This window comes from Burkholderia sp. FERM BP-3421 (assembly GCF_028657905.1).
Taxonomy (GTDB): Bacteria; Pseudomonadota; Gammaproteobacteria; order Burkholderiales; family Burkholderiaceae; genus Burkholderia.
This window is the reverse complement of sequence record NZ_CP117781.1, coordinates 1494851-1549749: the sequence shown is the minus strand read 5'-3', so window position 1 is coordinate 1549749 and position 54899 is coordinate 1494851. Positions and strand designations below refer to the sequence as shown.

The 54899-nt window shown below is 70.1% G+C and carries 55 protein-coding genes (2 of these 55 running past the window's edge); 26 read left to right on the top strand and 29 right to left on the bottom strand.

The annotated features are described in order from the left end of the window. On the top strand, positions 1-967 hold the 3' portion of the coding sequence (gene gltS / locus Bsp3421_RS09840) for a sodium/glutamate symporter (RefSeq protein ID WP_273995729.1). Its footprint begins 239 nt before the window's first position; the window shows 967 of its 1206 coding nt (coding positions 240-1206); its start codon lies off the left edge, out of view; its stop codon occupies positions 965-967. Between the two features lie 117 nt (positions 968-1084). Next, positions 1085-1483, top strand: coding sequence for a DUF427 domain-containing protein (locus Bsp3421_RS09835; RefSeq protein WP_273995727.1), 399 nt, complete (start codon positions 1085-1087; stop codon positions 1481-1483). A 31-nt stretch (positions 1484-1514) separates the two neighbouring features. Here Bsp3421_RS09835 and Bsp3421_RS09830 read toward each other — a convergent pair whose 3' ends face one another. Then, the gene (locus Bsp3421_RS09830; protein WP_273995726.1) at positions 1515-1739 is read right to left on the bottom strand and encodes a hypothetical protein; all 225 of its coding nucleotides are present in this window, start codon (positions 1737-1739) and stop codon (positions 1515-1517) included. Positions 1740-2253: 514 nt separating this feature from the next. Between Bsp3421_RS09830 and Bsp3421_RS09825 the strand changes: the two genes are divergently transcribed. Genes Bsp3421_RS09825 through Bsp3421_RS09805 form a run of 5 tightly spaced genes read left to right on the top strand, consistent with a single transcriptional unit; the run spans position 2254 to position 7285 of the window. Continuing rightward, positions 2254-4623, top strand: a complete 2370-nt coding sequence (locus Bsp3421_RS09825; RefSeq protein ID WP_273995725.1) for an ATP-binding protein — start codon at positions 2254-2256, stop codon at positions 4621-4623. 17 nt (positions 4624-4640) lie between these two features. Beyond that, on the top strand, positions 4641-5375 hold the full coding sequence (locus Bsp3421_RS09820; protein ID WP_273995723.1) for a methyl-accepting chemotaxis protein: 735 nt from the start codon (positions 4641-4643) through the stop codon (positions 5373-5375). Continuing rightward, positions 5372-5905, top strand: coding sequence for a hypothetical protein (locus tag Bsp3421_RS09815; protein ID WP_273995721.1), 534 nt, complete (start codon positions 5372-5374; stop codon positions 5903-5905). Before Bsp3421_RS09820 ends, Bsp3421_RS09815 begins: the two co-directional genes overlap by 4 nt. Before the next feature lie 26 nt (positions 5906-5931). Further along, positions 5932-6891 (top strand): chemotaxis protein CheX, encoded by a 960-nt coding sequence (locus tag Bsp3421_RS09810; RefSeq protein ID WP_273995719.1) that lies wholly within the window; start codon positions 5932-5934, stop codon positions 6889-6891. Between the two features lie 28 nt (positions 6892-6919). Continuing rightward, positions 6920-7285, top strand: a complete 366-nt coding sequence (locus tag Bsp3421_RS09805) for a response regulator (RefSeq protein WP_252983612.1) — start codon at positions 6920-6922, stop codon at positions 7283-7285. Between the two features lie 21 nt (positions 7286-7306). Here Bsp3421_RS09805 and Bsp3421_RS09800 read toward each other — a convergent pair whose 3' ends face one another. Both Bsp3421_RS09800 and Bsp3421_RS09795 read right to left on the bottom strand, forming a co-directional pair. Then, entirely contained in the window at positions 7307-8419 is a 1113-nt protein-coding gene (locus Bsp3421_RS09800; protein ID WP_273995717.1) for a potassium channel family protein, read from the bottom strand. Between the two features lie 111 nt (positions 8420-8530). Beyond that, entirely contained in the window at positions 8531-9859 is a 1329-nt protein-coding gene (locus tag Bsp3421_RS09795; RefSeq protein ID WP_273995715.1) for an NAD(P)/FAD-dependent oxidoreductase, read from the bottom strand. Positions 9860-10056: 197 nt separating this feature from the next. On the opposite strand from Bsp3421_RS09795, the gene Bsp3421_RS09790 reads away from it, so the two are divergent. From Bsp3421_RS09790 to Bsp3421_RS09780, 3 genes are all read left to right on the top strand, one after another. Then, positions 10057-10671, top strand: a complete 615-nt coding sequence (locus Bsp3421_RS09790) for a hypothetical protein (RefSeq protein WP_273995713.1) — start codon at positions 10057-10059, stop codon at positions 10669-10671. Positions 10672-11057: 386 nt separating this feature from the next. Then, on the top strand, positions 11058-11912 hold the full coding sequence (locus Bsp3421_RS09785; protein WP_273995712.1) for a helix-turn-helix domain-containing protein: 855 nt from the start codon (positions 11058-11060) through the stop codon (positions 11910-11912). A gap of 69 nt (positions 11913-11981) precedes the next feature. Continuing rightward, positions 11982-13640 carry an ATP-binding domain-containing protein gene (locus tag Bsp3421_RS09780; RefSeq protein ID WP_273995710.1) on the top strand — a complete coding sequence of 553 codons (1659 nt, stop codon included), beginning with the start codon at positions 11982-11984 and terminating at the stop codon, positions 13638-13640. Between the two features lie 16 nt (positions 13641-13656). Here Bsp3421_RS09780 and Bsp3421_RS09775 read toward each other — a convergent pair whose 3' ends face one another. Next, positions 13657-15210, bottom strand: a complete 1554-nt coding sequence (locus Bsp3421_RS09775; protein ID WP_273995708.1) for a methyl-accepting chemotaxis protein — start codon at positions 15208-15210, stop codon at positions 13657-13659. Between the two features lie 285 nt (positions 15211-15495). Between Bsp3421_RS09775 and Bsp3421_RS09770 the strand changes: the two genes are divergently transcribed. Both Bsp3421_RS09770 and Bsp3421_RS09765 read left to right on the top strand, forming a co-directional pair. Next, positions 15496-16341, top strand: coding sequence for a MerR family transcriptional regulator (locus tag Bsp3421_RS09770; protein ID WP_273995706.1), 846 nt, complete (start codon positions 15496-15498; stop codon positions 16339-16341). Positions 16342-16465: 124 nt separating this feature from the next. Then, a complete protein-coding gene (locus Bsp3421_RS09765; RefSeq protein ID WP_273995705.1) occupies positions 16466-17443 on the top strand; it encodes a sulfonate ABC transporter substrate-binding protein in 978 nt (325 codons plus the stop codon). A gap of 261 nt (positions 17444-17704) precedes the next feature. Here Bsp3421_RS09765 and speB read toward each other — a convergent pair whose 3' ends face one another. The 4 genes from speB to Bsp3421_RS09745 all read right to left on the bottom strand — a co-directional run bounded on the left by speB (position 17705) and on the right by Bsp3421_RS09745 (position 21444). After that, a complete protein-coding gene (gene speB, locus Bsp3421_RS09760; protein ID WP_273995703.1) occupies positions 17705-18667 on the bottom strand; it encodes an agmatinase in 963 nt (320 codons plus the stop codon). Positions 18668-19037: 370 nt separating this feature from the next. Continuing rightward, positions 19038-19766 carry a glutathione S-transferase gene (locus Bsp3421_RS09755; protein ID WP_273998338.1) on the bottom strand — a complete coding sequence of 243 codons (729 nt, stop codon included), beginning with the start codon at positions 19764-19766 and terminating at the stop codon, positions 19038-19040. A 232-nt stretch (positions 19767-19998) separates the two neighbouring features. Further along, positions 19999-20676 (bottom strand): semialdehyde dehydrogenase, encoded by a 678-nt coding sequence (locus Bsp3421_RS09750; protein WP_273995702.1) that lies wholly within the window; start codon positions 20674-20676, stop codon positions 19999-20001. 120 nt (positions 20677-20796) lie between these two features. Beyond that, complete coding sequence (locus Bsp3421_RS09745) at positions 20797-21444, bottom strand: glutathione S-transferase family protein (protein WP_273995701.1); 648 nt, start codon at positions 21442-21444, stop codon at positions 20797-20799. Positions 21445-21651: 207 nt separating this feature from the next. Between Bsp3421_RS09745 and Bsp3421_RS09740 the strand changes: the two genes are divergently transcribed. After that, positions 21652-22311, top strand: coding sequence for a lysoplasmalogenase (locus Bsp3421_RS09740; protein ID WP_273995700.1), 660 nt, complete (start codon positions 21652-21654; stop codon positions 22309-22311). A gap of 70 nt (positions 22312-22381) precedes the next feature. On the opposite strand, the gene Bsp3421_RS09735 is transcribed toward Bsp3421_RS09740, so the two are convergent. Further along, positions 22382-23347: a LysR family transcriptional regulator gene (locus tag Bsp3421_RS09735; protein WP_273995699.1), complete on the bottom strand. Its 966-nt coding sequence runs from the start codon at positions 23345-23347 to the stop codon at positions 22382-22384. A 522-nt stretch (positions 23348-23869) separates the two neighbouring features. On the opposite strand from Bsp3421_RS09735, the gene Bsp3421_RS09730 reads away from it, so the two are divergent. Genes Bsp3421_RS09730 through Bsp3421_RS09715 form a run of 4 tightly spaced genes read left to right on the top strand, consistent with a single transcriptional unit; the run spans position 23870 to position 28182 of the window. After that, complete coding sequence (locus Bsp3421_RS09730; protein ID WP_273995698.1) at positions 23870-25438, top strand: flavin-containing monooxygenase; 1569 nt, start codon at positions 23870-23872, stop codon at positions 25436-25438. A gap of 27 nt (positions 25439-25465) precedes the next feature. Continuing rightward, a complete protein-coding gene (locus Bsp3421_RS09725) occupies positions 25466-26404 on the top strand; it encodes an SDR family NAD(P)-dependent oxidoreductase (RefSeq protein ID WP_273995697.1) in 939 nt (312 codons plus the stop codon). Then, the gene (locus tag Bsp3421_RS09720) at positions 26401-27288 is read left to right on the top strand and encodes a metal-dependent hydrolase (protein WP_273995696.1); all 888 of its coding nucleotides are present in this window, start codon (positions 26401-26403) and stop codon (positions 27286-27288) included. The genes Bsp3421_RS09725 and Bsp3421_RS09720 overlap by 4 nt, the downstream gene beginning before the upstream one ends. Before the next feature lie 6 nt (positions 27289-27294). Next, positions 27295-28182, top strand: a complete 888-nt coding sequence (locus tag Bsp3421_RS09715) for an alpha/beta fold hydrolase (protein WP_273995695.1) — start codon at positions 27295-27297, stop codon at positions 28180-28182. 141 nt (positions 28183-28323) lie between these two features. Here Bsp3421_RS09715 and Bsp3421_RS09710 read toward each other — a convergent pair whose 3' ends face one another. Beyond that, positions 28324-28875: a putative glycolipid-binding domain-containing protein gene (locus Bsp3421_RS09710; protein WP_273995694.1), complete on the bottom strand. Its 552-nt coding sequence runs from the start codon at positions 28873-28875 to the stop codon at positions 28324-28326. Positions 28876-29012: 137 nt separating this feature from the next. Here Bsp3421_RS09710 and Bsp3421_RS09705 point away from each other — a divergent pair, with 137 nt between their 5' ends. Genes Bsp3421_RS09705 through Bsp3421_RS09695 form a run of 3 tightly spaced genes read left to right on the top strand, consistent with a single transcriptional unit; the run spans position 29013 to position 30910 of the window. Then, positions 29013-29900 (top strand): urea transporter, encoded by an 888-nt coding sequence (locus Bsp3421_RS09705; RefSeq protein WP_273995693.1) that lies wholly within the window; start codon positions 29013-29015, stop codon positions 29898-29900. Beyond that, positions 29878-30651 (top strand): class II aldolase/adducin family protein, encoded by a 774-nt coding sequence (locus tag Bsp3421_RS09700; RefSeq protein ID WP_273995692.1) that lies wholly within the window; start codon positions 29878-29880, stop codon positions 30649-30651. Before Bsp3421_RS09705 ends, Bsp3421_RS09700 begins: the two co-directional genes overlap by 23 nt. 28 nt (positions 30652-30679) lie before the next feature. Further along, positions 30680-30910 carry a 4-oxalocrotonate tautomerase gene (locus Bsp3421_RS09695; protein ID WP_273995691.1) on the top strand — a complete coding sequence of 77 codons (231 nt, stop codon included), beginning with the start codon at positions 30680-30682 and terminating at the stop codon, positions 30908-30910. Positions 30911-30922: 12 nt separating this feature from the next. Here the strand turns inward: Bsp3421_RS09695 and Bsp3421_RS09690 are convergent, their stop codons facing one another. From Bsp3421_RS09690 to Bsp3421_RS09680, 3 genes are all read right to left on the bottom strand, one after another. Next, positions 30923-31786 (bottom strand): arylamine N-acetyltransferase family protein, encoded by an 864-nt coding sequence (locus Bsp3421_RS09690; protein WP_273995689.1) that lies wholly within the window; start codon positions 31784-31786, stop codon positions 30923-30925. Positions 31787-31860: 74 nt separating this feature from the next. Then, positions 31861-32481: a hypothetical protein gene (locus Bsp3421_RS09685; protein WP_273995687.1), complete on the bottom strand. Its 621-nt coding sequence runs from the start codon at positions 32479-32481 to the stop codon at positions 31861-31863. 391 nt (positions 32482-32872) lie between these two features. Further along, entirely contained in the window at positions 32873-34360 is a 1488-nt protein-coding gene (locus Bsp3421_RS09680; RefSeq protein WP_273995686.1) for an amidase, read from the bottom strand. Positions 34361-35034: 674 nt separating this feature from the next. Here Bsp3421_RS09680 and Bsp3421_RS09675 point away from each other — a divergent pair. From Bsp3421_RS09675 to Bsp3421_RS09665, 3 genes are all read left to right on the top strand, one after another. Then, positions 35035-35769 carry a hypothetical protein gene (locus tag Bsp3421_RS09675; protein WP_273995684.1) on the top strand — a complete coding sequence of 245 codons (735 nt, stop codon included), beginning with the start codon at positions 35035-35037 and terminating at the stop codon, positions 35767-35769. After that, positions 35766-36353: a C39 family peptidase gene (locus Bsp3421_RS09670; protein ID WP_273995683.1), complete on the top strand. Its 588-nt coding sequence runs from the start codon at positions 35766-35768 to the stop codon at positions 36351-36353. Before Bsp3421_RS09675 ends, Bsp3421_RS09670 begins: the two co-directional genes overlap by 4 nt. Positions 36354-36648: 295 nt before the next feature. Then, complete coding sequence (locus Bsp3421_RS09665; RefSeq protein WP_273995682.1) at positions 36649-37083, top strand: universal stress protein; 435 nt, start codon at positions 36649-36651, stop codon at positions 37081-37083. Positions 37084-37107: 24 nt separating this feature from the next. On the opposite strand, the gene Bsp3421_RS09660 is transcribed toward Bsp3421_RS09665, so the two are convergent. From Bsp3421_RS09660 to Bsp3421_RS09595, 14 genes are read right to left on the bottom strand one after another with little or no spacing between them, the layout of a single operon-like run. Further along, on the bottom strand, positions 37108-38505 hold the full coding sequence (locus Bsp3421_RS09660) for an MFS transporter (protein ID WP_273995681.1): 1398 nt from the start codon (positions 38503-38505) through the stop codon (positions 37108-37110). A gap of 23 nt (positions 38506-38528) precedes the next feature. Further along, positions 38529-39773, bottom strand: a complete 1245-nt coding sequence (locus tag Bsp3421_RS09655; protein ID WP_273998337.1) for an NAD(P)/FAD-dependent oxidoreductase — start codon at positions 39771-39773, stop codon at positions 38529-38531. 1 nt (position 39774) lies between these two features. Further along, positions 39775-40740 carry a VOC family protein gene (locus Bsp3421_RS09650; RefSeq protein WP_273995678.1) on the bottom strand — a complete coding sequence of 322 codons (966 nt, stop codon included), beginning with the start codon at positions 40738-40740 and terminating at the stop codon, positions 39775-39777. 24 nt (positions 40741-40764) lie between these two features. Continuing rightward, the gene (locus Bsp3421_RS09645; protein ID WP_273995677.1) at positions 40765-42255 is read right to left on the bottom strand and encodes an aldehyde dehydrogenase; all 1491 of its coding nucleotides are present in this window, start codon (positions 42253-42255) and stop codon (positions 40765-40767) included. Between the two features lie 18 nt (positions 42256-42273). Next, the gene (locus tag Bsp3421_RS09640) at positions 42274-43101 is read right to left on the bottom strand and encodes an aspartate dehydrogenase (RefSeq protein ID WP_273995676.1); all 828 of its coding nucleotides are present in this window, start codon (positions 43099-43101) and stop codon (positions 42274-42276) included. Further along, complete coding sequence (locus tag Bsp3421_RS09635; protein WP_273995675.1) at positions 43094-44767, bottom strand: thiamine pyrophosphate-binding protein; 1674 nt, start codon at positions 44765-44767, stop codon at positions 43094-43096. The genes Bsp3421_RS09640 and Bsp3421_RS09635 overlap by 8 nt, the downstream gene beginning before the upstream one ends. Next, positions 44760-45557 carry an SDR family oxidoreductase gene (locus Bsp3421_RS09630; RefSeq protein WP_273995674.1) on the bottom strand — a complete coding sequence of 266 codons (798 nt, stop codon included), beginning with the start codon at positions 45555-45557 and terminating at the stop codon, positions 44760-44762. Before Bsp3421_RS09630 ends, Bsp3421_RS09635 begins: the two co-directional genes overlap by 8 nt. Next, complete coding sequence (locus tag Bsp3421_RS09625; protein WP_273995673.1) at positions 45554-46390, bottom strand: IclR family transcriptional regulator; 837 nt, start codon at positions 46388-46390, stop codon at positions 45554-45556. Before Bsp3421_RS09625 ends, Bsp3421_RS09630 begins: the two co-directional genes overlap by 4 nt. Beyond that, entirely contained in the window at positions 46387-47280 is an 894-nt protein-coding gene (locus tag Bsp3421_RS09620) for an alpha/beta fold hydrolase (RefSeq protein ID WP_273995672.1), read from the bottom strand. Before Bsp3421_RS09620 ends, Bsp3421_RS09625 begins: the two co-directional genes overlap by 4 nt. 19 nt (positions 47281-47299) lie before the next feature. Continuing rightward, positions 47300-47827, bottom strand: a complete 528-nt coding sequence (locus tag Bsp3421_RS09615) for a cupin domain-containing protein (protein WP_273995671.1) — start codon at positions 47825-47827, stop codon at positions 47300-47302. 27 nt (positions 47828-47854) lie between these two features. Next, positions 47855-48625, bottom strand: coding sequence for an SDR family oxidoreductase (locus Bsp3421_RS09610; protein ID WP_273998269.1), 771 nt, complete (start codon positions 48623-48625; stop codon positions 47855-47857). After that, on the bottom strand, positions 48618-49679 hold the full coding sequence (locus Bsp3421_RS09605) for an aromatic ring-hydroxylating dioxygenase subunit alpha (RefSeq protein ID WP_273998268.1): 1062 nt from the start codon (positions 49677-49679) through the stop codon (positions 48618-48620). Before Bsp3421_RS09605 ends, Bsp3421_RS09610 begins: the two co-directional genes overlap by 8 nt. Before the next feature lie 50 nt (positions 49680-49729). Continuing rightward, positions 49730-50041, bottom strand: a complete 312-nt coding sequence (locus Bsp3421_RS09600) for a recombinase-like helix-turn-helix domain-containing protein (protein WP_273998266.1) — start codon at positions 50039-50041, stop codon at positions 49730-49732. A 1-nt stretch (position 50042) separates the two neighbouring features. Continuing rightward, entirely contained in the window at positions 50043-50360 is a 318-nt protein-coding gene (locus Bsp3421_RS09595; RefSeq protein ID WP_273998264.1) for a non-heme iron oxygenase ferredoxin subunit, read from the bottom strand. A 425-nt stretch (positions 50361-50785) separates the two neighbouring features. Between Bsp3421_RS09595 and Bsp3421_RS09590 the strand changes: the two genes are divergently transcribed. After that, complete coding sequence (locus Bsp3421_RS09590) at positions 50786-51862, top strand: porin (RefSeq protein ID WP_273998262.1); 1077 nt, start codon at positions 50786-50788, stop codon at positions 51860-51862. 483 nt (positions 51863-52345) lie between these two features. On the opposite strand, the gene Bsp3421_RS09585 is transcribed toward Bsp3421_RS09590, so the two are convergent. After that, entirely contained in the window at positions 52346-53284 is a 939-nt protein-coding gene (locus Bsp3421_RS09585; RefSeq protein WP_273998261.1) for an IclR family transcriptional regulator, read from the bottom strand. 66 nt (positions 53285-53350) lie between these two features. Beyond that, positions 53351-53965: an alpha-ketoglutarate-dependent dioxygenase AlkB family protein gene (locus Bsp3421_RS09580; protein WP_273998336.1), complete on the bottom strand. Its 615-nt coding sequence runs from the start codon at positions 53963-53965 to the stop codon at positions 53351-53353. A 133-nt stretch (positions 53966-54098) separates the two neighbouring features. On the opposite strand from Bsp3421_RS09580, the gene Bsp3421_RS09575 reads away from it, so the two are divergent. Together Bsp3421_RS09575 and Bsp3421_RS09570 are read left to right on the top strand one after the other, a co-directional pair. Further along, a complete protein-coding gene (locus Bsp3421_RS09575; protein ID WP_252986037.1) occupies positions 54099-54683 on the top strand; it encodes a malonic semialdehyde reductase in 585 nt (194 codons plus the stop codon). A gap of 53 nt (positions 54684-54736) precedes the next feature. Beyond that, a protein-coding gene (locus Bsp3421_RS09570; RefSeq protein WP_273998259.1) for a metallophosphoesterase crosses the window boundary here: on the top strand, positions 54737-54899 show its 5' portion. 1001 nt of this gene lie beyond the right edge of the window; the window shows 163 of its 1164 coding nt (coding positions 1-163); it begins with the start codon at positions 54737-54739; its stop codon lies off the right edge, out of view.

Genomic DNA, 54899 nt, shown 5'->3' with positions numbered 1-54899 from the left:
CGCGAAACTGTCGACGCTCAAGTCCGGCGGCCCGATGCTGCTGCGCTTCCTGCTCGTCGTGCTCGGCCTGCTGGTCCTGCAGGACGCGCTCGGGATCGGACTCGCCAAGGCGATCGGGCTCGACCCGCTGCTCGGCCTGCTGGCGGGCTCGATCACGCTGTCGGGCGGCCACGGCACGGGCGCGGCGTGGAGCAAGGTATTCGCCGAGCGCCACGGCCTGCAGTCGGCCACCGAGGCGGCGATCGCCTGCGCGACCTTCGGCCTCGTGCTGGGCGGGCTGCTCGGCGGCCCTGTCGCGCGCCTGCTGACGCGCCGCCTGCGCACGCCGCAGCCGGTCGCGGCCGACGGCCGGCACGACGCCGACGACACCGGTTTCGAACATCCGCGCGACCAGCAGTCGATGACGCCCGCCGCCTTCATCAACACCGTCGCGCTGTTCGCGATCGCGCTGTCGGGCGGCACCGCGATCGAAGCCGCGATCCGCGGCACCGCGTTCGAGCTGCCGACCTTCGTCTGCGTGCTGTTCGTCGGCGTAGTGCTGAGCAACGGGCTCGCGCTGTTCGGCGGGCGCGTGTCCGAGCATGCGGTCGCGCTGCTCGGCAACGTGAGCCTGTCGCTGTTCCTCGCCATGGCGCTGATGACGCTGCGGCTGTGGGAACTGACCTCGCTCGCCTTGCCGATGGTGATCCTGCTGGTCGCCCAGACGTTGCTGATGGTCGTCTACGCGGTGTTCGTCACGTTCCGCCTGATGGGCGCGAACTATGACGCGGCGGTGCTCGCGGCCGGCCACTGCGGCTTCGGGCTCGGCGCGACGCCGACCGCGATCGCCAACATGCAGGCGGTCACCGCGCGCTTCGGCCCGTCGCATCTGGCGTTCGTGATCGTGCCGATGGTCAGCGCGTTCTTCATCGACATCGCGAACGCGATCGTGATCAAGCTGTTCCTCGCGCTGCCGATCTATGGCTGACGACGCGCGCCGGCGCGCAGGCGGATCGCCGCGGATGCCCCCTGGCGCGTCAGGGTCGCGCACGCGGCGGCGGAAAACGGTGTACAACACCGCTATTCCCGTCCGCCGAGGTGCCCCATGTCCACCGATGCAGGCCACACCGACCGTCCCGTCCGGATCCCCGGCCCCGATCATCCGATCACGATCGAGCCCCATCCCGGGCGCGTCGTGGTCACCGTCGCGGGCCATGTGATCGCCGACACGCGCCGCGCGCTCGCGCTGCGCGAAGCCAGCTATCCGCCCGTGCTCTACATCCCGCGCGAGGACGCCGACATGACGCAGCTCGCGCACACCGACCACACGACCTACTGCCCGTACAAGGGCGATTGCGCGTACTTCTCGATTCCCGCCGGCGGCCCGCGCGCGGTCGACGCGGTGTGGAGCTACGAGCATCCGTACCAGGCGGTCGAGGCGATCCGCAACCATCTCGCGTTCTACCCGGACCGCATCGATACGCTCGAATCGCGGCCGGACTGAGCCCGGCCGCCTCCGCTGAGCGCCTCGGCGCTCAGCGCACGCGCATCAGCAGCGTGCGCGGATGCGTCGCGCCGCGCGCAGCGATCGACAGCGCGGCGCGCGCATAGCCGTTGCCCGGCGCATCCGCGCAATCGAGCAGCGCCCGCGCGCCCGCCATCCCCGCGTTGTCGGCCGCGATCAGCGCAGTGGGGCCCAGGCGCGGCTCCAGTGCGCGCAACACCGGCAGATACGCGGACTTCGCGCCATCGAGGAACACGAAGTCGATCGCCTCGGGCGCGTGGTCGCGTGGTCGCGTGGTCGCGTGGTCGCGTGGTCGCGTGGTCGCGCAGCGTGCGTTCGCCCGCGCGGATCACGCTCGCGGCGGAGCGGTTGCGCGCGCGACGAAACCCTGACCGACACCGCGCATGCCGCCGGCTCCTTCGACGCCGCGCACATGGTGCATGCCTGGCATCGCGCGTGCGGTCTCGCGCCTTCCGCCTTCCGCCTTCCGCCTATCACGCGATCGCGATGCTCGCGCGCTGACCGTCGACGCCTCAATAAAAATGGTATCGATTAACGGCGCGAAAAACCGGAACTTTAGGCTTCCCCGGCAAAAAAGCCGCGCTTTTCACACGCGCGCGTCCCTGTTCGAGTTTTTTCGCGGCGAGCCCCCGCGAATCCGCTTCGGGTCATCGCGCCGTCATATCCGCACCACAATAATCCCGTCGCGCTTCCTTCTGACAAATTCACAACAAGCGCGTTGTTGACCAGCTTCGCCCGGGGAATTCCACATGACCATTCGTCACCGTATCACCCTGCTCGTGGTGTTGATGTTCGTTGCGCTGTCGGCGATCGGCGGCTACGCCGTCTACCAGACCCGCCGCAGCGCCGTCGATGTCCGGCAGGTCACGCAGGGCGTCGTGCCGAGCGCACTCGCCTCCGCCGACCTCGTTTCCCAAGTGAAGGACGTGCAGCTCGCGACGATGACGCTCGTCTACGCGCCGGACGCGAACATGGCGAACCAGGCCCGCACCGAACTCAAGGACAAGCAGGACACGCTGAGCCGCGCGCTCGACGTGCAGGCGCGCGCGGCGGCCAGCCATGCGCAGACGGGGCTCGTCGCGCAGGCGCGCGACAGTCTCGCGAACTACTTCGGCGCGATCGGCGAGATCGAGAAGATGAAGGCGGCCGGCCAGGACGCGCTCGCGCAGGCATCGCTGTTCGCGAACGTCGCGCAGTACCGCGACGAACTGGAAGGCATCGTCGGCACGCTGCGGGTCGAGAAGAACCGCCAGAAGGACGATGCGATCAGCGCGCTGAACGGCATGCTGTCGACCACCACCACCGCGATCGCGGGCGTGACCGGCGCGGCCGTGCTGCTGCTCACGCTGATCGGCGCGCTGCTGTATCGCCAGATCACGCGCCCGCTGAGCCGGATGCAGTCGATGATGAGCGAGATCGCGTCGAACCAGGACTTCACGCGGCGCGTACCGGTGGGCCGGATGGACGAGATCGGCCATTCGATCGTCGCGTTCAACGGCATGATCGAGAAGATCCAGCACAGCTCCGCGCAGCTCAAGCAGAAGACGGCCGACATCCAGGCCATGCTGCAGAACATGCAGCAGGGCATCCTGACGATCGTCGACGGCGCGCGCGTGCACGCCGAGTACTCGACCTACCTCGAAGCCATCTTCGAGACGAACGACATCGCCGGCCGGCCGGTGATGGACCTCGTGTTCGCACCGGCGGAACTGGGCGCCGACACCCGCGCGCAGATCGACGCGGCGATCCACGCGTGCCTCGGCGAGGACGGCATCAACTTCGCCTTCAACCAGCACCTGCTGCTGAACGAAGTCGTGATGACGATGCCGGACGGCCGCCGCAAGACGCTCGACCTGAGCTGGTCGGCCATCACCGACGACCACGACACCGTGATGCGCCTGATGCTGTGCGTGCGCGACGTGACCGAGCTGCGCGCGCTCGAAGCCGAGGCCGGCGAGCAGAAGCGCCGCCTCGAGATGATCGGCGAGATCCTGGCGATCAGCGAGGAGAAATTCCATCAGTTCGTGCACAGCGCGTCGGGCTTCATCCACGACAACGAGCGCATCATCCGCCAGTACACGCATGCCGACCGCGCGGCGGTCGACGAGCTGTTCCGCAACATGCACACGATCAAGGGCAATGCGCGCACCTACAGCCTGCAACACCTGACGAGCGTCGTCCACGAGACAGAGCAGCGCTACGACCAGCTGCGCCGCCAGGCCGCCGAGCATGCGTGGGACCAGCAGGTGCTGATCGAGGATCTCGCGCGCGTGAAGGACGCGCTCGAACACTACGCGCGGATCAGCACCGACAGCCTGGGCCGCAAGCGCGCGGGCGACGACGGCCGCGCGGACGGCTACCTGCGCATCGAGCGCAGCCGGCTCGAACACAGCCTCGCGCTGCTCGACGCGGCCGACCCGGCCGACGCGCGCGCGCTGCTGAGCATGCGCGATTCGGTGCGCCACGCGCTGCGCCTGATCGACACCGAGACCGTGGAAGACGCGTTGGCCGGCGTGCTCGCGTCGCTGCCCTCGCTCGCGCGCGAGCTGGGCAAGACGCCGCCCGTCGTGACGCTCGACGACAACGGCTACCGGCTGCGCGGGCCCGCCGCGCCCGTGCTGAAGAATGTCTTCATGCACCTGCTGCGCAACGCGCTCGATCACGGGCTCGAAACGCCCGACGAACGCGCGGCGGCGGGCAAGCCGGCCGCGGGCGAAATCACGCTGGAGGTCGGCATCGACGAGCGCGCGCTGCAATTCACGCTCAGCGACGACGGCCGCGGCCTCGCGCTCGCGCGGATTCGCGACATCGCGATCGCGCGCGGCTGGCTCGCGCCGGACGCCGAGGCCGACGACGATGCGATCGCCGCTTTCATCTTCCGGCCCGGCTTCTCGACCGCCGAGCATGTGACCGAGGTCTCGGGGCGCGGCGTCGGGATGGACGCCGTGCGCGACTTCCTCGCGCGCGAACACGGCCGCATCGAACTGCGCTTCACCGACGACCGGGCCGGCGCGCCGTTCCGTCGTTTCCAGACCATCGTCCACCTGCCCGAAAGCTGGGCCGTCGACAGTGTCGGCGCGGGCGCGCAGCCGCTGCGGCTCGACGCGCTGTCGGACTGAGCACGCAGGAGCACGACTTGGTGGAATGGTATGGAGCAGCCGCCGTCGCGGGCGGTGTGCTGACAGCATTGGCGGCGGCCTTGATCGCCCGTCTCGGGCGGGCGCGGCGCGCGCGCGAACAGGCGACGCGCGCCGCCGAACACGACACCGCGCTCGCCGTCGCGCAAACGCGCTTCGACGACGCGCAGGCCGGATTCGCCGCGACCCGCGCCGACCTGGAAGCGCAACTCGACGCACTGCGCGACGCCCTCGCCCGGCAGACCGGCGAAGCCGACGCGCGGCGCGCGGCGCACGAGGCGGCGCGCGAAATTCACGCCGACTGGCAGCGGCAGGCCAACCGCATCGCGGACGAGGCGACCCGCCTCAAGGGCCTCGCGGCGACCTTCGAGCGCTGGCACGAACAGATGATCTCGCTGATGGCGCAGAACCGCGACATGCACGTGAAGAACCACGAGCTGTCGTCGATCGTGAGCCACGTGCTGATCGTCTCGCTCAATGCGTCGATCGAAGCGGCGCGCGCGGGCGCGGCCGGGCGCGGCTTCTCGATCGTCGCGGGCGAGGTGCGCACGCTCGCGACGCGTTCTCAGGAACTGTCGAAAAGCTATCGCGACAGCCTGCATCGCAACGACCTGATCACCGCCGCGACCTTCCAGGACATCCAGGCGGGCGGCAAGATGATCACCGCCTCGCTCGGCAGCGTCGAGACGCTCGCGCAGCAGTTCCAGGCGCAACTCGACCAGGGGGCCGCGTGATCAGCGCGCGCGCCGTCGACAGTCTCGACCGGTTGTTCCGCGACGCGGCGCGCACGCGCCTCGTCGCGCGCGACGGCGACCCGTGCGAGGTCGCCCCGCTCACCGCGCGCGACGCCGCGCCGGCCGGCGACGACGTGGTGGTGCTGACGATCTCGTCGATCGGTTTCCGGCTGCTGCTCGCGCTGCAATTCGCCGACGACGCGCCGACCCGCGCGTACTACGTCGAGCGCGCCGACGGCGCGCTGCGCGAAACCTTCATGGAAGTCGCGAACCTGTGCTGCGGCGCGATCAACCAGGCGCTCGTCACCTGCTTCCCGGACCTCGGGATGTCGACCCCGTACCTGCTGAACCGCCGCAGCATGCGCCACTTCGACGAGCTGCGGCCGGTTCATCTCGCCTCGTACACGGTGACGCCGGGCCCCGGCGTGCGGCTCGGCGCGACGCTGTGCGTCTGCGCGCACGCCCCGCTCGATTTCCACGTCGAGCTGGCCGAGGCCGCGAACGGCGGCGGCGAGCTGGAACTCTTCTGACCCGCGCCCCGCGCGAAGGAATCACGATGAACATGAACAAGCCGGTCTGCAAGGTGCTGGTGCTCGACGACCATCCGGCCCACGCGGACGCGATCAAGCACTTCTGCGACGCGCACAACCTGATCGGGCTCAAGGTGCGCAAGAGCCGCCTGATGTCGGTGCTGCGCTCGAACATCGATCTCGGCGCGATCCTGCTCGGCGAATCCTACGGCGGCTCGCTCGCCGAATGCGCCGCGATCGCGACGCGCATCGACGCGCTGCGCCCCGAGCTGCCGATCATCCTGCGCCGCGATGCCGACACCGGCCCCGACGGCCTGCCCGACGCGCTGCGCCAGGTGATCTGCGCGACCTATGTCGCCCACGACATGGCGGCGCTGCGCACGGTGGTCGACGAATACATCTTCAGCCTCGACTATCCGAACGCGCTGGTGCGCGGCATCACCGAGATCACCGAGGCGCGGCTCGGCGGGTTGTTCAAGGATCTGACGATCAGCTGGGACACGCCGTGCATCGTGCGCGATCGCATCATCTTCGGCGAAGTATTCAGCCTGATGGCGCTCGAAAGCGCCTGGTGCCGCGGCTACATGCTGATGCAGACCGAGGAGGCGCCGCTGCTCGACCTGCTGTCCGCGCGGCCCGGCCGGCGCGGCGACGCCGATTTCCGTGACCTGAACGGCCTGCTCGGCGAGCTGACCAACCTGGTCTGGGGCGCGTTCAAGGACCGCTACCTGCACGATGCGCGCCCCGAGCCGGCGGACGCGGTGCAGGTGCCGCTGCTCGTCAATCACAAGCACCGCTACATCTCGTTCGGCACGGACAACCCGCAGCTGTGCTTCAAGTACCGGCTCACCGACGACGCCACCGGGCGCGCGGTGCAGCTCGACCAGCGCTTCATCTTCAGCCTGCGCTGGTTGCCCGAGGCGTTCGACGCGAACGACGGCGCGGTGGACGCGCTCGTCGACGCGGGCGAACTGGAATTGTTTTGATCAACACGAGAAACACGAGGAACACGACATGGCCAAGATTCTGGTGGTGGATGATTCGAGCACGGTGCGCGACGAAGTCGCGGGCTTCCTGAAGAAGAACGGACTGGACGTCGACACGGCGGTGGACGGCAAGGACGGCCTGGCGAAGCTGAAATTGCAGTCGGGCATCCGGCTCGTGATCAGCGACGTCAACATGCCGAACATGGACGGCCTGACGATGGTCGAGAAGATTCGCGGCGAACTCGGCAATCAGGCCGTCAACGTGATCATGCTGACCACCGAAAGCAGCCCGGCGATGAAGGAGCGCGGCAAGGCGGCCGGCGTGAAGGGCTGGATCGTCAAGCCCTTCAAGGGCGAGGCCGTGCTCGAGACGTTCCGCAAGCTGGCCGGCTGACGCCCCGCCCCTGCCGACGCGTCACTGGCGCGCCTTGTCCAGTTCGTCCGGGGCGTAGATCCGCGCGGACTGGATCACCACCAGCGTGTCGCCCGGCTCGATGCGGCAAGGCGGATCCTCGTAGAACGACACGATCCGGCCGTCCCGTTCGAGGCCGATCACGATCGCGCCCTTGAGCGCGTTCGACATGCAGCCGACCTCGTGGCTCGCCGCGGGCCGCTCGACCAGCGTCGCGCGGCCGCGCGTGGACAGCATGTCGTTGACGAACGGCACGATGTAGCGGCTCGCCACCGCGTCGGCGAGCAGCAGCGCGCCGATCTTGGTCGACGACACGATCACGTCCGCGCCGGCCTGGCGCAACTGCCGCTGATACTTGTTCTCCTGGATCCGCACCACGATCTTCGTGTCCGGCGCGATGCTGCGCACCGACAGCGTGAGCAGGATCGCGGTGGGATCGTCGGTGACCGAGATGATCACGGCCTTCGCGGTGCGCACCTGCGCCTGCTGCAGCAGATCCTCCTGCGCGGGATCGCCGCACAGCCCCGTGACGCCGAGCGCGGACGCGGCTTCGAGCGCCTGCTCCTGCGCGTCGATCACGATCAGCGTGGCCGGATCGACGCCGCTTTCGAGCAGCTCGCGCACCGCGATCGAGCCGCTGAGCCCGTAGCCGCAGACGACGATGTGATCGGACAGGTGCTTTTGCAGGCGTTTCATGCGGAAGTCCTCGATGACGCGTTGGATCACGAACTGATAAGCCGTGCCGAGAAAGATGAACCAGATGCCGATGCGGATCGGCACGATGAAGAACGCGTCGATCAGCCGCGCGCGCGCGGTGATCGGCACGATGTCGCCGTAGCCGACGGTCGCGACCGTGACCATCGTGAAGTACACGAGGTCGGCGATGGTCATCGGCGTGCTCTTGGTCGAATCGCGCAAGCCGTCGCGATCGAGGTAGAGCACGAGGAACGCGAGCACGCACAGGCCGATGACGAACCCGATCCGGAACAGCAGCGTGCGCAGCGGCGACGCGACCGGCCGGGTGAACAACGTCCGCTCGCGCGGCGCCTGCCAGGCGTTGCTGGCGCGCCGCAGCCGGAAGCGCAGCAGTTTGCGGTGATCGGAAGGCAAGCCCAACGAAATTCTCCAGAATGACGGCTCCGCGATTTTACGCTGCGGCGCAGGGCCCGGCGGAAGGGGATGATGCGGGCGTCCGTTGCACGGATGCCCGCCGCACGAAACCGCCGCCTACAGCATGCTGCGCGGGCGCTGCATCGTGCCGTCGACGAAGCGCGCGGCGCGGAACGCGCCCAGGTCGAGCGAGGGCGCACCGCCGTCGACCCACTCCGCGAGCAGGCGGCCCACGATCGGCCCCATCGCGAAGCCATGCCCGCAGAACCCGGTGGCGATCGCGAGCCCGCGCGGCGCGGCGGGCGCGTCGATCACCGGGATGCCGTCCGGCAGCACGTCGATCAGGCCGGCCCAGGCCTCGACCACCTGCGCGTCGCGCAGCGCCGGAAAGATCGCCTTCAGCTTCGCGAGCGCGCGCGGCGCGTGCGCGGGATTCGGCTGCGGCGCCGGATCGCGCGGCGCGAGCGCATCGCGGCCGCCGCCGAGGCGCGCGCGCAGGTCGCGCCAGGCCGCGCCGTTCAGGTGGAAACGGAACTTGTCGCGCTGCGCCCACAGTTCCGGCCAGAACAGGCTGAGCCCGCGCAGGTGGCCGAGCGTCATGTCGACATCGACCTGCATGTCGTCGGCGAGATTGATCGCGCCGTCGGCACGCTGCCGGATGCCGAGCCCGTGGCCCCTCAGCGTGGCCGCCGACACCGGCGGCAGCGCGTTGGTGCGCATGCAGGTGCCGCGCACCGCCTGCTGCGGCAGGCGGATGCCGACGCCGTCGAGCAGGCGGAAACTGGTCGCGCCCGCCGCGCAGATCACGCGCGCCGCGCGGATCGTGCCACGCTCGGTCGCGACGCCCGTGATCGCGCCGCCCGCCGTTTCCAGCGCGAGCGCGCCGCAGCCTTCGAGGAACTGCGCGCCGCGCTCGGCCGCGCGCGCGGCGAACGCGCCCGCGACCCGGCGCGGCTCCGCCTGGCCGTCGCTCGCGGTATAGAGCCCGCCCAGCACCGGCGCCGCGAGCCCCGTCACACGCTCGCCGACCTGGGCGGGCGTCAGCGCCCGCGTGTCGAGGTCATGGGCGCGGGCCACGTCGAGCCAGCCTTGAAACGACGCCCAATCCGTTTCGTTGTCCGCAAGATAGAGGCAGCCGCCCTGCCGCCATTCGAGATCGACGCCCAGTTCCTGTTCGAGCGTCTCCCAGAGCCGCATGCCGGCCATCATCAGCGGCACTTCGGCGGCCTCGCGGCCCTGCTGGCGCACAAAGCCCCACGCGCGGGTCGATTGCTGGCCGGCGATCCGCGACTTGTCGAGCACGACGGCGCTCAGGCCGCGCAAGCTCAGGTAGTACGCGGCGGCGCAGCCCATGATGCCCGCGCCGACGATCACGACGTCGGCGCGGGCGGGAAACGGCAGATCGGCGCGCGCGAGCGCGCCGTAGAGCGGATACGTGGTGGTCATGATCGGAGCGGCGCGGGCGCCGGGGCACGGGCGGCGGGTAAAAGCCCCATGCTCTCACGAGATGCGAGCGCCGATGGCGTCGATGTGCCGGACGGAACGCGCGCGGACCCGCGCCGGTCCACGCGTCGCGTCGCAGCCTCGCGATCCGGATTTGGGCGATGATAGCGACCGCCCCCTCCTCGTCGAATGAGCATCCGATGTCCGCCACCCTGCCGTTGAACCTGCCCGACATCGTCGCCCTGGGCCGCGACCAGCCCGCGACGGCGCCCCAGATCGCCCTGCTGACGCGACTCGCCGCGGCGCTGCGCGCGTCGCCGGATTGCCTCGGGCTGGTGCTCGTGGGCTCGTTCGCGAAGGGCGCCGCGGACCGCCTGTCGGATCTCGATCTCGTCGCGTTCTGCGGCGACGGCGCGGGCGGCGCGGTGCTCGACGTGTTCCGCGCCGCACTGGCCGACGCCGACGTGCTGATGCGCTTCGACGGCCGGCGCGGGCCGGACAGCCCGTACGAGGCGGTGATCCTCGGCGACCTCAGGTCCTGCGAATTCCATGTGATCGCGCCGGCGCAGCCGTTCGCGCTGAAACGCCCCTATGTCGAAGTGTTCAGCCGCGACGGCTGCGTGGCGGCGCGCGCGAGCGACGATCCCGCGCCGGGCCGCGCCGACACGCCCGTGTACCACGGCGGCGACCGCTGGCTCCCGTGGGAGCTGCTCGAATGCCTGAAGTGGCTGTCGCGCGGCGACGCCAACAACGCCAAGCGCCACCTGGTCAGGCTCGGCCGCGCGATCGAGGCGGCCGCGCCCGATGCACCCTGAGCCCTGAACCCGGTGCGCGCCGACCGTCCCGCAGCGGCGGCCCCGACGCCCGGAAGCGCCCTGTGAGATCCACCGCACGCAACTTTCCGTGCCCCCGGCGCATCCAACGACACGCGCCCACGGTGGCCGCGCCCGGCATCGCCGCAATCGCTCGCGGCGCGCCGTCGGCCCCCCGGTGCAATACGACGTCGCCACGATCTGAAGCAACATCAGGAAACACCTGTCACACATTCACGTACAGTAGTACGCAGAGCGAACTCCGTTTTGCGGTAAAGTTATCTCTTTCGCGCGTAGCCGGTCGGCTCGCCCCGATGGCATCCCACGATGTCGAACCCGGCGTCCGAGGCGCCACCTGAACGTCATTCGACTCGATCCGTCCCCGTAGCATGGCCAACGAAGCAATTACCACGGATTCCCTCGCGGTCGCCGAACGCGTGCGCGAGCTGATGAGCCGCAACGGCATCGGCAAGCGGCAGCAAACCACCGAACTGTGCCGGATCCTCGACCTGAGCTTTTCCCAGGGGCACCGCAAGCTGCGCGGCAGCAGCCCGTGGACGCTCGCGCAACTGAAGAAAGTCGCCGAAGCCTACGGCGAGCCGGCCGCCCAGCTGTTCGGCGCGCAGGCGCTCGACCCCGGCATGGTGGGCGCATGCGCGCAGGAAGCCACGCTGTATGCGGGCGTCGCCGAGATCCCGTGCACCGTCTGGGTCGGCGCGCCGCTCGAAGCGGGCGCGCGGCCCGAGTTCGTCGCCTATGAGCAGCAGGGCCGCTGGCGCGTGCTGCGCCATACCGGCGTGCTCTACCAGAACGCCTACGACGTCCACAAGATCGAGATCTACCCGCGCCGCGCCGAGAACGACCGGCTGCTGGTCGCGGTCGTCGACGCGAATCCCTCGGATGCCGAGGAAGTCTGCCGCTACCTCGACCAGCAGGGTTTCTCGACGGTCCATTTCGAGCAGCTGCCCGCCTTCATCGACGCGCTGCAGGGCCAGGCGTTCGACGCGGTGGTCAGCGAATGGCACTTCGACGGCTACACGGCGGCCGTCGCGATCAAGGCGGTGCGCGCGTCCGACAACCCGGGCGCGCCGGTGTTCGTGCTCACGGGCGACCTGCTGACAGGCCGCGCGAGCGAGGCGGACATCAGCGAGGTGATCCGCACCTTCGACGTCGTCTGCTACGAAAAGCCTGCCCGCCTGGCGCTGCTGAGCGCCGATCTCGCGAAGCGCCTCGCGCGCGCCTGACCCGCGCGCGGCGCGGTCCTGCGTACAATAGCCGGCGTTCCCATTCCGCCCGGCACGGCAAGGATCCGCATGGCCCGCATCATTCCCGACGACTGGAAAAGCCTCTCCGCGACCGGCGCCGCGGAGCGCGAGCGCGAGACGCTCGCGACGCTCGAACAGACGCTGCCCGACGGCTATACCGTCTACCACGGCGTGCACTGGACCCGCGCGGACCAGCAGTTCTCCGTGTTCGGCGAGGCCGACTTCGTGATCGTGAGCCCGGCGGGCCGCGTGCTCGTGATCGAGCAGAAGGCCGGATTCCTGCGCGAGACGCCGAAGGGGCTCGTCAAGGTCTACCTGCAGACCGAGCGCAATGTGTCGGTCCAGCTCGCGCGCACGCTGGAAAACCTCCAGCGACGCTTCACGGCCGCGTTCGGCGCGGGCACCTACGGCATCGAGGCGCTGCTGTACTGCCCGGACTACGCGGTCCGGCAGGCGGCGATCGCGGGCGTCGCGCCCGACCGGATCGTCGACGCCACGCGCCGCCACCAGCTCGCCGACATTATCCTGCAGGCGCTGCCGGCCGACGAGCCGCGCCTGTCGAGCGCCGCGAAGATCCATCATTTCCTCGCCGACGAACTGGCGCTGACGCCCGATACGAGCGCCCTGGTCGGTCAGGCCGGCACGCTCGTCACGCGGCTGTCCGGCGGCCTCGCGACCTGGGCGCGGCGGCTCGAATTCGCGCCGTTCCGGCTGCGCGTGATCGGCACGGCGGGTTCGGGCAAGACCCAGCTCGCGGTCCAGGTGATGCGCGACGCGGTCGCGGCGGGCCTGCGCGTGCTGTACGTCTGCTTCAACCGGCCGCTCGCCGACTACGTCGCGCGCATCGCGCCGCCCGGCGCGCGGATCGCGAACTACCACCAGCTGTGCGACTGGGTCGCGCGCGATGCCGGCCACGTGCCCGACTTCGACGCGCCCGATGCGTTCGCGCGCCTCGACGCGCAGTTCGCCGCCGCGCCGATTCCCGCGAAGTGGCGTTTCGACGTGCTGATCGTGGATGAAGGCCAGGACTTCCAGGCCCCATGGGCGGCCGCGCTGGAGCGCGTGCTCGAACTCGACGGCGCGTGGTGGTGGCTCGAGGATCCATTGCAGAACCTCTACATGCGCGAGCCGGTGCCCCTGCCCGGCTGGGTGACGATCCGCGAGCTGACCAACCACCGCAGCCCGCGCGACATCCTCGACTACGTGCGCGCCATGGTCGGACCGGTCGAGCCGCTGGCGGCGCAATTGCGGGCGGTCGGACCGTTCGACGGCTCGGAGATCGTGTTCAGCACCTATCCGGACGACGACGAGGAAGCGCAGGCGTGCATCGATGCGACCAAGCGCGCGGTCACCCACGCGCTGTCGCTCGGCTTCCGCAAGCAGGACATCGCGCTGCTGTCGTTCCGCGGCCGCGACGGCTCGGCGTTCACGCGGCTCGACCAGCTCGGCCCGCACCGCCTGAAGCACTTCACCGGGAAATACGATCTGTTCGGCAACCCCGAGTACCGGGAAGGCGACCTGCTGCTCGATTCCCTCTACCGCTTCAAGGGGCAGGCCGCGCCGTGCGTGATCCTGACCGAGGTCGATTTCGAGACGTTCGATGCGCGCGCGGCGCGCAAATTGTTCGTGGGCGCGACCCGCGCGACGATGAAGCTGATCGTGGTCGCGTCGCAGCGCGCGGCCGCCCGTATCGCGCCGGCCGCCTGACGGCCGGCGTTCGCCGTCAGGCGATCCGGAACGAACCGACCGCGCGGCGCAGCTCGTCCGCCTGCTCCTCGAGCGACGCGGCGGCGGCGGCCGCCTGCTCGACGAGCGCCGCGTTCTGTTGCGATACCTGATCCATCTGCGAGACCGCGAGGTTCACCTGCTCGATGCCGTCGCGCTGCTCGTTCGAGGCGGCGGTAATCTCCGTCATGATGCCGGTCACGCGCGCGATCGCGCGCTGGATTTCCTGCATCGTGTCGCCCGCCGAGCTGACGAGCCGCGACCCCGTCCCGACCCGCTCGACCGATTCGCCGATCAGCGTCTTGATCTCCTTGGCCGCCGTCGCCGAGCGCTGCGCCAGCGTGCGCACCTCGCCCGCGACCACCGCGAAGCCCCGGCCCTGCTCGCCCGCGCGCGCCGCCTCGACGGCCGCGTTCAAGGCGAGGATATTGGTCTGGAACGCAATCCCCTCGATCGTGCCGATGATGTCCGCGACGCGCTGCGAACTCTGGTCGATCTCGGTCATCGTGCCGATCACCTCGCCCACCACCATCGCGCCCCTGGTCGCGATATCGGTCGCGGTGTCCGCGCACTGCTGCGCCTCCCGCGCATTGTCCGCGTTCTGCTTCACGGTCGCCGTCAGCTGCTCCATGCTGGCCGCGGTCTCCTGGAGCGACGCGGCCTGCTCTTCGGTGCGCTGCGACAGGTCGGTGTTGCCCGCCGCGATCTGGCGGGTCGCGGTCGCGATCGATTCGGAACCGTTGGTGACCTGCCGCACCGTGTCGGACAGGCTGCGCTGCATGTTCGTCACGCCCTTCACCAGCTCCGCCATCTCGTCGCGCGAGCCCCAGCGCAGCTCCATCGTCAGGTCGCCCTCCGACAGCCGGCGGAAGTGGTTCAACAGCCGCACCACCGGCTGCGTGATCGCGTAATGCAGGCCGATCGCGCACCCCAGGCAGGCGGCCAGCCCGAACAGGATCGCGCCGCCCATGCCGAGGCACAGCCAGCGGTAGTACTGCTGCGCGGTATCGAACTCCGTCTTGCCGCGCGCGGACTGATACGCGTCAAGGGCGTCCGACGCCTTCGACAACGCGACCGACAGCGGCGGCACGACCGTCATCACCAGCCGGTCGGCATCGTCCCGGTGCCCTGCCTTCACCGCATCGATCATCGGCCGCAGGCCGTCGTCGATGAACGCGCGCCGCGCGGCGCCCGTCTGCGCGGCCAGCGTCTTCTCGTCGCCTTCGTGCGGCAGCGCGTCGTAGTCGCGCCAGGCGCGCTCCGAGGTCGCCAGGTAGCGTTCCGCCTTGTCGAGGGTATTGCCGACATCCGACGCCTCCGGATGCAGGATCGCGCGGTCGAGCGTGGTGCGGACGATCGCGAGGTTCAGGTTCGCGGAGGACAGCGCCGTCTTCGAGGCGAGCTGCTGCGTGTAGGCTTCTTCGAGCGCATCGTTCGAGGTCTGCATGCCGAACAGGCCGACGAGGCCGGTCAGCACCAGCAGAATGGCAACGAGGCCAAGCGTGGAGAAGATCCGCGTGCGGATAGAAAAACGGGAAAACAATGCATTCATGGCGAATCGGGCGCAGTAAGGGAAGTCGTTAGACGTCTCAGGCGTTTACGGTTGGCCTGCGAAAAACTTGAGACGCGCGCCGGGCAACCCCGGCCCGCGCGGCCCGTTCGCGCACGAAGCTTGATCCAGGTCAAGCACGCGGCGCCGGGCCAACGATAGCGGAGGCGGCCGGACGCCGCCGCGCCCCGGGTCGCGGCGGCCCCGGTCCTGCCCGCGCGGCGCCGGGAAGGCCCCGCGAGCGGCCCCGACGCGCACCGCGCGCGCGGCGCGCGCTAAAATCGACCCATGTCGAAATCCGCCAAGCCCACCCCGACCCGCGCGCCCGACGCGCCGAAGGTCAACGAGTACACCGTCGACGAACTCGCACGCGTGTCCGATACGACCGTGCGCAACGTGCGCGCGTACCAGGATCGCGGCCTGCTCGCGCCGCCGGAGAAACGCGGCCGCGTGGGCATCTACGACGACACCCACGTCGCCCGCCTCAAGGTCATCAATCACCTGCTGGCGCGCGGCTATACGCTGTCGAACATCCAGGACCTGATCAAGGCCATCGACGACGGCCACGACCTGCGCTCGATCCTCGGCCTGGAAAACGCGATCGGCGGCCGCTGGTCGCACGAGCGGCCGCAAACCTACTCGCTCGCGCAGCTGATCCAGATGTTCGGCCCGCAAACGCCCGCGTCGCTGTCGCGGGTGGCCGAACTCGGGCTGCTCGAACGGCGCGGGCTGTCGTTCGTCGCCAAAAGCCCCGCGATGCTCGAAGCCGCCGCCGCGATGACCCACGAGGGCATTCCCGCGCGCGAGCTGCTCGACGCGATGAGCATCGCCCGGCCGCACTTCGACGCGATCGCCCGCGCGCTCGTCGAACTGGTGGTGCGCCGTCTCGACCGCTACGACGCCGACACCCTGCCGCCCCCGACCGACGTGCCCGCGCTCGTCGACGCGATCTGGCGGCTGCGGCCGCTGTCCGCCGTGTTCGTCGAGGGCGAGATGAACCGCGCGCTGGAAGCCGCGTCGAGCGCCTACCTGGGCGGCCGGGTCGCGACCATCCTCGACAAGAAGCTCAGCGACCAGGCCGCGCGCGACGCCGGCGCGCCCCCGCCGCCCGCCCCGCCGCGCAAGAAACGTTAAGCGCGCGCCCGTCATATTCATATCGGCAATGCTTGGTTGGTGCGGGCCGCTGCCCGTGCGACGATTCATCGAACCGAGCGGCACCCGCCGCCCGCTTCGATGAACGTTTCAGGAGAATGCGCCGATGTTCCGCGTTGCCCGCTGGATTCCCCGTACCGTGGCCGCCGCCCTGGTCACGCTCGCCGCCGCCTCCGCCTTCGCGCAGGACAGCGACAAGGTGCTGCGCATCGGCTACCAGAAAGCGGGCCTGCTCTCGATCGTCAAGGCGCAAGGCGCGCTCGAAACCCGCCTGAAACCGCTCGGCTACACCGTCAAGTGGTTCGAATTCCCGGCCGGCCCGCAACTGCTCGAAGCACTGAACGCCAACAGCATCGATTTCGGCTATACCGGCGCACCGCCCCCCGTGTTCGCGCAGGCAGGCGGCGTGCGCTTCGTGTATGTCGGCGCGGAGCAGCCGTCACCGCACAGCGAGGCCGTGCTCGTGCGCGCCGATTCGCCGATCCGCGACGTCGCCGCGCTGAAAGGCAAGAAAGTCGCGCTGCAGAAGGGATCGAGCGCGAACTACCTGCTGCTCAAGGCGCTGCAGAAGGCCGGCTTGCGCTACGAAGACATCCGCCCGGTCTACCTGCCGCCCGCCGACGCGCGGGCCGCGTTCGAGAGCGGCGACGTCGACGCCTGGGCCGTGTGGGATCCGTATTACGCGGCCGCGCAGGCCACGCTGAAGGCGCGCACGCTCACCGACTACTCGGGCCTGCCGGGCGCGTACAACTTCTACGAGGCGACCCGCGATTTCGCGGAGCGCCACCCCGAGGTGATCGGCGCGGCGCTCCAGCAGGCGCGCGCCACCGGGCTGTGGGTGAACGCGCATCCGACCGAAGCCGCCGCGCTGCTCGCGCCGAAGGTCGGCCTGAGCCCCGCGCTCGTCGAGACCTGGGTGAAACGCACGCCGTTCGGCGCGGTGCCGATCGACGAGCGGATCATCGCGTCGCAGCAGGGCGTGGCCGATGCGTTCCTCGGCGTCAAGCTGATCCCGCAAAAGCTCACCGTCGGCAACCACGCGTGGACCCATCGCGACGTCGCGGCGGCGCTCGCCGCGAAGTAAGCCGCGAAGTAAGCCGCGAAGTAAGCCGCGAAGTAAGCCGCGAAGTAAGCCGCGAAGTAAGCCGCGAAGTAAGCCGCGAAGTAAGCCGCGAAGTAAGCCGCGAAGTAAGCCGCGAAGTAAGCCGCGAAGTAAGCCGCGAAGTAAGCCGCGAAGTAAGCCGCGAAGTAAGCCGCGAAGTAAGCCGCGAAGTAAGCCGCGAAGTAAGCCGCGAAGTAAGCCGCGGCCCCGCGCGCGATGCGCGCGGGGCCGCTCGGCGCGCCGTCAGCGCGCGCCGACCTTGCGCTGCCGCCACAGACACAGCAGGTCGCACGCGACATGCGCGGCGGCGATCGCCGTGATGTCGGCGTGATCGTAGGCGGGCGCGACCTCCACCACGTCCGCGCCGACCAGGTTCAGGCCGCCGAGCCCGCGCACGATCGCGAGCGCCTGCGCGGACGACAGGCCGCCCGCGACCGGCGTGCCGGTGCCGGGCGCGAACGCCGGATCGAGACAGTCGATGTCGAAGGTCAGGTACGCGGGCCGGTCGCCGACGATCGACCTGATCCGCTCCAGCGCCGCGCGCGGGCCATGCTCGTGCACCCACGGCGCATCGAGCAGGTTGAAGCCCATGAAGTCCTCGTTCCAGGTGCGGATCCCGATCTGCACCGAGGTGCGCGGATCGACGAGCCCGTCCTTCACCGCCTTGTAGAACATCGTGCCGTGATTGAGGCTGTCCGGTTCGTCGTCGGCCCAGGTGTCGCAATGCGCATCGAAATGGATCAGCGACAGCGGCTTGCCATAGCGCTCCGCGTGCGCGATCAGCAGCGGATAGGTGATGAAATGGTCACCGCCGAAGGTCAGCATCTTCGCGCCGCTCTCGAGGATCGTGCGCGCGTGCTCGACGATCGCGGGCTTGATCGTGAGCGGATTGTGCGCGTCGAACCAGCAGTCGCCATAGTCGATCACCGCGAGATCCTCGAACGGATCGAAGCCCCACGGGAACGGATCCAGTTCCGCGAGCTGCACGCTGGCCGCGCGCACCGCGGCCGGGCCGAGCCGCGCGCCGGAGCGATAGGTGGTGGCGAGATCCAGCGGCACGCCGGAAATCGCCACGTCGACGCCGGCAAGCTCGCGGCTGTAGGTGCGGCGCATGAACGACAGCACGCCGGCATAGGTGTTTTCGAATGCGGAACCTTGGAGGGACGACTGGCGGATCGCGCCGTCGGCGCGGATGTGTTCGGTCATCGTTGAACCTGTCTGACGAAGCCGGGGCGCGCGCGGGAATAGTGGGGACGCGCGACGCGCCGGCACGGATTCATTGGGAACGTGCGGCGCGGGTTGCGGCGATGCGCCGTCACGCTGGCTTGCGAATCCTGTAGCGCAGCCGGGTGGGAAGGAGATCCCGCAGCGATGATAGCAAGCGCGCGCGGACGCCGACATCCCGGGAACGCGCCAGCGGCGGACGCGTGCCTGCGCCGCGGCCTGTCAGGATTCGACGCGATGGGTCTGTGTTGACTTCCGGCTTCGTGCGGGAGAGCCGCGCAATGCGCGCCGCTCGCAGCCTGCCCGGCAGGCGAGCGAGGCGGGCGCGCGCCTGCCGCCTGTCCTGCACGCGCTATCGATCCAGTTCCGCGTAGTGCCTGAAGATTCCCTCTTGGTTGAACGGAATGCGACGCGCCGACGCCAGATAGCGCGCGATGGGCGGATGCGCCGCGACCCGGTCGTGCAATTCGATCAACCCGGCATGCTCCGGTTCGATGCGCGCCATCGCGTTCGGGAAGGCGTAGCGCAGCCCCTCGATCAGCTGGAACATCGACAGATCCACATAGCTCAAGCGCCGGCCGGCCAGGTAACCGCTCTCGTGCGGATTCCGGGCCAACACCGTGCTGAAATAGCCGAGGAACTTCGGCAGGCGATTCTCGATGAAATCCGCCGAGCGCGCGGCCGCTTCCGGCATCTGGTCTTCGTAGTAGAGATTGCCGGCGATCGGGTGATGCGTGTCGTGGATCTCGGCGACGAAGTCGGTCACGCTCAGTTGCAGCTGGTGCACCCACAGCCGCGCCGCCGCCTCGCGGGGCGCAAGACGATGCCGCGCGCCGAGGAACAGCAGGATGTTGGCGGTATGCCCGATGATCTGGTCGCCGGCCTTGAGAAACGGCGGCGCAAACGGCGGGCAGGCCAATGCGTCGTCGTCGAGCAGGCGCATCATCGCGGGCAGGCCCAGGCCCTTGCGCGCGGACTGGCGCGCGACGTCGACATAGTCGGCTTCGGTCGCTTCGAGCGCCAGCCGCACGAATTCGCCGCGGCCCTGGATGCCGGGCCAGTAATAAAGCGCGTAGTGCATCGTGTCCTCCCTTGCCCTGGATGAAGACTGCGCGGGATGGCCGGCCGGCTTCGCGTGGCGCGGGCAGGCCGCCGCTTGCTCCCGATGACGGGACAGTCTAGGCGCAACGGCCGTCGCGGTCATCCCGAGCCGACGCGCCGTCGCTCGCGGCCGACGCCGCGCGCGTCCCATGCGCATGGAACACGAGCGAATTCCGCCGACGCCCCGGCTGCCCTCGCGCTTCGCCGGCGCATCACGGCGGCGCGGCAGCCAGCCGATGAATGTCAGCGGGCGTCAGGATCGGTTGCGGCACGCCGTGCCGCACGGCGTTGAGCATGGCGTCGCCGACGACCTGCGTGGTCAGCACCTGCCCCGGCGCGATCCGGCGTATCACGCTCAGGATCGGCGCGAGCACGGCGTACGCCCACCGGTAAACCGCCGTGCGCGACCGGATGCCGTCCTCGGGGAGGATCGCGGCGGGCCGGAATATGGCGACCTGTCGAAACGGCAGCCGCTGCAGCGCGTTTTCGGTTTGCCCGCGGACGCGCGCCCACATGGTCCCGCCCTGCTCGCTGCTGTCCGCGCCCGCGCCGGACACATACACCAGGCTCATGCCGGGGCTGCGGGCAAGCAGTTGCCGCGCGACGTGGAGCGTGAGGTCGTAGGTCACCGCGCGATACGCGGCCTCCGGCATCCGGAACGACGACACGCCGACGCAGAAGAAGCAGGCGTCGACGTTCGCGAACGAGGCATCCGACGCCTCGAAGCGATCGAGATGCGGCGTGACGACGACCTTGAGCCGCGGATCCGCGTAACCGTCGGGCGCGCGCCGGCCGATCACGATGATTTCCGTCACGTCGCGGGCCCTCAGGCACGCGCGCAGCACGCCTTGGCCCACCATGCCGGTTGCACCGGTCAGGACGATGCGCATGAGGTGACCTCCGATGACCATACAGATACAGGCGCTGCTGCGCCGAATCAAGGCAAGCCGACCCGCGCTTTACCTCCGTCGAGCCCACGCGAGGCAAGCCGCCCCGCGGGAGGCCGCCCCCTAGTAATCCAACCGCCCGCGCAATTCCCCGAACGGCACCATCACATGCTCCCGGTACGCGGGCCGCGCGGCGAGGCGCGCGTACCACGCCTCCACGTGCGGCACATGCGGACGCCGGATGTCCAGCTCGAAATACCGGTACAGGTGCGTGCCCGCCGGAATGTCGGCGAGCGTCAGCCGCTCGCCGGCCAGGAACGGCTGCGCGGACAGCACCTGATCGAGCAGCTGGAAATACTGCGCGCACAGATCGACGCTGTGCTCGATGCGCACGGCGTCCCGCAGCGCGGGCGGCGTTCGGTAATAGCCCCAGAAAACGCCGGTCAGGAACGCCGGCTGCAGGCTGGTCTGGGTCCAGTCCATCCAGCGGTCCGCCAGGCTGCGCACTCGCGGGTCCTCGCTCCAGAAACCGGCCTCGCCGTGACGGGCGGCCAGATAGCGCAGGATCGCATGCGACTCCCAGACGGTCGTGCCGTCATCGTCGATGAGCGGCACCCGCCCGTGCGGATTCATCGCGAAGAAAGCGGCGGTATCGTTGAGGCCGAAATCGCCGCCGGCCGGCACATGGCGATGCGCGAGGCCGAGTTCGCCGATCAGCCACATGACTTTCTGCACGTTGAATGAATTGCGGCGTCCCCAGACCGTCAGCATCGCCTCTTCCTCGCATGTTCCGCGCCATCCACGCCGTCGCCCGCCGCGCGGACGCGCAGGCATCGACCCCGCGCCACAGCGCGCGGGCAAGCGCCGATTCTAGAAGGATTCGCCGGCCGCCGCGCGGCGCTTCTCCGCGATAATGCGCGATCGCGCCGTGCTGGGCCGCGCGCGTCGCTCCATAACAAACCGGAGACCCCATCGACCATGCCGCTTCTCCCGCCCGGCCGCGCGCGCGGCCTGTGGTACGCCGCGCTCGTCGCGGCGCTGTGCTACGGACTCTCGCTCGGCATCGCGCCCTACCCGGGCCAGCCGGCCGCGAAGGCGGCGATGGGCGTGCTACTGCTCGCCGCCGCGACGCGCCACGCCCCCGCCCGCGAACGCAACCGGCTCATGTTCGCGCTGGCCGCGGCCGTGCTCGGCGACGTGCTGCTCGCGCTGCCGCAATGGCCGCCGTCGTTCGTGGCCGGCCTCGGCGCGTTCCTGCTCGCCCATCTCGGCTATTGCGCGCTGTTCGCGCCGTGGCGCGCCGCGCCGCGCGGCTGGCGCGTGCTCGCGCTGATCGGCCTGTGGCTGTTCGCCGGCGCGCTCTACGCCGCGTTCCACCCGCACCTGCATGCGCTGGCGGCGCCGGTGTCCGTCTACATCCTCGTGCTCGGCGCGATGGCCAGCTTCGCGCTGTGCGCGCGCACGCCCGGGCTCCAGGTGGCGCTCGGCGGGCTCGTCTTCGCCGGCTCCGACGCGCTGATCGGCATCGACCGCTTTCTCGGCGCATTCGGCGGCAGCGCTTACGCGATCTGGTTCTGCTATGCGCTCGCGCAGCTGACGCTCGTCGCCGGGGTGTTGCGCCGCCGCGCGCCGCGCTGAGCGCGCGCGCGCCGGACAAGGCCGGCGCGACGCGCACCGCCCCGCGTCCCGGCAACGGCAATCCCGGCCCTCAAGCCGGCACCGCGTGACTGCCGTCGCGCCGCGCTCCGCCGCGCGGCCACGCGCTCTCCGCCTCGACCGCCGGAATCGACCCGAACAGTTCCGCGAGCCAATCGGCGAACACGCGCACCTTCATCGACAGATGACGGTTCTGCGGATACACGAGCGAAATCGGCTTCGGCTTCGGATTGAAACCGGTCAGCACCTCGCGCAGCCGCCCGTCGAGCAGATGCGGCAGCGCGAGCAGCAGCATCGGCTGGATCAGGCCGAAGCCCTCGATACCGCAGGTCAGGTACGCATCGCCGTCGTTGACCGTGACGACGCTGTCCATCTTCACCTCGACCATCCTGCCGTCGATCAGGAAGATCCAGGGCACCGGCCGCGTGGTGTGGCTCATCCGGAAGCGCACCGCCTGATGGCGGGCCAGGTCGGCGATCTCGCACGGCTCGCCGTGCCGGTCGAGATAGGCGGGCGACGCGCAGGTCACGCGCTTGAGCAGGCCGAGCCGCCGCGCGATCATCGACGAATCCTCGAGCGGCCCGACCCGGATCAGGCAGTCGAGCCCTTCCTCCACCGGATCGACGATGCGGTCCGACAGCCCGAGATCGAGGTCGATGTCCGGATAGCGCTGGTGAAAGGTCGAGAGCGCCGGGATCACGATCTGCCGCCCGATCGACCCGGGCATGTGCACCCGCAAGGCGCCGCTCGGCTTGCGGCTGCCGGCCTGGAAGCTCGCGTCCGTCTCCGAGATTTCCGCGATGATCTTCAGGCAGTGTTCGTAGTAGGCCGCGCCGTCGGGCGTGAGCGACAGCCGACGCGTCGTCCGGTTCAGGAGGCGCACGCCGAGCAGCGCCTCGAGGTTCTGGATGGTGGTCGTCACTGACGCGCGCGGCATCGTCAGCGCTTCGGCGGCGCGCGTGAAGCTGTTCGCATCCACCACGCGCGTGAAGACTTCCATGGCTTGCAGCCGGTCCATGCCTATCCTCCTTTGATTCGCCAACCGGACAGCATAGAGCCGCGCCGCCGTCCGGCACAAGCGACTTCACGATTGTTCGGCGGGACGCATCAATCGCGCGGGCCGCCTGCATGCGGGCCGCCGGGCGGGATCGGAACGGGACGGCGGCCGGGCGCGTCGTCCCACGAGCGCCGGCCGTTGCACGGCATCGAACCCGCGAAGCGCTTCCCCGCGCACATCCCGCGCTTCTCCGGACTTGGACGAAATCGGGATCTCCGTCTCGTCTCGTACGCCGGGATATCCGTAGGGCGGGTGTCCGTCGAGCCCGGCGCGTCAACGCCCGGGCAGTCCCGGCGGGCTCGCCGGCCCGCCCCGGATCCATCAAAAAAATTCCTTTCCGTTCAACATCTTGCGATTCCCCTCGTCTGTCACCGGCCGCGCCCTAGAGCCATCCATCTAGCCCCTTGCGGAATTCCTTGCCGCAGACTATCGTTACATCATTCAATGTCACATTAAAAAATGAGCAAAAACGGAGACACCTGGATGAATGCGCGCACCCCGCCGTTCGCCCCGCCCGGCGGCAACGGCCCCGAAGAATCCATCGACATCGCGATCATCGGCACCGGCTTCGCCGGCCTGGGGATGGCGATCCGGCTGCGTGAGCAAGGCGTCTCCGACTTCGTCGTGCTGGAGAAGGCCGGATCGGTCGGCGGCACCTGGCGCGACAACCATTACCCCGGCTGCGCGTGCGACGTGCAATCGCATGTCTACTCGTTCTCGTTCGCCCCGAATCCGCTGTGGACCCGGATGTTCGCGCCGCAGCCCGAGATCCGCGCGTACCTGGAACGCTGCGTCGAACGCTTCCACCTCGGCCCGTACCTGCGCTTCGGCCAGGAACTCGTCGGCGCGGCCTACGACGAAACCGCGCACCGTTGGCGGCTCACGTTCGCGAACGGCCGGCGGCTCAACGCGCGGGTGCTGATCTCCGGCATGGGCGGCCTGTCGCGCGCCGCGCTGCCCGCGATTCCCGGCATCGAGCAGTTCGAGGGCAAGGCGTTCCACTCGCAGCAGTGGGAGCACGACTATCCGCTCGACGGCAAGCGCGTCGCGGTGATCGGCACCGGCGCGAGCGCGATCCAGTTCGTTCCGCAGATCGCGCCGCGCGTGCGCTCGCTCGCGCTGTTCCAGCGCACCCCGCCGTGGATCATGCCGAAGCCCGATCGCAACGTGACGCGCGTCGAGCAATGGCTGTTCCGCGCGCTGCCGTTCACGCAGAAGCTGGTGCGCGGCGGCCTGTACTGGATGCTGGAATCGCGCGTGCTCGGCTTCGCGATCCATCCGGCGCTGATGAAGAACGTGCAGAAGCTCGCGCTCAAGCACATCCGCCGCCAGATCCCCGACCCGGCGCTGCGCGCGACCGTCACGCCCGACTACACGCTCGGCTGCAAGCGCGTGCTGATCTCGAACGACTACTACCCCGCGCTGACCCGCGCCAATGTCGACGTCGTGACGACCGGCATCGCGCGCATCGAGCCGAACGCCGTGGTCACCACCGACGGCGCGCGTCACGAGGTCGACTGCCTGATCTACGGCACCGGCTTCCAGGTCGCCGATCCGTTCCCGCGCGGCGTGATCCGCGGGCGCGGCGGCGTCGACATCGTCGACACCTGGCGCGACGGCGCGCACGCGTACCTCGGCACCACGCTGCCCGGCTACCCGAATTTCTTCATGATCGTCGGCCCGAACACGGGCCTCGGCCACAACTCGATGGTGTACATGATCGAGTCGCAGATCGAATACATCCTCGGCGCGCTCGACGCGATGCGCAACGAACGCGCCGACGCGATCGAGGTGCGTCCGCTCGTCGAGAACGCGTACAACACGCAGTTGCAGCAGAAGCTCAAGCGCGCGATCTGGTCGACGGGCGGCTGCAAAAGCTGGTATCTGGATCCGCGCACCGGCAAGAACACCACGCTGTGGCCCGGCTTCACGTGGCGCTTCCGGCAGGCGACCGCGCATTTCTCGATGGCGGACTACCATGCGTATGCCGCGCCCCGGCGCGATGCGCGCCCCGCCGCCGCGCCCGCCACGCGCCCGGCCGAAGCCGCCTGAGCCATCCGCAACGGAGGAGACGAAGACATGAAGGATTTCGCCGACAAGGTCGCGGCCATCACGGGTGCAGGCTCCGGCATGGGCCGCTCGCTCGCGCTGCAGCTCGCGCAGGCGCAGTGCCACGTGTCGCTCGCGGACCGCAACGCGGTCGGCCTCGCGGAAACGGAACGGATCGTGCGCGCGCTCGCGCCGTCGGTGCGCGTCACGACGCGCGTGCTCGATGTCGGCGACCGCGCCGCAATGCAGGCCTGGGCCGACGACACCGCGGCGGCGCACGGCCGCGTGAACCTGGTGTTCAACAACGCGGGCGTCGCGCTGTCGAGCACGATCGAGGGCATGGAATACGCGGACCTCGAATGGATCATGAACATCAACTTCTGGGGCGTCGTGCACGGCACCAAGGCGTTCCTGCCTTACCTGAAGGCGAGCGGCGACGGCCACATCGTCAACACCTCCAGCATCTTCGGGATCTTCGCGCAGCCGGGCATGAGCGCGTACAACGCGACCAAGTACGCGGTGCGCGGCTTCACCGAATCGCTGCGTCAGGAGCTGGACATGATGAAGTGCGGCGTGTCGGCGACCTGCGTGCATCCGGGCGGCATCAAGACCAACATCGCGCAGTCGAGCCGCATCTCGCAGAACATGCTCGGCTTCATGGTCGACAGCGAACAGCAGGGCAAGGACGACTTCGAGAAGTTCTTCATCACGACGGCCGACGAGGCGGCCCGCACGATCCTGCGCGGCGTGCGCCGGAATCAGCGCCGCGTGCTGATCGGGCGCGACGCGCACGGCGCCGACTGGCTCGCGCGCGTGCTGCCCGCCGCCTATCAGGTGCTGGTCGTGATGGCGACCCGTCGCGAACGCGCCAAGGCGCGCCGCCGCGCCGGCCATGCCCAACCGGCGCCCGCGCCGGCCACGGCGCGCACAAGCTATAACAACGCAGGCAAACAGGGAGAAACATCATGATGCCGGTACGACGCGACGTCAGATTCGCGCTGCCGCCCGAACGGGCGTCTGACTGGCACGTGAAAGGGGTGCCGGTCACGCATTTCATGAACGCGCTGTCGCTGCTGTTCCCGGCCGGGGAGCGCTTCTTCATGGACTCGGTACGCAACTACAAGGACCGCATCGACGATCCCGTGCTGAAGCAGCAGGTGCTCGGCTTCATCGGCCAGGAGGCGATGCACACGCGCGAGCACATCGAGTACAACGATCTGCTGCAGGCGGCCGGCCTGCCCGCACACCGGCTCGATGCGCGGCTGTGGGCGGTGCTCGGCTTCATGAAGAAAGTGCTGCCGCACGCGATGCAGCTCGCGGTCACGATCGCGCTCGAACACTACACGGCGATGCTCGCGAACCTCTTGCTGTCCGATCCCGCGCACCGGATCGACGGCTCGGTCGACGGCTACACGCAGATGTGGATGTGGCACGCGATGGAGGAAACCGAACACAAGGCGGTGTCGTTCGACGTGTGGAACACGGTCATGCGGCCGGGGCCCGGGCGCTATCTGCTGCGCACCGGCACGATGCTCGTGACCACGCTGATCTTCTGGGTCATCGTGTTCGACTTCCATGTGCGGCTGATGGCGTCGCATCGCCGCCGCCGCGGACGCTTCGGCGGGTTCGGCACGCTCGTCGCGTTCCTGTACGGCCCGCGCTACGGCGTATTCCCGGGCATCGCGCGCGAATGGCTCGGCTATTTCCGGCCGAACTTCCATCCGTGGGACTACGACAACCGCCGCTACCTGCAGATCGACCGCCTGCTCGCGAAGATCGACGAGACCAATGCGCGCTATGCCGCGCAGGCCGCGCCGCGCCGCGTGCCGCTGCATCCGGCGCCGCAGGCGTAACGCGCGATGGCCGCCGTGCGCGATACGCTGACCGTGGACGCCGGCGACGTGCGTCTCGCCGCCTACCTGAGCGGGCCGCGCGACGCGCCGCCCGTGATCCTGGTACACGGCTATCCCGATTCCGCGCGGGTGTGGGAACAGGTCCGCGCCGCGCTCGACACGCGCTACCGCGTGATCGCCTACGACGTGCGCGGCGCGGGCGCGTCCGGCGCGCCGCCGCGCCGCGACGGCTATGCGCTCGCGCGGCTCGCGGCCGACCTCGTCGCGGTGGCCGATGCGACCTGCGGCGCGCGCCCGTTCCATCTGGTCGGCCACGACTGGGGTTCGATCCAGTGCTGGGAGGCGGTCACCGAGCCCGCGCTGAAGGAGCGCATCGCGTCCTACACCTCGATCTCCGGCCCGTGCCTCGACCATGTGTTCCGCGCGCCCCTCGATCTGCGCCAATCGCTGAAGTCGTGGTACATCGCGTTCTTCCATCTGCCGCTCGTGCCGGAACTCGTGTGGCGGCTCGCCGGCGCCGCGCTGTGGCCGTGGTGGCTGCGCCGCACCGAGCGGCTGCGCGCGGAGCCCGACCCGCAGCAATTGCGCAACGCGCTGAACGGCCTCGCGCTGTATCGCGAGAACTTCATCCCGCGCGCGCGCCGGCCGCGCGAACGTTATGCGCGGGCGCCCGTGCAGATCCTCGCGCCGCGCTTCGATCGCTACGTGACGCCCGCGATGTCGGCCAACCTCGAACGCTGGCTCGGCCCGCACCGCCGCGAGCTGCTCGACGGCGCGCACTGGATCGTGCTGCGCGACGCCGCGCTGATCGCCGCGCGCATCGACCGGTTCGCCGCCGAACACGAAGCACCGGCGGCGACGGGGCCCGCTCCTGGGGCTCAGGCCAGCGCCTGAACGGCGCTGCTCGGCCGGGCCGCTCGCGAACCGCAGGCAACCGGGCGCCGGCGCCGGCCCCTCTCTTCTCCACGTCCGCACTCACAGGACGCGCCGCCCGTTTCCGGCCGTTCGCCCCGTGACGCAGCGGACACACGCGCCTCAGCTCGCGGACACGCGCTTGAACAAGGTGTCGTAGTCGATCACCAGGCCGGCCGCGTCGACCGGCAGATCCGCGACGAAGCGCCCGGACGCGCCTTCATAGCGATACAGCCGGTCCGGCTCCAGGCAGACGTAGGCCTGCCGCGCGCGCACGGGCTTCAGGTCCGGCGTCGGAATGAACGCCACGTCGAGTTCCCGGCGCTCGCCGCGCGCGAGACCGAGCCGGCGGATCGGCAGCGTGTTGGTATACGGCGTGGCCGCGATGTCGACGTCGATGCAGCCCGCGAGCGCCGGCACCGGTGCGCCGGCCGCGTCGCGCCAATGCCCCGCGCCGTCGCCGTGCAACTCGAGCACGCCGCCGCCCATCACGCGCACGACGACGTGACGCGCGCGCCACTGCGCATCGCAGACAACGCGGTACGCGAGCCCGAAGCCGCGCCCCTCGCGCCGCCCGATCACCACGCTCTCGGCAACGCTGCCCTTCGCATCACATTCCAACGCCAGTTGCTCGATTCCGCCACCTTCCAGCGACGCCCATCGCACGTCCGTCATTGCACGACCTCCCAGGTAATTGCGCCGCGTCATCGTAGCGCAAATAGCGGGTATCACGCCTGCGCATCCCGCCCGCCGTCGCGCCGAACTATGCTCGCGGCTGATCTTCCTCACGCCGCCGCCGCCGTCAGCCCGCCATGCTCGCCGCCACTGTCCCGCTTCCGACCGAATTGCGCATCCTGCTGCGCAGCCTCGGGCAGATCGTGTTGCAGGCCAACGCGGCGACCGGCGCGTGCGTGCTCGCGGCGCTCGCCTGCACGGGCCTGCCCGCCGCCTGCGCGGCGCTGCTCGGCGCGACCGCCGCCAATGTCGTCGCGCATCTCGCCGGCCACGACCGCGCGGAGGGGCGACAAGGTCTGCACGGTTTCAACGGCGCGCTCGCCGCGCTCGCGGCCGTCGGTTTCAGCGCGGATGCGTCCACCGGGTTCGGGCTCGCGCTGCTCGCCGCGAGTCTCGCGGGCTGGGCCTGCGGCCCGATCGGCGGCTGGCTGCGCACGCGCGGGCTGTGTGCGTATTCGAGCCCCTGCCTCGCCGTGACCGCGTGCTGGCTGCCGTTTCACGCGGCCGCACCGCACGCGGGCGGCGCACCGGGCTGGACCCTCGGCGACGCGCTCGGCGGCGGTTGCGCCGGCGTCGCGCAGGCCGCGTTCGCGCAAGGCATCCCGGCCGGACTATGGATGCTGCTGGGGCTCGCGGCCGCGTCGCGGCGCGCCGCCACCTTCGCGTTCGGCGGTGCGCTCGCTGGCTCGCTCGCGCTGGTCGCGCTGGGCGCGCCGGACACGGACGCCGTCGCGCTGCGGGCCGGACTGCTCGGCTTCAATGGCGCGCTGACCGCGCTCGCGCTGGCCGGGCGCGGCGTCCCGACGGCCGCCGTCGGCGTCGCCATGGCCGTGCTCGCGCAATGGTTCGCACTGCGCGCCGGCCTCACCGTGCTCACCCTGCCCTTCGTGCTCGCGACCTGGCTCACGCTGGTCGCGCGCCGCACCACCGACGGTATCCTCAATGTCCTTCGCACACCGCGCTGACTCCCTGCCGGACGCCGGCCCGCCGACCGACGCGGAACAGCGCACGCGCATCGCGCTCGCGGCCGCATATCGGCTGGCGGCGCTCAACGGCTGGGACGACCTGATCTACACGCACATTTCCGCGAGCGTGCCGGACGAACCCGGCCGATTCCTGATCAACCCGTTCGGCCTCGGCTTCGACGAGGTGTGCGCATCGAATCTCGTGAAGATCGACCTCGCGGGCAACACGATCGGCGCGAGCGCGCATCCGGTCAACGTGACGGGCTTCGCGCTGCACGCGGCCGTTCACGCGGCGCGCGCCGATGCGGCCTGCGTCATGCACCTGCACAACAGCGCCGGCATCGCCGTGTCGATCCAGCGCGACGGCCTGTTGCCCGCGTCGCAGCACGCGCTGCGCTTTCATGGGGTGCTCGCATGTCATGCGTACGAAGGGCTCGCGTTCACGCCGGCCGAGGGCGCGCGGCTGGTCGAGCGGCTCGGCGGCCGGCCCGCATTGCTGCTGCGCAATCACGGCACGCTGACCGTGGGCCGCACGATAGGCGAGGCCTACGTGCTGATGGCCACGCTCATCAAGGCCTGTGAAATCCAGCTGCTCGCCCAGGCGGGCGGCGGGCCGCTCGTGCTGCCCGACCCCGAGGTCGCGCGCCGCGCGGCCGCGCGGCTGCGCGCCGACGCCACCCCCGATGGCGAACTCGAATGGCCGGCGCTGCTGCGCAAGCTCGACCGGCTCGATCCTTCGTACCGCTACTGATCCTCACCGACCCGACAGGAATCCCGCCATGCCGACGTTCCGCATCGAATTGTTCGAAGGCCGCTCGCTCGACCAGAAACGCCGCTTCGTCGAGGCGATCACGCGCATCACCTGCGAGACGCTCGATTGCGAACCCGGCGCGGTCGACATCGTGCTCAGCGAAGTGAAACGCGAGCATTGGGCGACGGGCGGCCGCCTGTGGTGCGACGCGCGGGCGCCCGAACCGCCCGGCGACGCCGACGCGCCGAAGCAGGCCTGACGCTTCGCGGCGTCAGGCGCGCGCGCCGTCTCCGCCCGCCGCGGCCAGCGCGTCGCCGCGCGCCCGCGCGCGGGCAAACAGCGCGTCGACGTCGAAGCCGTCCAGCGTCAGACCGAAGCGCTCGCGCACGCACGCGGCCCAGGCCTGTGCATCGGGCAGCCGCGCCGCCCGCGCGACGCCGTCGGGGCCGCGCACCGTCAGCAGGTCGTTGAACAGGTTCGCGCTGCCTTCCGGCAGCACCCGGCACACGATCAGCTCGCGCAGGAAGAACGATTCGGGATGGGTCGACGTGTACCAGTTCCCGACCTCGTAGTCGATCCATTCGACCGGCCGCAGCACGAATCGATAGATCGGCGACCACCCCGACGCGGTCAGGAACTCGCTGCGCCACTCGCCCGGCGCGCCGGATTCGGTCAGGCGGAATGCGCCGTGCAGGGTGTCCTGCGCCTCGTCGGGCCGATGGCGCAGCGGCTGCGTCTGCGTGACCGAGCCAAAGCCGACATCGGCGAACCACACCTCGCCGTCGAGATCGACGCGCAGCAGCATGTGCGATTGCGCCGCCGGCGCGTCGGACGCCTGCTGCCACATCACGCGCGCGATCAGCGGCGTCACGTGAAAGCCCAGCGCGACGAGCGCCGCGTGGAACAACTTGTTGTGCTCGAAACAATAACCGCCGCGTCGCGCGGCGACGAGCTTGCGCGCGACCGCATCGAGCCCCAGCTCGACGCGCGCGCCGGTGTACGGCGACAGGTTCTCGAATGGAATCGCCTGCGGATGCAGCAGGTGCAGGCGGCGCAGCACCGCGAGCGTCGGCTCGGCGGGGCCATCGTAGCCGATACGGTCGAAATAAGCGGGGAGATCGAATGCGTCGCGCATGCGTGCGCCTCAGTCAGGGGGAATCGCGAGCCGATACCTTAGCACCCCGCGCGCGATCGCTCACGGCTCACGACTCACGGCGTCCTCGCGAGCGTCGCCGCCGCGCTCGCCGGCACCGCGATCCCGTGGCGCGTCGCAAAGCGGATCGCCTCGCGCAAGGTCGCCACGCCGGTGTCGCACTGATCGGGCGCATTGCGCGCGGCGACCGTCAGCGCCCGCGCATTCCGCTCGTTCGATGCGGCCGCGTCGAGTTCCGCCTGGAGCGGCGCGAGACCGTCGACGCCGCGCGCCAACAGCATCAAGCCCTCGCCGAATGCCGCCGCATCGGCGGGCGCCGGGCTCGCGCCGTCGCTCGCGAATGCCTGCGACAACGCCAGCGCGACCGACTGCTGCGCGCCGCCCGCCCGGGCCAGCGCGTCGGGCGCCGGCGGCCAGCCGTCGAGCGACCCGGCGGCCTGTTGCGCCTGCGCGGCTGCCCCCGTCAAACCGAGCGCGCGCGCGAGGTCGGCCTGGCCTTCGAACAGCAGGTGGTTGGCATCGAGATACGCGCGCAGCGCCGCCTGCGCATCGGGCGCCGCCAGCCTTGCGCCGGCAACCGGCGCGCCGGCCGTCTGCGCGCCGGCCGCGCCGCCCGTCAACACCCCGGCTGCCAGCGCCGCCAACACGCAGCGCATCGCGAGCGTGCGGGTCGTCATGGTCATGCTCTCCCTGTGGAACGCGTGCCCGAAATTGTCGGCGGGGCGCAGGGTCCGGGGCAACCTCGGATACATACCGATACGAATTGCCGGGAGCGCGCGCGGCGGTCGCGGCGCGCTTGCCGATGCCGGCCAGGCGGCGTCAGGCGGCCGCTGCGCGTGGGCTTGGCGGGACACGCCAATCGTTTGCAGTGCTTCTGTATTTTCTTTGACGGCAAACGGTAAGCTTGCTGCGGCGCGCTTCGCGGCGCTTCGTCACGCGCCCGGCCGCTATCCGGCGGCCGGGCTGTCGACACCCCATCGCCACTTTATCCGGAGTTCGAATCAACCCGATCGACGCGCTGCATGCCGGGACAAACCGCCGGACGCGCAGCGCCGACCGCCCCGCCGCCTACACGCCGAGCCACGCGGGCGGCTTCGCCCCCACCCAATCGTTCGCCTGCTCGTACGCACGCGCGAGCTGCAGCACGCCGAAATCGTCGCGCGGCCGGCCGATCAGCTGCATCCCCATCGGCAGGCCCGCCGCGTTGAAGCCCACCGGCACGCACATCACCGGGCAGCCCGCGAGCGTCCACGGCACGACGGTTTCCATCCAGCGGTGATAGGTGTCCATCTCGCGGCCGGCGATGACCTGCGGCCAGCGCGCCGACACATCGAACGGAAACACCTGCACGGCCGGCGCGGCAATATAGTCGTAGCGCTCGAAGAAGGCGTTCACCGCCTGATACCACGCGGTGCGCTCCACGCTGGCCTGATACACATCGGACGCGCTCAGCGCGAACATGCCCTCCACCTCGTACACCGCCTCGGGCTTCAACAGCGCCCGCCGCGCCGGCTCGCGATAGTGCATGAGCAGGCTGCCGCCCGACAGCAGATGCCGATGCGCGAGCCAGGTGCGCCAGATCCGTTCCGGCTGGAACGCCGGCAGCGCCGCATCGACGTCGCAGCCGATCGCGCGCAGCGCGTCGAAACTCGATTCGCACAGCGCGAGCACACCCGGCTCCGTCGCGAGGTAGCCATTCCAGTCCCCGACCCACGCGATCCGCTTGCCGCGCAGGTCGGCGTCGAGCGACTGCGTGAAACGGCGCGGATCCTCGTCGATCGACAGCGGATCGTGCCGGTCGTAACCGGCCTGGATCGCCAGCAGTTGCGCCACGTCGGTGACGGTGCGGCCCATCGGCCCCTCGGTGCCGAGCTGCTGCATGAACACGTCGAGGCCCGGCCAGCGCGGCACGCGCCCCTGCGACGGCCGGAACCCGTAGATATTGCAGAACGCGGCCGGGTTGCGCAGCGAGCCGCCGAAATCGCTGCCGTCGGCGACCGGCAGCAGGCGCGCCGCGAGCGCGGCGGCCGCGCCGCCGCTGCTGCCGCCCGCGCTCTTCGTCAGGTCGTACGGGTTGCGGGTCGCGCCGTACACCTCGTTGAAGGTGTGCGAGCCGAGCCCGAACTCCGGCGTATTGGTCTTGCCGACGAACAGCGCGCCCGCCGCGCGCAGGCGCGCCGCGCCGACGCCATCGGCCGACGGCACCATCGTGCGGAAGATCGGCGAGCCCATCGTCGTCACGATGCCGCGCGTCATCACGAGATCCTTGGGCGCCTGCGGCACGCCGTGCAGCCAGCCGGTCGCCTCGCCGCGCGCGAGCGCCGCATCCGCCTGCGCGGCCTCGCCGAGCAGGGTCGCGCGCTCGCGCAGCGCGACGATCGCATTGACCGCGCCGTTCACGCGCTCGATGTGATCGAGATAGGCGCGCATCGTCTCGACGCACGACACCGTCTTGCGGCGGATCGCCTCCGACAGCGCATGGGCGGGCAGCGCGACGAGCGGGTCGACGGGAACGGACGACAAGACGGGCGGGGCAACAGAAGGGCCGACGGACATGCGGGTCTCCGGTAGGAATTCGAGGAAGCGGCGTCGCGCGGCATCGCGCGGTCGCGGGCGAGGCTTGCCGGTCGATTATAGGGACGCGGTCCGCGCCGCGCGGCGAAATGATCGTTCTCGATTGATGATATTTCGCGCGGCGATCTATTTCGAATGCCGATGGATCGGCCGCCGTGCGGCGCGCACCGTTTATGCGCATAAATTTATATTTTTTATAATTTCACTCAGGATACCCGCGCGCGGCGGGTCGCATCGAGATATGGGGTCGGGACTGCCCGAGAACGCGCGAGGAATGAAGCCGTCCGCCCGTTGCGTTTTCTTCCGCAGCCCGGCAGATCGTGGATACGACACCGTCCGAGGAAAGCGCACCCGCGCAGCGATGCAGGCTCACCCGAGCACCGCGCCGCTTGTCCCGTCGGACGACGACCTCCGCCATGCTGATTCAACCGGCGCCGCACGGCATGGCGGCCGCTTGCCGCGATGCTCAGCCCTCCTATTTTTAATAGTTTTAGTTCCTCCCAAAACCCCATATAACCAACGTCATCCGTCATGCCACACGCCGTCGCCCGCATGACGCGCAGCACGCCGATCTTGCCCGATCGACGCGCCGAAGCCGCGCGTCGCCTCCCCACCCTCGAGGATCTGTCATGCGAACACGCCGAGCATGCCATGCCTTGCTGCACGCCCTTGTCCTGACGAGTGCCGCCTTCTTCGGCCAGCATGTCGCGGCCGCTGCGCAACCCGTCTCCGACAGCACCGCATCGAACGAAGAAGCCGCGCCCCGCGCGGCCGCGAAGCAAGGGTTGATCACCCTCGCCCGGCGCCTCGCCTCGCATCCCCAGGCAAGCAGTGCGCCACGCATCATGGCGGTGAGCAACGACACGGATCTACAGCGCGCTTCGATCGGCTACGGGTTCCAGGTCAATCTGCTCGATCCCCGGACGCTCCTGAGCGGCGGCAGCCTCGCGGCCAGCGCGCACGCCAGCGGCGAATGGCGCTTCGTCGTGATGCTGGACGGCCAGCCGGTCGGTCTGATCACCGTCGCGCAGATGCGCAACCACTGGCAGATGGTGTCCGCCGGCGCGAGCAAACTGGCGCGCGACATCATGCTGGTCGTGTCCCGCTACGCCGACAGGACACCCGCAGTTCCGCTGCGTTTCATGCGCAGCCTGCAAGGCGTCGCCGATTTCATCGAAGTCGGCTCTCCTGCCCCCGGCACGCCGGGCACGCCCGCCTACATCGACCTGAGCACCGTGCGCGAGGCATTGCAGCAGACCCCGGGCACGCCCCGGACGGCCGCGCTCGACCTTCAGCCGCTTCCGGAATCCCAGCTGATGCCGGCACTGCGCGCCAACGTGCGGCGCGGCATGCTCACGCCTCGCTTCACGCACCAGGAGATCCCGCAATGAACACCCTCGCGCTCGTCCGCCGGACCGTTGCGATACTCGGGCTCGCCCTGCCGATCGCCGCGATGAGCGGCGCCCGGCAGCTCAACGTGCCGATCGTCCAGCAGGATCACAGCGAATGGTGCTGGGCCGCCGACGCCGATGCGGTGCTGGCCTATCGCAGCGTCTCCACCTCGCAGTGCTCGATCGCGAACTGGGTCAGCGGCGTCGCCTATGCGTGCAACGACAACGATTTCGACTGGAACGATTCGGTGAATTCGCCGAACTACCTGAGCGGCACCACCGGGATTTCCGGCATTCTGTGGTCGCTGGGCCGGCGCAACTCGACCTACTACGACGAGCCGCTGTCGTATCAGACGGTCGCCTCCGCCATCCAGCAGGGCAACCCCGTCGTGATTCTCTGGCAGTGGCCCGACGGCGGTGGACACTTCCTGGTCGTGGACGGATACGACGACAACGGGCAGATGATGTACTTCATGAACCCATGGCCCGGCGAAGGCGCGGGCTACGGCGACTATGACTGGATGGCCGCCGGCACCGGCAACATGGGCACCCACACGTGGGTGGAATCCCTCGTGACCTTTTGACCGCGCCGGCCGCTGGCGAGCACGCCGCCTTGCCGGCCACGCCGCGGCGTGCCTCGATGGCATGGGCCGGACGGCGGTTGACCGTATACCGCGCGAATCCGGGCTGGTGACAGGCCCCGGCCCGTCGAGCGCGTCACCTCGGCCCGCCCGGCATCCCGCCCGCCAAGGCGACCTGCGCCGCCGAACCGCCGGGCGTTTACGCATTATTTACACCGCGCCGCGATCTCTTTAGACCGCCCCGACCGCAACGGGATTAGCCTGTCGTCATCTCTTTCAACCCGACAGGAAGGGCCCCATGCTCAAGCTGCTGGTTCCCGTCAGCCGATCTCTACGCTCCCTGCAAGCGGTCCGGCACGCGGTATTTCTGTATCACGAACGATGCGCATCCGAAGTCGTGCTGGTCAACGTCCAGCCGCCCCTCGAATCCACCCGCCTCGAAGCCTTCCATCCCCTCGCCAAGCTGCGCCAGATCGAACACGATTTCTCCGAAGGCGAACTGGCCAAGGCCATCAGCATCCTCAAGGACGCCCACGTCAAATACTCGGTCGCGATGAAAGTCGGCCCGGTCGCCGACACGATCGCCGCCTGCGCGACCGAGAACGGCTGTGACGAGATCGTCGTCGTGGCGCCCCGCCGCGATCCGCTGCATGCCCTGATTCATTTCTTCCATCAGAGCGTCCTCGATCGCCTCGTGCGCGTCTCGACCGTTCCCGTCACCGCCGTGCAATGAGCGCGGACGCGGCCGCGCGCCGCGTCACGCCTCCAGCCGCTCCAGCACCTGCCCGCGCGTTTCGATGCCGAGCGCGTGGACGGTCAGCGCGGCGATCAGCGGCACCGCGCCGAGCAGGTAGAACGCGGGGCTCAGGTCGCCGCCGATGATCGCGTGCGGCACCACCATCGGCGCGACGAACGACGCGAGCTTGAGCCACGCGCTGCCCAGCCCGCACCCCGACGCGCGGATGCTGGTCGGATACTGCTCGGGCGTATAGACGTAGGCCGTGATGAAGCCCGACGCCATGAACCCGAGCGCGAGCGAACAGAAGGTCGCGACCACGTACACCGACGAGGCGTGATAGATCCCGGCCAGCGCCAGCGACAGCGCGCACAGCAGGAACGATCCGGTGATCACGGGCTTGCGGCCGACCACGTCCACCGCGAGCGCCGACACGAGCGAACCGAGCACGCCGAGCACCGAGCCGAGCACCGCAAGGTTCAGCGCGAGCTGCAGCGGCGCGTGATAGAAGTCCTTGTAGATGGTCGGCAGCCAAGTCGACAGCCCATACTGGATGAAGCCGCAGGTCGCCCACAGCGTCGCGACCGCGATCGTGCGCCGGCGGTACGCCGCGCTGAACAGGTCGCGCATGCGGCGATGCGGGTGACGCTGCAGCAGCGCGTCGTACTCGGCCGCGGCCGCCGCGGCCGGCAACTCGCCCTTCACCGTGGCCTCGAACCCGCCCAGCGCGCGCGAGGCGTCGTCGAGCCGGCCGCGCGCGGCGAGCCAGCGCGGCGACTCTGGCACGAGCCGCGTCAGCACGAACGCGAGCAGCAAGGGCATGCCGCCGATGAAGTACATGACTTCCCAGCCGAACCTCGGCACCAGCCACGCACCGAGCGCCATGGACGCCAGCAGGCCGATCGGAAACACGATCTCGTACAGCAGCACGAAGCGGCCGCGGCCGTGCGCGCGCGTGATCTCGTTGATGTAGGTCGCGGCCACCGGCAGCTCGCCGCCGAGGCCGAGCCCCTGCACGATGCGCAGCAGCACGAACACCTCGAACGTCGGTGCGAAGCCGCAGGCGAGGCTCGTCACGCCGATCACCGCCGAACTGAGCGCGATCGCGCGCACCCGCCCGTGACGCTCGGCCAGCGCGGGAAACAGGAACGCGCCGATCAGCTGGCCGATCGCGCCCGAGGCGATCAGAAAGCCGACCTGGGTCGGCGACAGCCCCCATTTGTGGATCAGCAGCGGCAGCGTCGCGGCGATCGTGATCACATCGAAGCCGTCGAAGAACGTGGCCGCGCCGACCAGCACGCGCGCGCGGATCTGCATCGCATTGGCGGGCAGGCGCTCCAGGCGCGCGATGATCGCGCCGGGCGTGACGGCCTCGGGCTGGGCGGCGGCGCCCGCCACGTACGGGTCCAGTGTGCTCATTCGTGTCTCCTTGATCGACCCGTTCAGGCAAGCGCTCGGCTGGTGTCGGCGAGCGCGTCGGGCGACACCGCGCGCCCCTGGTTCATCCATTTGCGCGCGAGCTTCAGGTCGCGCGCCGTGTTGATCGCCACCACCCCGCGCAGCGTGTCGCCGCGCACGAAGAACAAGGTCGCGCGGCGCTCGGCCGGATCGCCGCGCACGACGATGCGCGCATCGTCCGGCAACTCGCCGAGGATCTGAAGGTTCACGTCGTACTGATCGGACCAGAACCACGGGATCTCCGCGTAGTCGGCGCGCACGCCGAGCGCGGCCTTCGCCGCGGCCACGGCCTGGTATTGCGCGTTCGCCCACGACTCCAGCCTCACCCGGCGTCCGAGCCATGCGCTCGGGTGGTTCGCGACGTCGCCGCACGCGAAGATCGCCGGATCGCTCGTCGTCCCGCACGCGTCGACCACGATCCCGTCGTCGACCGCGAGCCCCGCCTCGCGCGCGAACGCCACGTTGAGCGCAAGGCCGATGCCGGCCACCGCGCAGTCCGCGTCGACCACGCTGCCGTCCGCGAAGGTCGCGCGCACCCGCGCCGCGTCGTCGGGATGCGGCGCCAGCGCGGTCAGCATCGCGCCGAGCCGCAGCTCGACGCCGCGCGCGCGATGCAGCTCGGACAGGAACGCCGACACCGGCTCCGGCACCGACCGCGCGCACAGCCTCGCCGCGCCCTCGGCCACCACCACCTCGACGCCAAGCCCGCGCGCCGTCGCCGCGACTTCGAGGCCGATCCAGCCGCCGCCGATCACGAGCACGCGCCGGCTCGCGCGCAGCCGTTCGCCGAGCGCGGCGGCATCGTCGAGCGTGCGCAGGTAGAACAGGTTCGGCGTACTGACGACAGCATCCGGCAACCGGCGCGCGGCGCCGCCCGTCGCGATCAACAAACGGTCGTATTCCAGCTCGCGCCCCGTGTCGGTCCGCACCACGCGCCGCGCGCGATCGAGCGCGACGGCGCGCGCGGGCTGCCACGCCTCGACGTCGAGCGCGTCGAACGCCTCGGCCGGCATGAGCCGCACCGACGCGGCATCGGCCTCGCCCGCGAGCACCGCCTTCGACAGCGGTGGCCGTTCATAGGGCGCATGGACTTCCTCGGCGATCATCACGATGCGCCCCGCGTAACCTTCGTCGCGCAGCGCCCGGATCGCGCAGCCGGCCGCCTGCCCGCCGCCGATCACGACGATCGTGCGCGGCGCGGCGGCTTCCCGTGCCGGTGTGTCAGTCATGTCAGTCATGCTTGCGCTCCGTCATGAAGCCGCCCGCGGGCGCGTCCGCCTGCTTCTGGCGGCGCGTGTGGCCGTCGATCCCGCCGTCGATCGCCCATTCGGCGAACACCGTCGGCCCCGGTTCGAACTCGCGCGGCTGCCACGCGGGCGTCAGCACGTCCTCGTCCGCGTAGTACTCGATCAGGCCGCCGGCGGGATTGCGGAAGTACCAGAAATACGCGGACGACACCGGATGCCGCCCCGGCCCGAGCTGGGTCTCCCAGCCGCAGCGGCTGATGTGCATGCCGCCGCCGAACACCTCATGGATGTCGCGCACCGTGAACGCCACGTGATTGAGCCCGCGCCGCCCGTCCGGCAGCGCGAGCAGGAACAGGTCGTGATGGCCGCCGTGCGGGGCGCAGCGCATGAACACGCCGCGCCCCGGATAGCGATCGGACGTCTCGAAGCCGAGCAGCGCGTGATAGAACGCCTCCTGCTCCGCGAGCCGGTTGGTGAAGAACACCACATGCCCGACCTCGACCGGCTCGGCGCGCGCGTAGATCGGGCTCGGCCGGTCGATGCGCAGCGCGTCGCCCCAGACGTTCGACGGCGAGCCTTTCAGGTCGAGCGCGCGCCGCCGCGTCACCTCGATGCGGATCGCCATGCCGTTCGGATCGAGGCAGCCCAGCGCCTCGTCGGTTTCGTAGTGGCCGGGCTGGCCCGCGAAGCGGCCGCGCAGCGCATCCAGGTCCGACGCCGTCGCGACGCCCCAGGTCACTTCGCGCAGGGTCGGCCCCGCCTCGAATGCCGGCGGCAAGGATGGCTCCGCCGCGTCGACGACGCGCACCGCGCAGCCGTTCAGGGTCTCGAAGCGGGCTTCGCGCGCGTCGGCCGCGACCTCGCGCAAGCCCCAGTCCACGAAGAAGCGCCGGCAGGCCGCGAGATCGGCGACGCCGTAGGTGATCTGTTCGATGCCAAGTATGCTCATTGCATGATCCTCATGACGCCGCGCTCAGTTCGCCCACGGCAGCGGCGCATCGTTCAGCCCCCAGTAGAGGCTCTTCTGGCGCTGATACTCGCGCAGGCCGAGGCGGCCCTTCTCGCGCCCCACGCCGCTCTCCTTCCAGCCCGCGAACGGCGTCGAGATCGAAAACTGCTTGTAGGTGTTGATCCACACCGTGCCGGCCTCGAGCGCGCGCGCGACGCGCCACGCGCGCCGATAGTCGCGGGTCCAGATGCCCGCCGCGAGCCCGAACACACTGTCGTTCGCCTCGGCCACGAGCGATGCCTCGTCGTCGAACGGCAGCACCGCGAGCACCGGGCCGAAAATCTCCTGCTGGCACACGTCCGCGCGGTTCGTCAGTCCGTCGAGGATCGTCGGCGGGTAGTAGAAGCCCTGCTCGCGGCCCTCGCCCGTCAAACGCTCGCCGCCGCACAGCACGCGCGCGCCGGCCTCCCTGCCGAGCGCGACGTAGCGCTCGATCGACGCGCGATGCGCCGCCGTGATGAGCGGCCCCATCTGGGTGCGCTCGCTGGCCGGATCGCCGACCCGCAGCGCGCGCGCCCGCTCGACGAGCCGCGCGACGAAGGCTTCACGGATGCCGCGCTGCACGAACAGCCGCGAACCCGCGATGCACGACTCGCCCGACGAGCTGAAGATGCCGAACAGCACGCCGTTGACCGCGTGGTCGAGGTCGGCGTCGTCGAACACGATGGTGGGCGACTTGCCGCCCAGTTCGAGCGACACCGGAATCAGCCGCTGCGCCGCGAGCCGCGCGATGCCGCGCCCGACCTCGGTGCCGCCCGTGAACGACACTTTCTTCACGAGCGGATGGCGCACCAGCGCGTCGCCGACCACCGAGCCCTTGCCCGGCAGCACCGACAACACGCCGCGCGGCAGGCCCGCCTGTTCGCACAGCCGCGCGAGCGCGAGCGACGCGAGCGGCGTGACCTCGGCCGGCTTCAATACCACCGCGTTGCCCGCGGCGAGCGCCGGCGCGAGCTTCTGCGCGTCCGAGGCGATCGGCGAATTCCACGGCGTGATCGCCGCGACCACGCCGAGCGGCTCGTGCACGCTCATCGTCAGGTAGTCGCCGCGCGGCGGCGTCAGTTCGTCGTCGAGCGTCTCCGCGCAGGCGGCGAAGTAGCGAAAGGTGCTCGCCGCGCTCGTCACCAGCGCGCGCGTCTCGGCGATCGGCTTGCCGTTGTCGCGCCGCTGCAATTGCGCGAGTGCCTCGTGGTGTATGTCGATCGACGCGGCGATCCGCTGCAGCACGGCCGCGCGCTGGTGCGGCCGCAGGCCCGCCCAGTCGGCGCGCCGCCAGGCGGCGTCGGCGGCCTCGACCGCTTCCGTCGCGTCGGCCGCATCGGCCATCCGGATCGTCGCGTTCAGCGATTGATCGGCCGGGTACACGCTCGGCGTCGGCGCGCCGCCGCCGGGGCGCCACATGCCGCCGACCAGGATCTCGTCCGTCGGGACGAGCGGGGATTCGAATGCGCTCATGGGGAAATTCGTCTCCGGTCAGATCACACAGCGCGCGGCGCGGTTGCGCAGCGCGCGAATCGCGCTGAACGCTGTCAGCGCGGAGGTCTTCGGGTTGTCGGGCAGCGGCTTGCCGCTCATTTCGAGCGACATCTCGCCGAACGCGCCGCGCGCGCTGATCCGGTGCACGTTGCGCGTGACGGCCGGATCGGCGATCAGCCGCACGCGGGTCGCATCGAGGCCGAGCCCGGCGAGCGCGACGGTCGCCGCCACGTTCGCGTTCTTCGGATAGCAGCGCGCCGCGTCGCGCGCGCTGCCCTCGAAAATCACCCGCTCGGCGTCCAGCGCGCGCAGGTCGCACTGCGTTTCCGCGGGCGTCCCGAGCCAGCCGACGGGCGGCTTGCGGCCCACGTACAGCACGTCGTCGAGCCCGCCCTCGCGCGCCGCGGCCAGCGCGTCGATGCCGCCGATCGCGCCCGACAGCAGCGTGAGCGTCGCGCCGCCCGCCTCGGCGGCCTGCTTGAGCGCGTCGAGCAGCGCCGGATCGGACAGCGCGCCGATCGACGCGACCGCGCAATCCACCCCCGCGCCGAGCAGCGGCGCGACGTGGTCGACGAGCGCGCCGTGCCCCGCGCATTCGAGCGCATACGACGGCAGGCGCGCGAGCGCGGCCACCGACGACACCACGTCGACTTCCGCCGCCACCTCGGCGCGCACCGCATCGCACTGCTGCGCGGGCACGATCACATGGGCGATGCGCAGCGCGGCATCGTGTTCGAGCGCGCGGTAGACCGCCGCGCCGATCGCGCCGAAGCCGATCATCGCGACTTCCACGGGCGCGCGGCCCGCGACGCGTGCGTCATGCATACTGGCGCTCCTTCGGCACGGCATCCTTGATGGGCGGCCCGGCGAACGTCGCCGCGAAGCCGCCGATCGACAGCATGTCGATCTCGACGAGCACCGGGCCCGGCCGCGCGAGACCGTCGCGCACCGCCTGTTCCGCCTGGTCCAGCGACGACACGCGGTGATGCGGCAGCCGCAGGCTCGCGCAGAACTGCGCGAAGTCCGGCTGATGCAGGTCGACATAGCAGCGCCGGCCGCCGTAGTGGGCGTCCTGGATGTTGCGGATCACGCCGTAGCATTGATCGTTCATCAGCACGATCACCACGTCCGCCTGCTCCTGCACGGCGGTCGCGAGCTCGCCCACGTTCACCATCAGGCCGCCGTCGCCGACGAGGCAGACCGTCTTGCCCGCGACGCCCGCGAGCGCCGCGCCGATCGCCATCTGCATGCCCTGGCCGATGCCGCCGCCCAGCGCGTGCACGCCCGCGCGCGGCGCGAAGATCTTCAGCAGGCGGTTGCCCCAGGTGCTGTTCGAGATCGTCACGTCGCGCACCCAGTTGTAATCGCGGCCGACCGCCTGCTGCAGCGTGTCGACCAGCTGGAGGTACGGCCCGAGCCCGTGCGCGACCTCGGCCGCCGCCTGCTCGCGCGCGGCCGCGAGATCGGCCGCGAAGGCCGGATCGACCGTGAGCCGGCCTTCGATCTGGTCGGCGAGCGCGCCCAGCACGCGCTGCGCGTCGCCGTGCACGAACAGCGCATTGCGATAGCCGCGGTTGTCGGCGAGCGCGTCGGCGTCGATGCGGTACAACGGTTGCGGCAGCGCGAGCTGGTATTTGAGCGTTTCGTTGCCGCGCAGCCGCGAGCCGACCACGACGAGCGCGTCGCAGGTTCCATAGAAGCGCTCGACCGCGTGATGCACGTTGAACGCGCCGAGCGTCGCCGGATGATCCTCGGGCAGCACGCCGCGCCCCTGCACGCTCGTCACCACGCCGAACCCGAGCGCGACGAGCCGCTCGACCTCGGCGCGCGCATGGCGGGCGCCGCCGCCGAGCCACAGCAGCGGCCGGCGCGCGCGCGACAGGTGCTCCGCGAGCCGGGCGGCGCTCGCCGGATCGTGTTCGCGCACGGCGACGTGCAACGGGTCAAGATCCTCGGGCCAGTCGATCTCGGCCGCCTGGATGTCGATCGGGATCTCGACCGACACCGGGCCGCTCGGCGCTGTGCGCGCGACGCGCACCGCCTCGCGCAGGGTCGGCAGCACGGTCTCGACGGTGCGCACGCGATAGGCGGCCTTCGAGATGGCGCCGAGCATCGCGAGCTGATCAGGGGCTTCGTGGATGTAGGCGAGATCCTGGTCGAGGAACGGCGTCTCGATCTGCCCGGTGATGTGCAGCAGCGCGGTGCCGGCCGTCAGCGCCTCGACCATCGCGCCGGCTGCGTTGCCCGCCGCGGTGCCGGTGCTCGTGAACGCGACCCCGAGCCCGCCCGACACGCGCGCGAGGCCGTCGGCCATGTTGACGGCGCCCGCCTCGCCGCGCGCGCCGACATAGCGGATCGCGCCGCGCGAATGGATCGCATCGAGGATCGGCATGTTGTGAATCGAGATCACGCCGAACGCGGTCTTGACGTCGCATCGTTCGAGGAAGGCGGCGATCAGCTCGCCGACCGTGGTTCTGGTTTGCTTAGACATGGCGTGCAAGGCCTCCGGATACATCGAGATGACTGCCCGTCGTGTACGACGACCACGGCGTGGCAAGATGAAAAAGCGCGCGGGCGGCCTCCTCGGGCCGGCCGAAACGGTCGAGCGGGATCTGCTTCGCGTGCGCGAGCGCGCCGCTCCACGCCTCCCAGCTTTCGCCGGGCAGCGCCTGCGCCGCGTGACGCCGCCGCCACTGTCCCGATTCGACGATGCCGATCAGGATCGAGTTGACCCGGATCCGCTGCGGCGCGAGTTCGGTCGCGAGGGACTTCACGAGACTCAGCACGCCCGCGCGCGCGGACGAGGTCGCGACCATGTGCGGCTCGGGCTGCAGCGCGAGCAGCGAATTCACGCAGGTGATCGACGGCGCGGCCGCGCGGCGCAGCAGCGGCAGGAATGCGCGGGTCGGGCGGATGATGCTGAAGTACTTCAGCTCCAGTTCCTCGCGCCAGGCCGCGTCGCTGGTATCCGCGAAGGTCGACGCGCGGCCCTGCCCGGCGTTGTTGATCAGCATGTCGGCGCGGCCGAAGCGCGCGGCCACGGCCTGCGCGAAGCCCTCGACCGCCTCGGCGTCGAGCACGTCGCAGCGGTGCGCGAGCAGCGCCGCGCCCGGGAAGCGCGCGCCAAGCGCCGCCTCCGCGCGCGCGAGCCGCTCGGCGTCGCGGCCGCAGATCGCCACCGACGCGCCCGCCTCCAGGAACAGGTCGGCGCTCGCGAGACCGATGCCGGACGATCCGCCCGTCACCACCGCGACCTGTCCGGTCAAATCGATCTGTATCATCGCAGCCCCAGGATCTTCAGATAGGTATGCTCTTCATCGGAGCGGTAGTTGAGCCGCCGCGACAGCTCGGCGGCCGCGCGCAGCACCTTGTCGACGAGCCCGTCGGCGAGCAGCGTCGCGTCGATCTCCGGGCGCGGGACCGTCACCGCGAGGCAGGCGGCGATCTTTCCCGTGTCGTTGCGCACCGGCGCGGTGATCACCGAGATGCCGCGTTCGAACGATGAATGGCTGAGCCCGTAGCCGCGCGCCGCGTCGGCGCGCACGAGCGCGTACAACGCGTCGACCGTGGTCGGCGTGTGGGGCGTCGCGCGTTCGAGGCGCGGCTCCGGATACAGCGCGCGCAGCGCGTCGAGCGACAGGTCGCCCATCAGCACATGGCCGTGGGTGGTCGCGTGCGCGGGCAGCCGCGTGCCGGCATTGACCCGCACCGAGCTGAACGCGGACGCGAGGCTTTGCGCCTTCGCGACGAACACGACGTCACGGCCGTCGCGGATCACGATATGGGTCGTGAAGCCCGTCGCCTCGCGCAGGCCCTCGATCACCGGCAGGCCGAGATCGGTCAGCTCCAGCGAACTCAGGTATTCGAAGCCGAGCCGCAGCACCGCGACGCCGAGCCGATAGTTGCGGTCCCGGTCCACGCGTTCGAGAAAGCCCATCGATTCGAGCGTCTGCAGCAGGCGGAATACGGTCGTGCGCGGAATGCCGAGCCGCTTCGACAGCTCCGGCGCGCCGAGCACCGGCTCGCGCGGCGTGAACTCCGCGAGCAACCGCAGCCCACGTTCCAGCCCCGGCACGATGTAGTTCGCCTCGGCGGCGTCGCGGGGTTCGTTCATGCGGCCTCCGAGCCTTCACACTGGCGGCAGAATGCGTCGATCAGCGCGCTGTAGACATTGGGCGCCTCGACATAGCCCGCATGCCCGACCTGGGGAATCACCTGCAATCCGACCCGCGCGGCCGCCGCGATGCGCTCGCAGGCGGCGGGCGGCGTGATCGTGTCGAGCGCGCCGACGGCAACCGCCACGCGGCCGCCGAAACCGCCGAGATCCGCGACCAGATCCGCGTTCGCGAGCAGATGCGTCGCCTGCGCATAACCGCCGGGCGCGATGCGCGCCATGTTCCAGCGCACCCAGTCCTGCGCGGCCGGCTCCGCGTGCGCGGACAGCATCGCCGCGCTGCGCCGCGCCGCCAGCCCCTGCGCGCCGAGTTCCGCGAGCATCGCGAGCCGCGCGTCGCGGCGCGCGACGCGCAACTCGGCCGGCGCGGCGCCATAGCCGCCCGCCGGCGACAGCAGCAGCAGGCCGGCGAGCCGCCCGGGCCATGCGCGGGCGAAGCCGCCCGCGACCAGCGCGCCGAGCGAATGACCGACCAGGACGCAGCGTCCGATCCCGAGCGCATCGAGCCAGGCCGCGAGCGCCGCCGCGTAATCGGCGGCGAGCGGCGATGCGGCGCTCACCGGCGTCGACGCGAGATAGCCGGGCGCATCCCAGGCCAGCGTGCGCCGCGCCGCGCCCAGCGCGTCGAGCTGCCGAACCCACGACGCCGCGCCCGACCCGATGCCGTGCAACAGCACCACCGGCAGGCCGCCCGCGGCCGCGCCCGCCTCGCGATAGCCGATCACGCCGGCCGCGCCGGCCTGCACGCGCCGCTCCGGGCAGCAGGCGAGCCGCGCGTGGAACGAGGCGACGGCGTCGCGCCCGGCGGGTTCCGTATCGATCATGCTCATGGCGTGGTTCATCCGTGGTTCAGCGCTTGAGCTTCGCGAGCGGCGAATCGGGCGGATACGTCGGCGTGATCGGCGCGGGCGAGCCGAGCATCACGCACATCAGCGCGTCCTCCTCGCCGACGTTGATCTCGGTCCGATAAACGCCGGGCGGCACCGAGATCAGGTCGCGTTCGCCGAGCGTCGCTTCCCAGGTTTCGCCGTCGCGCTCGCAGACCACCTTGATGCGCCCGCGCAGCACGAAGAAGATCTCCTCGACGTCGACGTGGATATGGCTCGGGCCGACGTTGCCGGCCGGAATCACCATCGTCGAGAACGTGAACTGGCCGGCCGGCACCGTGTTGGCGTCCTTCGCGACGCCCGTGCCGCCCGTGCCGACGTAGCGCATCTGCGCGCGCCGGTACTTCGGATCGAAGTCGGCCTGGAACTTGAGCGCGTCCCAGTCGTAGCGGCGCGTCTGCAAGCGCGCGACGCGCCCTTCCATCCAATCGGCGAAGCTCGCGCCCGCCGGCTGGCTCCATGATTTGCGTTCGATATCGGCTTCCACCATCGTCATCTCCTAGTCGGTCAAGCAGGGTCAATGCATCACGAAGCCGCCGTTCACCGGCAGCAGTTGGCCTGTCACGAAGCGCGCGGCGTCGGACAGCAGGAACAGCACCGGCCCCGTCGTGTCGTCGGTGGTTTGCGCGCGCGGCAACGCGCGGCCCTGCCGGTAGTACGCATGCCGCTCGGCCGGGACATAGGCGGTCGCCTCGACCTCGGTCAGGCCCGGCGCGATCGCATTGACGGTCACGCCCGCGCCGCCGAATTCGCGCGCGAGCGCATGGGTCAGCGCGATCACCGCGCCCTTGCTCGCGACGTACGCGAGCAGCTTCGGCGCGCCCCACAGCGCGGTGTCGGAGGCGAGATTGACGATCGCGCCGCGCCCCGAGGCCGCGAGGTGCGGATAGGCGGCGACACTCGCGAGCCACAGGCCGCGCACGTTGACGTCCATCACCGCATCCCAGGTCGCGACGTCCAGCTCGGTCGCGAGCCGGCCGCCCGAGTGGGTCACGGCCGCGTTGTTGATCAGCCCGTCGAGGCCGCCGAGCCGCCGCGCGCCTTCGGCGACGAAGGCGCGGATGCTCGCCGGGTCCATCAGGTCGACGCCGACGTATTGCGCGTCGCGCCCCTGCGCCGCGAGCCGCTCCGCCAGCGCCTGCCCCTGCGCGTCGAGCAGGTCGCCGAACACGACGCGCGCGCCGGCCGCCGTCAGCGCCTCGACGAACGCCGCGCCGAGTCCGCGCGCGCCGCCCGTCACGAGGACGCGACGCCCGTCGAGCGCCACCGTCTGCATGCGCTCAGTCATGGGCGGGCTCCGTCGCCGCGCGCCGCGCGTCGAGCGCGGCCAGGTGTTCCTGCGCGCGCTGCCGCAACAGTCGCCGCACGCGCGTGATGCCGATGTCGTGCTGGTACAGGTATTCGTGATCGCGCGCGTCCGGCGCGAGGCTTTCGAGCACGTAACGGTCCTGTTCGAGCACCGCCCAGTGCAGCCCTTCGAGGCGGTTGCGATACAGAAAGCGCCAGACGTCGCGCTGCCAGCCGCTCACCTTGCGGGTGCGCCAGAAATACACCTGGCAGTGGTCGCGATCGACCGGCGTCGCGAAGCCGACGATGCCGAAGTTGCCGCCCGGGCCGAACTTCTGCCGGTAGGGAATTTCGAGCCGCAGCCACACGCAGCCGGTCTCGCCCAATTCGACCCAGTCGAAGTTCACGTCGCGCTGGTTGACCTTCTCGAACATCAGGCCCGTGTCGGTCTTGCGCACGCGCATGTCCGCCTGCTTGTCGCCCTCGGCCATCGAGTGGGACGCCGCGTGCAGATAGGCGCCGTGCATCGGATCCATCACGTTGTCGATCGCGTACTGGTAGTTGCAGCGCCAGTTCGACACGCACAGGAACTGCGCGTACTCGGGGGCGACCAGTTCGTCCGGCAGGCGCAGCGGCGCGGGCTCGCGATGCGCATCGTCGCCGAACCAGACGAAGATCGCGCCCGCGCGCTCCTCGACCGGATACGACTTCACGCAGGCCTGCCCTTCGAGCGGACAGTTCGCGACGGCGGGCACGCGCGCGACCGTCCCGGCGCCGTCCACCTCGATGCCGTGATACCAGCACGCGACGCGCTCGCCGAGGTTCCAGCCGAGCGACAGGCGCGCGCCGCGATGCGGGCAGCGATCCTCGAGCGCATGGACGCGGCCCGCCTGATCGCGCCACAGCACGATCTGCTCGCACAGGCGGGTCAGGCCGACGGGTGCGTTCGACACCTGCCAGCTCGGCGCGACGGGATACCAGTAGTTGCGGATGCCGCGGTCGAGATAGTCGCGGATCGGATCGCCGTGCGTGGACGGCTGGACGGGGGACGTCATGATTGGGGGACTCCGGTGTTCAGGGGAAACGGCGCTCGGCGGCCGCGCCGTCACGCGCCCAGCGCGGCCAGCGCCGCGCGGAAACGCTCGACGGTCCACGCCGCGCCGTCGGGCGCGCGGCTGCCGAGCCGGTTCAGGCCGTCGATCACGTCCTCCAGCTCGGTGGCGCCGCCGTCGAACACGCGCTCGAGCGCGTCGCCCAGGTCGTTCTCGTAGCGGGTGGGCTCCGCGCCGCGGGTTTGCCAGACCTGGTTCGGCGCCGCGCCGGGCGCCTCGATCTGCCCCTTGCCCGCCACGTTGTTCGGTTCCGGCGCGCGCCACGGCTGCAGATGGGGGTTGAAGTTCAGCGTCGTCTCGCTCATGTCATTCCACCTTGATCTGAATTTCGTCGCCGGCGAGCCGGACCGCATAGGTCTTCAGCGCGCGTCCGCCCGGCCCCTTCAGGCACGCGCCGGTGCGGATATCGAACACCGCCTCGTGCAGCGGGCACTCGATCGTGCCGTCATCGACGAAGCCCTGCGTGAGCAGCGCGTACGCATGCGGACAGACGTTCTCGAGCGCGTAGACGTCGTCGCCAACGCGGTAGATCCCGACCTCGACGCCGTCGGTCCGCTTGAACTCGATCGGCGCATCCGCGGACAGCGCGCCGGCATGTCCGGCGCAAACCCATTGTTCAGACATCTCAACCCTTCCTTCAGAAGATCGACATCACAATTCGTTCCATACAAGGAACATCGGTTTATGGATGGTGATTATAGGACTGGGCTCGACACAGAAAAATAAAAAGCATGGAGCCCTAGGGAAAACACCGAACGGCTGAAGGCGGGAGCCATGCCGGGATCGGCACACAGGCGATATGTCACATATTCCAGGCTGATTTCTTCATATCAGGCGACATCGGCACGCGGGATTTCCCTGCTGTACCGCGCCGCCGATTTATTTTTTTCCACGCGAAGACCGCTTTTATACTTCGTCCCATACAGGGCACAAAGTTCCATATATGGAACAAACAGAAGACCCGAACCATGCGGCGGCGACGCGCCGGGCGGGCCGACCGGCGCGCGGGAACCGCCCGCGTCCACCAGGAACACAGGTCAGGAGATCAAATGGTCAAGCATGCATGGGCGGTCCTGCTGAGCGCGGGCGCCATCACGGGCGCGCAAGCGCAAAGCAGCGTGACGCTGTACGGCAGCCTCGACGCGGGCGTCGCCTACGTGAACAACGTCGGTGGCAGCGCGAAGTGGCTGATGATCCAGGGCAACACCCAGCCCGACCGGTGGGGCCTGAAGGGACGCGAGGATCTCGGCGGGGGGCTCGCAGCGGTGTTCCAGCTGGAGAACGGCTTCTACACGAACAACGGGCAACTGGCGACCGCGAACACGCTGTGGAACCGCGCCGCCTACGTCGGCGTGGAGTCCGAGCGCTACGGCACGCTCACGCTGGGGCGTCAGACGCCGCTCAATTTCGACTGGCTCGATCCGCTCGGCACCGCGTACCTGGCCATGAGCTGGTATGCATTCCACCCGGGCAACCTCGACGGTCTCGCCGCGACCGGCAACGTGCCGTACAACAACGCGATCAAGTACCGTTCGCCGACCTTCGCCGGGTTCACCGCCGCCGCGATGCTCGCGCTCGGCAACACGACGAACTTCGCGACCGGCCGCTCGTTCGGCGTCGGGCTGCGGTACGCGAACGGCCCATTGCAGGCCGCCGCCGTGTACTCGAACGAGCACAACCGCTCGCTGCTGATCAGCCAGACCGGGATCACGAGCTTCCAAGGACAGAACACCGCGAACGGCTATCTCGCGGACAAGGTGGAAAACATGGGGGTGGGCGCCTCCTACGCGTTCGGCGACCTGCTCGTGCATGCGCTGTACACGCGCACGACGATGCGGTCGAACGGCCAGTCCGACACGTTCCAGAGCTACGACGCCGGCGCGAACTACCGGATCACGGCCGCCAATACGCTGGCGGGCGGCGCGGCCACCTCGACGCTCGCGGGGCGGCGCTGGACGCAATTCGAACTCGGCGACATCTACGCGCTGTCGAAAAGCACCCAGCTGTATGCGAACGTGCTGTACGAGCGCGGCAACGGCGGCGCGCAGGCCGCGTTCTTCACCGCGGGCGTGTCGATCTCGGCGAACCAGGTGATCCTGTTGACGGGCATTCACCACTCGTTCTGACTGCGCGCGCCTGCCACGGCGATCCCTGCCCGCCCGCGCGGCATGCGGCGATCGCCGTGGCGCATGATGCGCATCGGCCTTGCGCGCGCGAGGCGCTCCCGCGCATGAAAAGCCAAGGGACCTGAAGCGGGACCGGTGCGGCGAACGCGCACGGCAAAGCCGACCGCGAAACCATGAAACGCGCCCCGGTGATCCGTTGCGAGGCCGTCATATCGCCTTGCCGACCCGCCCTGGACCCAGCGCCCGCGAAAGGTCGTGGCGCTTGACCGCCTCGCAACGCGGCGAACCGAAGCGCCAATCGTCATTGCCGCGGATATACACGCGCACCTCCGAGAGCAAGTGCGCCAGCATGGGCGCGCAACGCGCACGCGCACCGTCGCTTCCTGGGCCAGGTAGCGCGCCGTCTGCTGATTGTGGATCCGGACCGCCGAGGAGCGCCTCGCCGCGCGCGCGGCGTCCCGGGCACATCACACCATCACACCATCACACCATCGCGACCTTGTGCCGCGCGTGCGCGACGGTCGGATCGGTGTCGAGCGGGCGATAGTTGAGCCGCAGCGACAGGTCGACGGCCGCGCCGCACACGGCCTCGACGAGCCGCTCCTTCTCGCCCGCGCCGCCGATTTCGGAGCGCGGCACGGTCGCCGTGATCGCGGCGACGATCGACCCCGAATGGTCGCGCACCGGCGCGGTCACGGCGGAGATGCCGCTCTCGAACGCGCCTTCGCTGATCGCGTAGCCGAGCCGCGCGTAGTGGCGCACGCGCTCGTACAGCTCGTCGATCGTCGCGGGCGTGTGCTCGGTGAATGCGTCGAGCCGCTTCTCCGGATACAGCTGGCGCATCGCGTCGCGCGTGAGATCGCCCATCAGCACGTGGCCGTGCACGGTCGCGTGCGCGGGCAGCCGGGTCCCGACATGCACCTTCACCGAACCGAACATCGACGCATGGCTCTGCGCCTTCGCGACGAACACCACGTCACGCCGGTCGCGGATCAGCAGATGGGTGGACAGATGCGTCGCCTCGCGCAGACGTTCGAGCACCGGCCCGCCGAGGTCGGTCAGTTCGAGCGAATTCAGGTATTCGAAGCCGAGCCGCAGCACGCCCACGCCGAGCCGGAAATGGCGGTCGCCGTTCACGCGTTCGAGAAAGCCGAGCGCCTCGAGGGTTTGCAGCAAGCGAAAGGTGGTCGTGCGCGGGATGCCGATCCGCTTCGACAGTTCAGGCGCGCCCAGCACGGGCTCGCGCGCCGAGAACTCGGCAAGGATCCGCAAGCCGCGCTCGAGCCCCGGAACGAGATAGGCGGCGGCGCCGCTCGCGGCGTCGCCATCGTCGCTGTCCGACGCCGCGGGCGCGACGTCCGCCTGCGGGCGCGCGGAAGCGGCGCCCCGCTTCGCGGCGACGGTGGTCGTTGGTTTAGCCATGGCAGCTGAAAGTGACGGAAAACAACCCGAATCATAACGCGAAGCACCCGCCGCCCCGCGGCCGGCTCACGCGGCGTCGCGCCCCGCCGCAACCCCACGCGGCGTCACCCAGCGGAACGTGAGATTGATCCGCTCGCCCTGCACGGCCGGCTCCTTCGGCACGCGATGACGCCATTCCGCCTGGGTGCGGCCGCGCATCACAAGCAGGCTGCCGCTCGTCATCCGGTACGCATGCACGACGCCCGTCGCGTTGTGCCGCAGATCGAAGCGGCGCGTCGCGCCGAAGCTCAGCGAGGCGATCACGGGCTCGCCGCCCAGCTCCGGCTCGTTGTCCGCGTGCCAGCCCATCCCGTCGGCGCCGCTCCGGTAACGGTTCAGCAGCACGCTGTTGAAGCGCGCGCCGCAGTCCACCTCGGCGGCGTCGCGCAGCGCGCGCACCGCGGGCGTCCACGCCGCGGGCACGTTGCGGATGCCGGAATACACATAGACCGCATCGGCCTCGCCCTGCCACGCGGTCAGGCGCGGCAGCGGCAGCCGGCCGCGCGGCGTGCGGATCGTATCCTGGCGCCAGGCCGGCTCGGCGCTCAGGCGCGCGAGCCACGCGCCGGCCGCCTCGGGCCCGATCCAGCCGGGCCGCCAGTCGACGTCCGGCAGCGGCACGTCGTCGAACAAATCGGGCATCATCGGTCAAACTCTCCGCATCCAGCTATCATCGCGGCATGGCGACGCGCCCGGCCTCCGGGCGCGTCGCCGGCCCTTTTTGAAATTCTAGCCGCACGGCGGCACGCCGCTTGCGCTTTCATCCGGATCCACCATGACGCTTTCCGCCTCCGCCCTCGATCAACTGTTCCGCACCGCACGCACCCATAACGCGTGGCAGCCGAAGCCCGTCGACGACGCCCTGCTGCGCGAGCTGGTCGATCTCGTCAAGTACGGCCCGACTTCCGCCAACGCGAGCCCGGCCCGGTTCGTGTTCGTGAAGTCCCCCGAAGCGAAGGCGAAGCTCAAGCCCGCGCTCTCGGAAGGCAATCTCGAGAAGACGATGGCCGCGCCCGTCACCGTGATCGTCGGCATGGACCTCGCGTTCTACGAGCACCTGCCGCGCCTGTTCCCGCATGCGGATGCGCGCAGCTGGTTCGCGGGCAACCCGGCGCTGATCGAGGCCACCGCGTTTCGCAACGCCTCGCTGCAAGGCGCGTATCTGATCCTCGCCGCGCGCGCGCTCGGCCTCGACGCCGGGCCGATGTCGGGCTTCGATCCCGCGCAGGTCGACGCCGCGTTCTTCGCCGGCACGTCGATCAAGGCGAATTTCCTCGTCAATCTCGGCTACGGCGATCCGAAGGGCCTGTTCCCGCGCAGCCCGCGCTTCGATTTCGACGATATCGCGCGCATCGAGTAAGCATTCCGCCCTCCCGCGCCGGCACGTCCGGCGCCTCCCTTGCCGGTCTCCCCATGCGCCGCATTTCCGCCTTCCTGCTCCGGCTGACCGTCATCGGCGTGCTGCTGCACGCCTATGTCGGTTTCCGCCTGATTCCCGACCTGGCCGCGCCCGCCGCGCGCTGGGGCGCCGCGCTGTGGCTCGTCGCGTCGTGCTTCCTGATCCCGCTCGGCATGC

What these genes read in the sequence shown, in the direction of transcription:
- Bsp3421_RS09610 (WP_273998269.1), bottom strand. Translation starts at nt 48,625, where the DNA reads ATGACTGAGCGCATGCAGACGGTGGCGCTCGACGGGCGTCGCGTCCTC.
- Bsp3421_RS09730 (WP_273995698.1), top strand. Translation starts at nt 23,870, where the DNA reads ATGAATGCGCGCACCCCGCCGTTCGCCCCGCCCGGCGGCAACGGCCCC.
- Bsp3421_RS09620 (WP_273995672.1), bottom strand. Translation starts at nt 47,280, where the DNA reads ATGAGCATGATCGATACGGAACCCGCCGGGCGCGACGCCGTCGCCTCG.
- speB (WP_273995703.1), bottom strand. Translation starts at nt 18,667, where the DNA reads ATGACCGAACACATCCGCGCCGACGGCGCGATCCGCCAGTCGTCCCTC.
- Bsp3421_RS09600 (WP_273998266.1), bottom strand. Translation starts at nt 50,041, where the DNA reads ATGAGCGAGACGACGCTGAACTTCAACCCCCATCTGCAGCCGTGGCGC.
- Bsp3421_RS09630 (WP_273995674.1), bottom strand. Translation starts at nt 45,557, where the DNA reads ATGATACAGATCGATTTGACCGGACAGGTCGCGGTGGTGACGGGCGGA.
- Bsp3421_RS09680 (WP_273995686.1), bottom strand. Translation starts at nt 34,360, where the DNA reads ATGTCCGTCGGCCCTTCTGTTGCCCCGCCCGTCTTGTCGTCCGTTCCC.
- Bsp3421_RS09655 (WP_273998337.1), bottom strand. Translation starts at nt 39,773, where the DNA reads ATGACTGACACACCGGCACGGGAAGCCGCCGCGCCGCGCACGATCGTC.
- Bsp3421_RS09645 (WP_273995677.1), bottom strand. Translation starts at nt 42,255, where the DNA reads ATGAGCGCATTCGAATCCCCGCTCGTCCCGACGGACGAGATCCTGGTC.
- Bsp3421_RS09615 (WP_273995671.1), bottom strand. Translation starts at nt 47,827, where the DNA reads ATGGTGGAAGCCGATATCGAACGCAAATCATGGAGCCAGCCGGCGGGC.
- Bsp3421_RS09585 (WP_273998261.1), bottom strand. Translation starts at nt 53,284, where the DNA reads ATGGCTAAACCAACGACCACCGTCGCCGCGAAGCGGGGCGCCGCTTCC.
- Bsp3421_RS09640 (WP_273995676.1), bottom strand. Translation starts at nt 43,101, where the DNA reads ATGCATGACGCACGCGTCGCGGGCCGCGCGCCCGTGGAAGTCGCGATG.
- Bsp3421_RS09805 (WP_252983612.1), top strand. Translation starts at nt 6,920, where the DNA reads ATGGCCAAGATTCTGGTGGTGGATGATTCGAGCACGGTGCGCGACGAA.
- Bsp3421_RS09590 (WP_273998262.1), top strand. Translation starts at nt 50,786, where the DNA reads ATGGTCAAGCATGCATGGGCGGTCCTGCTGAGCGCGGGCGCCATCACG.
- Bsp3421_RS09715 (WP_273995695.1), top strand. Translation starts at nt 27,295, where the DNA reads ATGGCCGCCGTGCGCGATACGCTGACCGTGGACGCCGGCGACGTGCGT.
- Bsp3421_RS09625 (WP_273995673.1), bottom strand. Translation starts at nt 46,390, where the DNA reads ATGAACGAACCCCGCGACGCCGCCGAGGCGAACTACATCGTGCCGGGG.
- Bsp3421_RS09695 (WP_273995691.1), top strand. Translation starts at nt 30,680, where the DNA reads ATGCCGACGTTCCGCATCGAATTGTTCGAAGGCCGCTCGCTCGACCAG.
- Bsp3421_RS09790 (WP_273995713.1), top strand. Translation starts at nt 10,057, where the DNA reads ATGTCCGCCACCCTGCCGTTGAACCTGCCCGACATCGTCGCCCTGGGC.
- Bsp3421_RS09595 (WP_273998264.1), bottom strand. Translation starts at nt 50,360, where the DNA reads ATGTCTGAACAATGGGTTTGCGCCGGACATGCCGGCGCGCTGTCCGCG.
- Bsp3421_RS09745 (WP_273995701.1), bottom strand. Translation starts at nt 21,444, where the DNA reads ATGCTGACGGTCTGGGGACGCCGCAATTCATTCAACGTGCAGAAAGTC.
- Bsp3421_RS09665 (WP_273995682.1), top strand. Translation starts at nt 36,649, where the DNA reads ATGCTCAAGCTGCTGGTTCCCGTCAGCCGATCTCTACGCTCCCTGCAA.
- Bsp3421_RS09650 (WP_273995678.1), bottom strand. Translation starts at nt 40,740, where the DNA reads ATGAGCATACTTGGCATCGAACAGATCACCTACGGCGTCGCCGATCTC.
- Bsp3421_RS09795 (WP_273995715.1), bottom strand. Translation starts at nt 9,859, where the DNA reads ATGACCACCACGTATCCGCTCTACGGCGCGCTCGCGCGCGCCGATCTG.
- Bsp3421_RS09635 (WP_273995675.1), bottom strand. Translation starts at nt 44,767, where the DNA reads ATGTCTAAGCAAACCAGAACCACGGTCGGCGAGCTGATCGCCGCCTTC.
- Bsp3421_RS09810 (WP_273995719.1), top strand. Translation starts at nt 5,932, where the DNA reads ATGAACATGAACAAGCCGGTCTGCAAGGTGCTGGTGCTCGACGACCAT.
- Bsp3421_RS09710 (WP_273995694.1), bottom strand. Translation starts at nt 28,875, where the DNA reads ATGACGGACGTGCGATGGGCGTCGCTGGAAGGTGGCGGAATCGAGCAA.
- Bsp3421_RS09720 (WP_273995696.1), top strand. Translation starts at nt 26,401, where the DNA reads ATGATGCCGGTACGACGCGACGTCAGATTCGCGCTGCCGCCCGAACGG.
- Bsp3421_RS09780 (WP_273995710.1), top strand. Translation starts at nt 11,982, where the DNA reads ATGGCCCGCATCATTCCCGACGACTGGAAAAGCCTCTCCGCGACCGGC.
- Bsp3421_RS09775 (WP_273995708.1), bottom strand. Translation starts at nt 15,210, where the DNA reads ATGAATGCATTGTTTTCCCGTTTTTCTATCCGCACGCGGATCTTCTCC.
- Bsp3421_RS09575 (WP_252986037.1), top strand. Translation starts at nt 54,099, where the DNA reads ATGACGCTTTCCGCCTCCGCCCTCGATCAACTGTTCCGCACCGCACGC.
- Bsp3421_RS09835 (WP_273995727.1), top strand. Translation starts at nt 1,085, where the DNA reads ATGTCCACCGATGCAGGCCACACCGACCGTCCCGTCCGGATCCCCGGC.
- Bsp3421_RS09770 (WP_273995706.1), top strand. Translation starts at nt 15,496, where the DNA reads ATGTCGAAATCCGCCAAGCCCACCCCGACCCGCGCGCCCGACGCGCCG.
- Bsp3421_RS09785 (WP_273995712.1), top strand. Translation starts at nt 11,058, where the DNA reads ATGGCCAACGAAGCAATTACCACGGATTCCCTCGCGGTCGCCGAACGC.
- Bsp3421_RS09765 (WP_273995705.1), top strand. Translation starts at nt 16,466, where the DNA reads ATGTTCCGCGTTGCCCGCTGGATTCCCCGTACCGTGGCCGCCGCCCTG.
- Bsp3421_RS09735 (WP_273995699.1), bottom strand. Translation starts at nt 23,347, where the DNA reads ATGGACCGGCTGCAAGCCATGGAAGTCTTCACGCGCGTGGTGGATGCG.
- Bsp3421_RS09660 (WP_273995681.1), bottom strand. Translation starts at nt 38,505, where the DNA reads ATGAGCACACTGGACCCGTACGTGGCGGGCGCCGCCGCCCAGCCCGAG.
- Bsp3421_RS09825 (WP_273995725.1), top strand. Translation starts at nt 2,254, where the DNA reads ATGACCATTCGTCACCGTATCACCCTGCTCGTGGTGTTGATGTTCGTT.
- Bsp3421_RS09685 (WP_273995687.1), bottom strand. Translation starts at nt 32,481, where the DNA reads ATGACGACCCGCACGCTCGCGATGCGCTGCGTGTTGGCGGCGCTGGCA.
- Bsp3421_RS09670 (WP_273995683.1), top strand. Translation starts at nt 35,766, where the DNA reads ATGAACACCCTCGCGCTCGTCCGCCGGACCGTTGCGATACTCGGGCTC.
- Bsp3421_RS09725 (WP_273995697.1), top strand. Translation starts at nt 25,466, where the DNA reads ATGAAGGATTTCGCCGACAAGGTCGCGGCCATCACGGGTGCAGGCTCC.
- Bsp3421_RS09750 (WP_273995702.1), bottom strand. Translation starts at nt 20,676, where the DNA reads ATGCGCATCGTCCTGACCGGTGCAACCGGCATGGTGGGCCAAGGCGTG.
- Bsp3421_RS09580 (WP_273998336.1), bottom strand. Translation starts at nt 53,965, where the DNA reads ATGCCCGATTTGTTCGACGACGTGCCGCTGCCGGACGTCGACTGGCGG.
- Bsp3421_RS09605 (WP_273998268.1), bottom strand. Translation starts at nt 49,679, where the DNA reads ATGACGTCCCCCGTCCAGCCGTCCACGCACGGCGATCCGATCCGCGAC.
- Bsp3421_RS09705 (WP_273995693.1), top strand. Translation starts at nt 29,013, where the DNA reads ATGCTCGCCGCCACTGTCCCGCTTCCGACCGAATTGCGCATCCTGCTG.
- Bsp3421_RS09755 (WP_273998338.1), bottom strand. Translation starts at nt 19,766, where the DNA reads ATGCACTACGCGCTTTATTACTGGCCCGGCATCCAGGGCCGCGGCGAA.
- Bsp3421_RS09740 (WP_273995700.1), top strand. Translation starts at nt 21,652, where the DNA reads ATGCCGCTTCTCCCGCCCGGCCGCGCGCGCGGCCTGTGGTACGCCGCG.
- Bsp3421_RS09700 (WP_273995692.1), top strand. Translation starts at nt 29,878, where the DNA reads ATGTCCTTCGCACACCGCGCTGACTCCCTGCCGGACGCCGGCCCGCCG.
- Bsp3421_RS09690 (WP_273995689.1), bottom strand. Translation starts at nt 31,786, where the DNA reads ATGCGCGACGCATTCGATCTCCCCGCTTATTTCGACCGTATCGGCTAC.